This is a genomic window from Achromobacter sp. SD115 (assembly GCF_017355315.1).
Classification (GTDB): domain Bacteria; phylum Pseudomonadota; class Gammaproteobacteria; order Burkholderiales; family Burkholderiaceae_B; genus Achromobacter; species Achromobacter xylosoxidans_B.
Genome location: NZ_JADIJM010000035.1, coordinates 1 through 49,404, shown reverse-complemented (window position 1 = coordinate 49,404; position 49,404 = coordinate 1). Strand labels below are relative to the sequence as shown.

Annotated in this window: 46 protein-coding genes; 20 read left to right on the top strand and 26 right to left on the bottom strand. The window is 64.5% G+C overall.

All coding sequences use genetic code 11. The annotated features are described in order from the left end of the window. The 6 genes from IPU70_RS30940 to IPU70_RS30915 form a co-directional block, all read left to right on the top strand. A partial coding sequence (locus tag IPU70_RS30940) for an efflux transporter outer membrane subunit (RefSeq protein ID WP_207473232.1) occupies positions 1 to 1,404 on the top strand: 1,404 nt, incomplete at its 5' end. 131 nt (positions 1,405 to 1,535) lie between these two features. Next, positions 1,536 to 2,252, top strand: coding sequence for a DNA-binding response regulator (locus IPU70_RS30935; protein ID WP_207473230.1), 717 nt, complete (start codon positions 1,536 to 1,538; stop codon positions 2,250 to 2,252). A 116-nt stretch (positions 2,253 to 2,368) separates the two neighbouring features. Beyond that, positions 2,369 to 2,851 (top strand): YbaK/prolyl-tRNA synthetase associated domain-containing protein, encoded by a 483-nt coding sequence (locus IPU70_RS30930; RefSeq protein WP_013394131.1) that lies wholly within the window; start codon positions 2,369 to 2,371, stop codon positions 2,849 to 2,851. A gap of 26 nt (positions 2,852 to 2,877) precedes the next feature. Beyond that, the gene (locus tag IPU70_RS30925) at positions 2,878 to 4,857 is read left to right on the top strand and encodes an FUSC family protein (protein WP_207473228.1); all 1,980 of its coding nucleotides are present in this window, start codon (positions 2,878 to 2,880) and stop codon (positions 4,855 to 4,857) included. Between the two features lie 3 nt (positions 4,858 to 4,860). Beyond that, positions 4,861 to 5,649: an NRDE family protein gene (locus tag IPU70_RS30920; RefSeq protein WP_207473226.1), complete on the top strand. Its 789-nt coding sequence runs from the start codon at positions 4,861 to 4,863 to the stop codon at positions 5,647 to 5,649. A 120-nt stretch (positions 5,650 to 5,769) separates the two neighbouring features. Continuing rightward, complete coding sequence (locus IPU70_RS30915; RefSeq protein WP_207473224.1) at positions 5,770 to 6,204, top strand: carboxypeptidase-like regulatory domain-containing protein; 435 nt, start codon at positions 5,770 to 5,772, stop codon at positions 6,202 to 6,204. A gap of 6 nt (positions 6,205 to 6,210) precedes the next feature. On the opposite strand, the gene IPU70_RS30910 is transcribed toward IPU70_RS30915, so the two are convergent. Both IPU70_RS30910 and IPU70_RS30905 read right to left on the bottom strand, forming a co-directional pair. Beyond that, positions 6,211 to 7,188: a glycerophosphodiester phosphodiesterase family protein gene (locus tag IPU70_RS30910; RefSeq protein ID WP_207473222.1), complete on the bottom strand. Its 978-nt coding sequence runs from the start codon at positions 7,186 to 7,188 to the stop codon at positions 6,211 to 6,213. A gap of 12 nt (positions 7,189 to 7,200) precedes the next feature. Further along, a complete protein-coding gene (locus IPU70_RS30905) occupies positions 7,201 to 7,575 on the bottom strand; it encodes an MAPEG family protein (RefSeq protein WP_013394136.1) in 375 nt (124 codons plus the stop codon). Between the two features lie 141 nt (positions 7,576 to 7,716). Here IPU70_RS30905 and IPU70_RS30900 point away from each other — a divergent pair, with 141 nt between their 5' ends. Then, complete coding sequence (locus IPU70_RS30900) at positions 7,717 to 8,565, top strand: CPBP family intramembrane glutamic endopeptidase (protein ID WP_207473220.1); 849 nt, start codon at positions 7,717 to 7,719, stop codon at positions 8,563 to 8,565. A gap of 16 nt (positions 8,566 to 8,581) precedes the next feature. Here IPU70_RS30900 and IPU70_RS30895 read toward each other — a convergent pair whose 3' ends face one another. From IPU70_RS30895 to IPU70_RS30880, 4 genes are all read right to left on the bottom strand, one after another. Next, positions 8,582 to 9,634 (bottom strand): alkene reductase, encoded by a 1,053-nt coding sequence (locus IPU70_RS30895; protein ID WP_207473217.1) that lies wholly within the window; start codon positions 9,632 to 9,634, stop codon positions 8,582 to 8,584. Between the two features lie 48 nt (positions 9,635 to 9,682). Continuing rightward, a complete protein-coding gene (locus IPU70_RS30890; RefSeq protein WP_207473215.1) occupies positions 9,683 to 10,030 on the bottom strand; it encodes a helix-turn-helix transcriptional regulator in 348 nt (115 codons plus the stop codon). Between the two features lie 175 nt (positions 10,031 to 10,205). Beyond that, positions 10,206 to 11,615, bottom strand: a complete 1,410-nt coding sequence (locus IPU70_RS30885) for an amidase family protein (RefSeq protein ID WP_207473213.1) — start codon at positions 11,613 to 11,615, stop codon at positions 10,206 to 10,208. 27 nt (positions 11,616 to 11,642) lie between these two features. Then, positions 11,643 to 12,629, bottom strand: coding sequence for a tripartite tricarboxylate transporter substrate binding protein (locus IPU70_RS30880; RefSeq protein ID WP_207473211.1), 987 nt, complete (start codon positions 12,627 to 12,629; stop codon positions 11,643 to 11,645). 131 nt (positions 12,630 to 12,760) lie between these two features. Between IPU70_RS30880 and IPU70_RS30875 the strand changes: the two genes are divergently transcribed. Continuing rightward, entirely contained in the window at positions 12,761 to 13,702 is a 942-nt protein-coding gene (locus IPU70_RS30875; protein ID WP_207473209.1) for a LysR substrate-binding domain-containing protein, read from the top strand. Here the strand turns inward: IPU70_RS30875 and IPU70_RS30870 are convergent. Beyond that, positions 13,674 to 14,357 carry a DUF2238 domain-containing protein gene (locus IPU70_RS30870; protein ID WP_207473207.1) on the bottom strand — a complete coding sequence of 228 codons (684 nt, stop codon included), beginning with the start codon at positions 14,355 to 14,357 and terminating at the stop codon, positions 13,674 to 13,676. The two genes, IPU70_RS30875 and IPU70_RS30870, sit on opposite strands and share 29 nt — an antisense overlap. Positions 14,358 to 14,359: 2 nt before the next feature. Beyond that, positions 14,360 to 14,776: an alternative ribosome rescue aminoacyl-tRNA hydrolase ArfB gene (gene arfB / locus IPU70_RS30865; protein WP_013394144.1), complete on the bottom strand. Its 417-nt coding sequence runs from the start codon at positions 14,774 to 14,776 to the stop codon at positions 14,360 to 14,362. Between the two features lie 93 nt (positions 14,777 to 14,869). Here arfB and queE point away from each other — a divergent pair, with 93 nt between their 5' ends. From queE to IPU70_RS30835, 6 genes are all read left to right on the top strand, one after another. Continuing rightward, positions 14,870 to 15,502, top strand: a complete 633-nt coding sequence (gene queE, locus IPU70_RS30860; protein WP_207473205.1) for a 7-carboxy-7-deazaguanine synthase — start codon at positions 14,870 to 14,872, stop codon at positions 15,500 to 15,502. Between the two features lie 28 nt (positions 15,503 to 15,530). Continuing rightward, the gene (gene queD, locus IPU70_RS30855; protein WP_207473204.1) at positions 15,531 to 15,974 is read left to right on the top strand and encodes a 6-carboxytetrahydropterin synthase QueD; all 444 of its coding nucleotides are present in this window, start codon (positions 15,531 to 15,533) and stop codon (positions 15,972 to 15,974) included. Between the two features lie 174 nt (positions 15,975 to 16,148). Then, positions 16,149 to 16,625, top strand: a complete 477-nt coding sequence (locus IPU70_RS30850; RefSeq protein ID WP_013394147.1) for a MarR family winged helix-turn-helix transcriptional regulator — start codon at positions 16,149 to 16,151, stop codon at positions 16,623 to 16,625. Beyond that, entirely contained in the window at positions 16,622 to 18,727 is a 2,106-nt protein-coding gene (locus IPU70_RS30845) for an FUSC family protein (RefSeq protein ID WP_207473196.1), read from the top strand. The genes IPU70_RS30850 and IPU70_RS30845 overlap by 4 nt, the downstream gene beginning before the upstream one ends. A gap of 2 nt (positions 18,728 to 18,729) precedes the next feature. Further along, the gene (locus tag IPU70_RS30840) at positions 18,730 to 19,644 is read left to right on the top strand and encodes an HlyD family secretion protein (RefSeq protein WP_013394150.1); all 915 of its coding nucleotides are present in this window, start codon (positions 18,730 to 18,732) and stop codon (positions 19,642 to 19,644) included. 53 nt (positions 19,645 to 19,697) lie between these two features. Then, on the top strand, positions 19,698 to 21,119 hold the full coding sequence (locus IPU70_RS30835; RefSeq protein ID WP_207473194.1) for an efflux transporter outer membrane subunit: 1,422 nt from the start codon (positions 19,698 to 19,700) through the stop codon (positions 21,117 to 21,119). Here IPU70_RS30835 and ypfH read toward each other — a convergent pair whose 3' ends face one another. Continuing rightward, the gene (gene ypfH, locus IPU70_RS30830) at positions 21,120 to 21,824 is read right to left on the bottom strand and encodes an esterase (RefSeq protein ID WP_013394152.1); all 705 of its coding nucleotides are present in this window, start codon (positions 21,822 to 21,824) and stop codon (positions 21,120 to 21,122) included. 183 nt (positions 21,825 to 22,007) lie between these two features. Between ypfH and IPU70_RS30825 the strand changes: the two genes are divergently transcribed. The 4 genes from IPU70_RS30825 (at position 22,008) to IPU70_RS30810 (ending at position 29,095) form a co-directional block, all read left to right on the top strand. Continuing rightward, positions 22,008 to 23,543 (top strand): amino acid permease, encoded by a 1,536-nt coding sequence (locus IPU70_RS30825; protein WP_256439257.1) that lies wholly within the window; start codon positions 22,008 to 22,010, stop codon positions 23,541 to 23,543. Positions 23,544 to 23,760: 217 nt separating this feature from the next. Further along, positions 23,761 to 24,465, top strand: a complete 705-nt coding sequence (gene imuA, locus IPU70_RS30820) for a translesion DNA synthesis-associated protein ImuA (protein WP_207473193.1) — start codon at positions 23,761 to 23,763, stop codon at positions 24,463 to 24,465. After that, complete coding sequence (locus tag IPU70_RS30815; protein ID WP_207473185.1) at positions 24,395 to 25,864, top strand: DNA polymerase Y family protein; 1,470 nt, start codon at positions 24,395 to 24,397, stop codon at positions 25,862 to 25,864. The genes imuA and IPU70_RS30815 overlap by 71 nt, the downstream gene beginning before the upstream one ends. Positions 25,865 to 25,870: 6 nt before the next feature. Beyond that, on the top strand, positions 25,871 to 29,095 hold the full coding sequence (locus IPU70_RS30810; protein ID WP_207473184.1) for an error-prone DNA polymerase: 3,225 nt from the start codon (positions 25,871 to 25,873) through the stop codon (positions 29,093 to 29,095). A gap of 16 nt (positions 29,096 to 29,111) precedes the next feature. On the opposite strand, the gene IPU70_RS30805 is transcribed toward IPU70_RS30810, so the two are convergent. Then, the gene (locus IPU70_RS30805) at positions 29,112 to 30,395 is read right to left on the bottom strand and encodes an SGNH/GDSL hydrolase family protein (RefSeq protein WP_207473183.1); all 1,284 of its coding nucleotides are present in this window, start codon (positions 30,393 to 30,395) and stop codon (positions 29,112 to 29,114) included. 101 nt (positions 30,396 to 30,496) lie between these two features. Here IPU70_RS30805 and IPU70_RS30800 point away from each other — a divergent pair, with 101 nt between their 5' ends. Further along, positions 30,497 to 31,411 carry a LysR family transcriptional regulator gene (locus IPU70_RS30800; protein WP_207473182.1) on the top strand — a complete coding sequence of 305 codons (915 nt, stop codon included), beginning with the start codon at positions 30,497 to 30,499 and terminating at the stop codon, positions 31,409 to 31,411. Positions 31,412 to 31,473: 62 nt separating this feature from the next. Then, positions 31,474 to 31,896 carry an I78 family peptidase inhibitor gene (locus IPU70_RS30795; protein ID WP_207473181.1) on the top strand — a complete coding sequence of 141 codons (423 nt, stop codon included), beginning with the start codon at positions 31,474 to 31,476 and terminating at the stop codon, positions 31,894 to 31,896. A 22-nt stretch (positions 31,897 to 31,918) separates the two neighbouring features. On the opposite strand, the gene IPU70_RS30790 is transcribed toward IPU70_RS30795, so the two are convergent. From IPU70_RS30790 to IPU70_RS30715, 16 genes are all read right to left on the bottom strand, one after another. Next, on the bottom strand, positions 31,919 to 32,884 hold the full coding sequence (locus tag IPU70_RS30790) for a LysR family transcriptional regulator (RefSeq protein WP_242702773.1): 966 nt from the start codon (positions 32,882 to 32,884) through the stop codon (positions 31,919 to 31,921). A gap of 44 nt (positions 32,885 to 32,928) precedes the next feature. Continuing rightward, the gene (locus tag IPU70_RS30785) at positions 32,929 to 33,663 is read right to left on the bottom strand and encodes an amino acid ABC transporter ATP-binding protein (RefSeq protein WP_013394167.1); all 735 of its coding nucleotides are present in this window, start codon (positions 33,661 to 33,663) and stop codon (positions 32,929 to 32,931) included. 11 nt (positions 33,664 to 33,674) lie between these two features. Continuing rightward, positions 33,675 to 34,364 carry an amino acid ABC transporter permease gene (locus IPU70_RS30780; protein ID WP_013394168.1) on the bottom strand — a complete coding sequence of 230 codons (690 nt, stop codon included), beginning with the start codon at positions 34,362 to 34,364 and terminating at the stop codon, positions 33,675 to 33,677. Next, positions 34,357 to 35,046, bottom strand: coding sequence for an amino acid ABC transporter permease (locus IPU70_RS30775; RefSeq protein WP_013394169.1), 690 nt, complete (start codon positions 35,044 to 35,046; stop codon positions 34,357 to 34,359). The genes IPU70_RS30780 and IPU70_RS30775 overlap by 8 nt, the downstream gene beginning before the upstream one ends. 118 nt (positions 35,047 to 35,164) lie before the next feature. Next, on the bottom strand, positions 35,165 to 35,986 hold the full coding sequence (locus IPU70_RS30770; RefSeq protein WP_207473180.1) for an ABC transporter substrate-binding protein: 822 nt from the start codon (positions 35,984 to 35,986) through the stop codon (positions 35,165 to 35,167). 51 nt (positions 35,987 to 36,037) lie between these two features. After that, entirely contained in the window at positions 36,038 to 37,303 is a 1,266-nt protein-coding gene (locus IPU70_RS30765; RefSeq protein WP_242702772.1) for an aminotransferase class I/II-fold pyridoxal phosphate-dependent enzyme, read from the bottom strand. Then, positions 37,300 to 37,980 carry an RraA family protein gene (locus tag IPU70_RS30760; protein ID WP_207473178.1) on the bottom strand — a complete coding sequence of 227 codons (681 nt, stop codon included), beginning with the start codon at positions 37,978 to 37,980 and terminating at the stop codon, positions 37,300 to 37,302. Before IPU70_RS30760 ends, IPU70_RS30765 begins: the two co-directional genes overlap by 4 nt. Positions 37,981 to 38,318: 338 nt before the next feature. Beyond that, positions 38,319 to 38,651: a hypothetical protein gene (locus tag IPU70_RS30755; RefSeq protein ID WP_207473176.1), complete on the bottom strand. Its 333-nt coding sequence runs from the start codon at positions 38,649 to 38,651 to the stop codon at positions 38,319 to 38,321. A 285-nt stretch (positions 38,652 to 38,936) separates the two neighbouring features. Beyond that, positions 38,937 to 39,506: a GIY-YIG nuclease family protein gene (locus IPU70_RS30750; protein ID WP_207473174.1), complete on the bottom strand. Its 570-nt coding sequence runs from the start codon at positions 39,504 to 39,506 to the stop codon at positions 38,937 to 38,939. 74 nt (positions 39,507 to 39,580) lie between these two features. Then, complete coding sequence (locus tag IPU70_RS30745; protein WP_207473167.1) at positions 39,581 to 39,829, bottom strand: hypothetical protein; 249 nt, start codon at positions 39,827 to 39,829, stop codon at positions 39,581 to 39,583. 470 nt (positions 39,830 to 40,299) lie between these two features. Beyond that, on the bottom strand, positions 40,300 to 40,923 hold the full coding sequence (locus IPU70_RS30740) for a hypothetical protein (RefSeq protein WP_207473165.1): 624 nt from the start codon (positions 40,921 to 40,923) through the stop codon (positions 40,300 to 40,302). A gap of 1,192 nt (positions 40,924 to 42,115) precedes the next feature. Next, positions 42,116 to 44,197 carry a hypothetical protein gene (locus tag IPU70_RS30735; RefSeq protein WP_207473163.1) on the bottom strand — a complete coding sequence of 694 codons (2,082 nt, stop codon included), beginning with the start codon at positions 44,195 to 44,197 and terminating at the stop codon, positions 42,116 to 42,118. A 456-nt stretch (positions 44,198 to 44,653) separates the two neighbouring features. Further along, positions 44,654 to 45,118 carry a hypothetical protein gene (locus IPU70_RS30730; RefSeq protein ID WP_207473155.1) on the bottom strand — a complete coding sequence of 155 codons (465 nt, stop codon included), beginning with the start codon at positions 45,116 to 45,118 and terminating at the stop codon, positions 44,654 to 44,656. Between the two features lie 78 nt (positions 45,119 to 45,196). Continuing rightward, entirely contained in the window at positions 45,197 to 45,829 is a 633-nt protein-coding gene (locus IPU70_RS30725; protein ID WP_207473154.1) for a hypothetical protein, read from the bottom strand. Between the two features lie 269 nt (positions 45,830 to 46,098). Then, the gene (locus IPU70_RS30720) at positions 46,099 to 47,289 is read right to left on the bottom strand and encodes a TIR domain-containing protein (protein WP_207473152.1); all 1,191 of its coding nucleotides are present in this window, start codon (positions 47,287 to 47,289) and stop codon (positions 46,099 to 46,101) included. Between the two features lie 416 nt (positions 47,290 to 47,705). Beyond that, on the bottom strand, positions 47,706 to 48,278 hold the full coding sequence (locus IPU70_RS30715) for a hypothetical protein (protein WP_207473150.1): 573 nt from the start codon (positions 48,276 to 48,278) through the stop codon (positions 47,706 to 47,708). Between the last annotated feature and the right edge of the window lie 1,126 nt (positions 48,279 to 49,404).

Below are 49,404 nucleotides of genomic sequence, written 5' to 3'. Positions count from 1 at the left end.
GCGGGCTGCGCGGTCGGACCGGACTTCGAGCGGCCTGCGCCGCCGCAGGTCGACGCCTACGCCGCGCCACGCGCGGCCGCCCCGTCCTTGGACGCGCAGCGCCTGCAGGCCGGCGCCGACATCCCCGCGCAATGGTGGCGGCTGTTCCGTTCCGAGGCGCTGGACCAACTGGTGAGGCAGGCGCTGCAAGCCAGCCCTACGCTGGAGCAAGCGCGCGCACGCTTGCGTCAGGCGGGTGAGGACCTGAACGCGGAAACCGGCGGCCGCATGCTGCCCCAGGTCGACGGCAACCTGTCGGTGACGCGGCAAAAGGTGGATCCGTCGGCCTTCGGCGTGCCGGTGGCCGAGCAGCCCGCGCCTTTCACGCTCTACAACGCGTCCATCGACGTGTCCTACACGCTGGACGTGTTCGGCGGCAACCGCCGCGCGCTGGAAGGGCTGGGCGCGCAGGTCGACTACCAGGCGCATGAGCTGCAGGCCGCGCGCATGTCCCTGGCCGCCAATGTGGTCACCGCCGCCATCCGCCAGGCCGACCTGGACGAACGCCTGGCCGACACCCGCGAACTGCTGGCGGCCCAAGTGCGGCAGCAGGACATCATGCGCCAGCGCCAGCAGGCGGGCGGCGTTTCCGAGGCCGACCTCCGCAACCAGGAGCTGCTGGTCGCGCAGACGCGGGCGACGCTGCCGCCGCTGGAGTACCAACTGGCGCAGGCCACGCACCAGCTGGCGGCCTACCTGGGCCTGGCGCCGGCCGATCTGCGTTCCGCACCGCTGCGGCTCGCGGACCTGACGCTGCCCGCCGACGTGCCCACCGGCGTGCCCTCGGCCCTGACCCGCCAGCGCCCCGACATTCTCGCCGCCGAGGCACTGTGGCACCAGGCCTCGGCCAATGTAGGCGTGGCCGTCGCCAACCAGTATCCGCAGTTCACCCTGACCGCCAGCTTCGGTTCGCAACGCACCCGCGTGGGCGACCTGTCCAATGGCCTGAACGTCTGGAGCCTGGGCCTGGGACTGGTCCAGCCGCTGTTCCACGGCGGCGAACTGCGCGCGCGCACACGCTCGGCGCAGGCCGCCTACGATGCGGCTGCCGCCGGATACCAGCAAACAGTGTTGGAGGGCTTTCGCCAAGTGGCCGACGCCTTGCGCGCGGTACAGACGGACGGCGATGCCTACCAGGCCAGCGACGAGGCGTGGCGCCGCGCCGACCAGGCCGAGCGCATCGCGCAAGGCCGCTACCAGGCCGGCGGCATCAGCCACCTGAGCCTGCTGGACAGCCAACGCCAGCTGTTGCAGACACGCATCGCGCGCACCGCCGCGGACGCGGCGCGCCATGCCGACACCGCCGCCCTGTTGCAGGCGCTGGGCGGCGGCTGGTGGAACGAAGCGCCCGGCGACGCACCATAACGGTGCCGTCCATGCGCAATGCGTAACCATGTCCGAGAATTCGGGTAAGAAACTGGCGTTGTGCGAGGTTTAGGAAATCGCTGTATCCGATGCATCATGCATGCGCTCATGCTGCACAGACACAACGATTCATGAATGACCTACTAGACCTGATCGTCTTCTCTCCCGCCCCCGGAGTACGCGCGCAGCGCAGCGCGGCGCTGGCGGAAATGGGCTTCTCGCCCCGGCCGTGCGAAGACTCCAACAGCCTGTTCCGGCTGTTCCAGGCCCACCGCACTCCACTGCTGGTGATGGAAGCCGGACTTTCCGAGCTCTGCATGGCCGTGGCCGGCCTGCGCGCCATGGACACCACCGCCGGCATTGTCGCCGTGTCCACCTTCGATTCCCCTGAAAACCGCATCCTCGGCCTGCATTGCGGCGCCGACGTCTGCCTGCCGCCCGATGTGTGCGCCGCGGAAATCGCAGCCGCGCTGCAAGCGCTGGTACGCCGGATTCCCGCCGCCAGGCGCGCCGCGGACGCCGAGCCGCGCCCGGCGCAAGCCGCGCCAAGCGAAGCCGCCGGCAAATGGCAGTTCCATGACGCGGCCTGGACCCTGGTCAGTCCGCAAGGCACGCGGCTGGCATTGACGCTGGCCGAGCGGGAATTCCTCCTCAAGCTGACGACTTCCGCCGATAAGCGCCTGCCGCGCGCCGACGCCGCCAGCACCGACACGCACGGCGGCCACGAATCAATGCGCCGCACCGACGTGCTGGTCAGCCGCCTGCGGCGCAAGGCGCAAGACCTGGACCTGGAACTGCCGATCCGCACGGTCTGGGGCTGGGGCTACGCCTTCACCGGAGAAATCTGAGGTCGCCGGCCGGGCCTCGCGGGCGCACCCGCCGCCGCGGCCCGCGGCGGGCGTATCATGCGGCGTACGAGGCCGATTCCCGGCCTGCGCCCGCCACGCTCCCTCCCTCGCCCGACATGGAAGTCTTCGAACGCCTGCAAGCCCTGCTTGCCCTGAACCAGGCCCGCTACCGCCTGATTGAACACCCCGCGGCCGGCCGCTCCGTCGAGGTCGCGGCGATCCGCGGCACCGAGGTCAGCCAGGGCGCCAAGGCGCTGGTGTGCCGCGTGAAGATATCCTCCAATCAGCGCAAGAACGTGTTGGCGGTGTTCCCTGCCGACAAGCAGGCCGACCTGGATGCCATTGCCCGCGCGGCGGGCGGCAAGAAAGCGTCATTGGCGTCGCAGGACCTGGCGCGCGAGCTCACCGGCTGCGAAATCGGCGCCATCCCGCCTTTCAGCTTCAACCCCGAACTGCACCTGCTGGTGGATCCCAGCCTGCGCCTGCGCCATGGTGAAATCGTGTTCAATGCGGGGCGTCTGGACGCCTCCATCCTCCTGAACACGGAAGACTATTTCCGGCTGGCCGCGCCCGCAGAGGCGCCGCTGATCAAGGCCTGATCCCCAGGCCGCGCCACGAGGCCGCCATGTTCCGCTCCTCGCTGAAACATGCCGCGCGCGGCTCCAACATGCGTTGGCTGATGAGCCTGGCGCACATGGAGCCTTCGCCCGTCAGCCGCTGGGTGGCGCTGCGCGCCGCCCTGGCCATCGGCCTGCCGTCGGCCGTCGGGCTGGCGCTGGACCAGAGCGCGGCCGCGGCGCTGGTTGCGCTGGGCGCGCTGCCCGCCATCACCGGCGACAACGGCGGCCCCTACCGCAACCGCGCGCTATCCATCGGTTCCACCGTGTTCGGCGGCGCGCTGGGGTATTTCCTGGGCACGATGATTGCCGGACATGGCCTGTGGACCTCCGCCGCCATGACCTTGCTGGTGCTGGCGGCCAGCCTGGTCGGCACTTTCAACAACATCGCCGCCGTCGCCACGCTGCAATTCGCCGTCTACGTCATCGTCGGCGCCAGCCTGACTTCCACCCTGCCGCCCTGGCTGCCTTCGATCCTGGTGGGCGCCGGCGGCCTGTTCGGCCTGGCGCTGACCCTCACGGGCTGGGTGGTCAACCCGATAGCGCCCGAGCGCGCCGCGGTCGCCATGGCCTACCGCAAGCTGGCGGCCATGTTCGCCGCCATCGGCACCTCGCGCACCATGAGCGCGCGGCGCGACATGGAAGCGGCCATGACCACCGCCTACGACACCGTGCTGGCCGCCCGCCGCGGCGCGGCCGGCCCCTCGCCCCGGCTGGCGCGGCTGGCCGCGCAGTTGCAGGCCTGCACGCCGCTGACCAACGCCGCGCTAGCGCTGGCCCGCGCCGGACGGGTATTGCCGCACGATTGCGCCCGTGTCATGAACCGGCTGGCCGACCGCGTGGAAAACGACGCGACGCCGGATCCGCGTCAGGACATCGCTACCTTGCGCCAGGCGGGCATGGATCCATTGGCCGACGCGCTGGCCCAGGTGCAGCCCCTGCTGGACGGCGGCGCGCTGTCGGAAGCGGATGCCTTCGCCGGCCTGCCGCCGGCGCGGCCACGCACGCCCTGGCGCGTGCTGGCGCGCACCTACCGGCCGGGGCCCACCACGCTGCGTTATCTGGTTCGGCTGGGCCTGTGCCTGATCGCCGCCGAAGCGGTGGCGATGGCGGCCTCGCTGCCGCGCTCCTACTGGGTGCCGCTGATCGTGGTGGTGGTGTTCAAGCCCAACTTCGGCTCGGTGTTCGCGCGGGCGCTGCAAAGCTGCGCCGGCAGCGTGGTCGGCGTGGCGATCAGCGCGACCGTGCTGGCGCTGGACCGCAACGGCATCGTCAGCCTGCTCACGGTGGCGGCGCTGGCGTCCCTGCTGCCCTGGTCTGTGCGGCGCAACTACGGCTTGTTCTCGGCCATCATGCTGCCGATCCTGATGCTGCTGATCGGCGCCCTGCAACCCGGCAGCTGGCCCATCGCGCTGGCGCGCCTGATCGACGTGGCAGTGGCCGCGGGCATCGTGCTGCTGGTGGGCTACCTGCCCTGGATACGCATCGAACGCGGCAACCTGGACAACGCGGTCGCCGCCGCCATGGACACGCTGGCCGCCTATCTGAACACCGTGTTCCAAGCCGACCCCACGGGCCGCCACGACCTGCGCGCCAGCGCCTATGCGCGGCTCTCCGACCTGCGCATTGCCTTGCAGCGCGGGCTGTCCGAGCCCCGCCTGGTCAGCCGCCGCGCGCTGGCGTGGTGGCCAGTGGAGGTGGCGCTCGAACGGGTCGCCAACGCCATTTCCGACACGGCCTGGTCGCTGCCCGCCGATCAGGCCGCGCCCAGCGCCGCCGAACTGGCGCAGTTGGCCGCGAGCCTGCATCAGATGAGCGCCGCGGTCGCCCAGGGCGTAGCCATGCCGTCCGCCGCCATCGCCTCGCCCGCGCCCGCGCTGCGCGACGTGGCGGCCCAGATCGAAGCCTTGCGCGCCGCCCTGGCCGGCCCGGATTTCGCGGCCGAGCCAGGCAAAGCCCTTCCCCACAAACCCGCCAACCAGGTCTGAACCATGTGTCTTGCCGTACTGGCCCTGCATGCCCTGCCGGGCATCCCCGTCCTGATCGCCGCCAACCGCGACGAGTTCCATCAACGCCCGACCTTGCCGGCCGCGCAATGGCCGGACGCGCCCGAGGTCTACGCGGGCCGCGACGGCCTGGCCGGCGGCAGCTGGATGGGAGTCACGAGCGGCGGCCGCCATGCCCTGGTGACCAACTTCCGCGAACCCGGCAAGCTCATCCAGAACGCACCTTCGCGCGGCGCGCTGGTGGAAGACTATCTGCGCGGCGCGGCGTCCCCGGCCGACTACCTGGCGCAGGTCCATGCCGCGGGCCAGGCCTACAACGGCTTCAACCTGATCGTGGGCGACGCGCATGAAGCCTGGTACCTCAGCAACCGCGACGGCGGCCCGCGCCGCCTGGCTCCCGGCGTCTATGCCTTGTCCAACCATTTGCTGGACACGCCCTGGCCCAAGCTGGCGCGCACCAAGGCCGCTTTCGAAGCCGTGCTGCGCAGCGGGCCGCAGCCAGACCTGCCTGCATTGATGGCCGCGCTGGCCGACCGCCTGCCCGCCGGGGACGCCGAGCTGCCTGCCACCGGCCTGCCGCTGGATCGGGAAAGGCTATTGAGCAGCCCCTTCATCGTCAGTCCGAACTATGGCACCCGCAGTTCCAGCGTACTGGCGCTGCGCGACGATGGCGCCGGACAGCTGGATGAAAGGCGCTTTGCCCCGGACGGCACCGTCAGCGGCGAAAGCAGGTTGACATTTTCCTGGCCCGCGACTAGCGGTACGCTCGCATAGGCTGCGGAAACAATCGGTTGATATCGGAGGCCCGCGGGAGCGAACTCCGCGCCGGCATGCGGGTCGAACTGTTCATGCGCGCCGGGCAGGCGCGCAGATCGTCCTATTCAGGAGAGTCTCATGAACAAGCGTATAGAACGCTGCACCATGGCCGCCGCGATGGCGCTGGGCAGCATGGCCTTTGCCGGCATCCTGTCCACCGCGCAGGCGGGCCTGCCGCCGGTGCAGCAGCAAGGCTCGGTGCAGTACGTCAGCGGCGGCATCGGGCTGGACGAATCCGAAGCCATGAAGGCCGCCGCCAAAGACTATCCGCTGGCGCTGACGTTCGCCGCGCAACGCGACGGCAAGGCCGACTATGTCGCCAACGTTGCCGTCACCATCAGCGACGCGCAGGGCAAGTCCGTCTTGCAAGTTACCGCCGAAGGTCCGTACATGCTGGTGAAGCTGCCTGCCGGCAACTACAAGGTCTCGGCCACCTACAACGGCCAGGCGCAGCAACGCGAAGTGTCCGTGCAGAATTCGGGTACCGCGCGCGCCGTGTTCGAATGGAAGTAGCGGGCGTCATGGCACGCGCTTGAACGCGCGCGCCACGACTTCGATTTCGTTGGTCCAGATTCCGCCCGCGTAACCCGCCGGCACGCGGCGGATGTCCTCGGGCGTATCGATGCCCGTGGAAAACCCCTCGCCGCCGTAAGGGCCGATCAGGAACGCGCTGCTGCCCGCGGCATCCATGCGTTCCAGGAAGCGACCGGGCCAACCCCACAGCCAGGGCGCGACGTTCACCGGCACCATCAACACCATGCCGCGGCAGACCTGCGGCACATGGCCGCTCCAGCCTGCGGCCACGTAGCGCAACAGGCAGGACTTCAAGTCCGAGCGCGTCAGCGTCCGCAGGTCCGGCGCCAACTGGCGCAGCCGGCCTACCGGCTCCTCGCCCCCGTACACCATGAAGTCGGCCCGCCTTGCGGATGGCATGCCATTGAGCACGGCCGCCAGCGCCGCGCCCTCGGCCGGGTCGCGGCTCTTGACGTTGATCAGGAAACGCTGGCGCGGAAAGGCCTCCAGCACTTCGGACAGCGTGGGCATCAGGCCCACGCCGCGCCCGCGGAACGGAAAGGTCTTGCCGCCGTCGGCGGTATAGCCGTAGCCGATGTCCAGCGCCTTGAGCTCGGCCATCGTGTGCGCGCGCGTCTCGCCGCGGCCCTCGGTGCGGCAGTCGACCGTCCAATCGTGGAACACGGCGAACTGTCCGTCGGTGGTGGGATGGACGTCGATCTCCACGATGTCCGCCCCGGCGTCGAAGCTGGCGCGCATGGACGCGATAGTGTTTTCCAGATAGCCGTGCGTGGGCGCGACGATGCGGGTGGCGGTGCAGGTGTCCTGCTCCATGCCCGCCGTGTCGTAGCGCTGCGCGATGCCGCGATGCGCCAGCAGCGTCGCCCGCGCGCCGGGATCGGGAACGGTCCAGTCAGCGTTGTTGACATAGACGAAGCCCAGCAACGCGATGGCCGCCAGCGCCGCAACGCGCCGCTTGCGCATGCCCGCTGCCCCTTAAACGCCGGAGAACAGGATCGCGATGATGAAGCCCACGCTGATCGTCCAGACCAGCGAACGCAGCGCGCCCCAGCCCGCCAGGTACATGGCCAGATAGCCCAGCCGCACGCCCAGCCAGCAGGCCATCAAGGTGGCGACATGCGCGGGCGGCGCCTGGGTATACAGCGCGAACAGCACGGCCGCATAGAAGAACGGCAGCGATTCGAAGGTATTGGTCTGCGCCGCGTTGGCGCGTGCCCGCCAGCCTTCCTGGCGCGCCAGCCAGGCACGCGGATCATTGTTGTCGAACTTCTGTCCGCCCGCCTTGGCGACTATCGCCGATACGAAAGGCAGCAGCGCCGCCGCCAACATCAACCACGCGATCATTTTCATAGTCTGGCTCCCAGGTATCCGGCAGGCGCCAGGATACCTTTGTTCGGGGCGCGGCGTCAGGGGATGAGGCGCAGGGTCGAGGCCGTGCGCCTCGCGCCAGGCCGCGTTTACACTCAGCGCTTTCGAGGTTCCTCCACACCCATGCCCCTGCTTAGTCCCTGGTCCGCCCTGTTTCTTGCTGCGGCCATGCTGTGGCCGCCCGCCACGCGGCGCTGGGCGCTGGCGCCGTTGGCCGCCGCCTACGCCTGGGCCTGGGCCAAGGGCACGATAGATCCCGTGGCGCTGGCCTGGCCTGCGCTGCTGATCCTGGCTGGGGTGCTGGTCCAATCGGCATCGAACGCAACGACGCGCGCCGCTGGCCACGCCCTCTTCATCGCGTTGGCGGCCTTGTTGTTCCTGCATCTGCTGCCGGGCTTTCACAACCCGCAGGTCATCGCGCCGGCGCCGCTGAGTCCGGACGCCGTGCCTTTCGGCATGTACCTGAACCTGGACAAGCCGCTGGTGGCGTTCTGGGTGGTGCTGGCCATGGCGCCGCCGATGGCGGGAGCGGATTTCCGCGCAACGCTGTCGTCGGCGTTCCTGGCCTGCGCGGCCGCGGTGGCCGTCTGCCTGGGCTGCGCCCTGGCGCTGGGCGTGGCGGGCTGGGCGCCCAAATGGCCGCCATCGGGCTGGATCTGGCTGATCAACAACGCCCTGCTGGTAACGCTGGCGGAAGAGGCGCTGTTCCGCGGCTACCTGCAGCAGCGGCTGACGGACTTGTGGAGCGGCCGCGCCTGGGGGCCTTGGGCGGCATTGATCATCGCGGCCGTGCTGTTCGGCCTGGCGCATTACGCGGGCGGTTGGCAATGGATGCTGCTGGCCAGCTTGGCGGGCGCGGCCTACGGCCTGGCCTACCGCTACGGCGGCCTGGCCGCGGGAGTGCTGGCGCACCTGGGCCTGAACGCGGCGCACTTCGGCTTGTTCACCTATCCGATGCGCGCCGCGCTCTGAAGGCTGGGCCTTTTACCTACGCCAGGGCCGGATAGTCGGTATAGCCCCCCGGGCCCGGCGCATAGAAGGTGGCCGGGTTGGGCCGGTTCAGCGCCGCCTTGAGTTCGAAGCGGCGCGCCAGGTCCGGATTGGCGATGTACTGCACGCCGAAGGCCACCGCATCGGCCCGGCCCGCGGCGATGGCAGCCTCGGCGGACTCGCGGCCGAATCCTTCGTTGGCGATGTAGGTGCCGCCGAATTCGGCCTTGAGCATCGGGCCCAGGCTGTCAGCGGCTTCGTACTCGCGCACGCACAGGAAGGCGATGCCGCGCTTGCCGAGTTCGCGCGCCACATAACCGAACGTGGCGGCCGGATTGGAATCGCCCATGGTGTGGATATCCCCGCGCGGCGACAGGTGCACGCCCACGCGGCCCGCGCCCCATACCGATATGCAGGCATCCACCGCTTCCAGCAGCAGCCGCGCGCGGTTTTCCAACGAGCCGCCATAGGCGTCAGTGCGGTGGTTGGTGCTGTCCTGCAGGAACTGGTCCAGCAGATAGCCGTTGGCGGCATGCACTTCCACGCCGTCGAAACCGGCCTCCATGGCCATCTTCGCGCCATGGCGGTAAGCCTCGGCCACACCCGGAATCTCGGCCGTTTCCAGCGCGCGCGGGGTGACATAGGCGCGCTGCGGGCGCACGTGGCTGACGTGGCCCTTGGCAGCGATGGCGCTGGGCGCCACGGGCAGTTCGCCGTCCAGGAACATGGGATCGGAAATGCGGCCCACGTGCCAGAGCTGCGCCACGATCAGGCCGCCGGCCTGGTGCACCGACGACGTGACCTTGCGCCAGCCCTGGACCTGCTCGGGGGTCCACAGGCCCGGCGTATCGGCATAGCCCACGCCTTGCGGCGTGACGGCCGTGGCTTCGGTCAGGATCAAGCCGGCGCCGGCGCGCTGGGTGTAGTACTCGACCATCAGCTCATTGGGCACGCGGCCCGGGCTGGAATGCATGCGCGTCATGGGCGCCATGACGATGCGGTTGCGCAGCGTCAGATCGCCTGCGCGCAGGGGTTCGAAAAGTTGGTTCATGCGTAAATCCTTGGCCCCGGACGAGGGGCCGCTGGCGGCGTAGCGGGGCTACATATCCTGGTTCAATCGCTGCAGGAACGCGGCGATGACGGCTTCGTTGCGACGGTAGAAGATCCACTGCCCCACCTTGGTGGCCGAAATCAGGCCCGCGCGCTGCAAAACGGCCAGGTGCGAGGACACGGTGGACTGGGACAGTCCGCAGCGTTCATCGATGTGACCCGCGCATACGCCATGCTCCAGCGTATGGCCCGGGCGCTCCTCGAAGTACGCATGCGGCGTCTTCAGCCACGTCAGGATGTCGCGCCGCACCGGATTGGCCAGCGCCTTGAGGATGGCGTCGGCGTCGACGGCAGGTAGCGCGGCGGCGGGATCTGGGCTGGAAGTGTGGGCAGTCATATTCAAATATCGCAATTTATCGAATCTTATATCGGAACTATTCGATATATAGTCATACCCCTGCGGTGGTCAGGGCTATCCGCCCGAGGCTGTCCGCCCGAGGCTATCCGCCCGAAACTATCCGCCAGAAGCTGTCCACCCCGGCGGCGCCCTTCCCCGTCACTCGCCGCGCCGCTCAGACCGGGCACCGGTCCAACACGGACCACCCCGCGCGCGCCTCGATCGCCTCGCCCGCGGCCAGGCACAGGTCCTCCCGGAAACGCCCCGCCACCAGCTGGACGCCCATCGGCACGCCGTCCGCCAGACCGACGGGGACCGACAGGCCCGGCAAGCCGAGTATTGCGGTCGAGACCAGCGGGCTCTGGGCGCGCAGGATGTCGCCCATGGCCGCGTCGCCTTGCTGGTCCTGGTCGATCGGGAACGGGCGTTCGAACGACACCGGCATGAGCAGAACCGGATAGCGGTCGAAGAACGCGCCCCACTCCCGCAGGAGCGTGGTGCGCATGGCCAGCGCCTGCACCAAGCCGTCCTTGTCCAGGGACGAGGTATGGGCCAGCATGCTGCGGTACGCGCGCTGGATCGCCGCGTCGCCGGCGCGCTCGATTTCGCGGCCCATGGAGCCGGACGCCTCGTTCATCAACACATTGCGCCAGAGCTCGGCGGCCTCCTCGAACCTGGGCGGCGCCGCCGTTTCCACGATGTAGCCTGCGTCTTCCAGGCTTTTGGCGGCACGCAGCAAGGCGTCCGCTACGGCGGGATCGGGCTGCAAGGCCGAGGTGCCGCAGAACAGCGCCACCCGCCGGCTATCGCCGGGCCGCCGCAGATCCAGCGGCGCGGGCACCCACCACGGATCGCGCGAATCGCCGGCAGACATGGCTTCCAGGCCCAGCCGCAGATCGGCGATGCTGCGGCCCAATGGCCCCTGGGTCGCGGCCAGTTGGGAGGCGACCGGGCGCTCCGACTTCTGGGTGGCGTTGTAGGCCGGCACCCGGCCTTGCGACGGCCGCAGCCCCGCCACGCCGCAGGCATAGGCCGGGTAACGGATCGATCCGCCCTGGTCGCTGCCATGCGCCAGCGGCCCCATGCCCAAGGCGGCGGCGACGGCCGCGCCGCCGCTCGATCCGCCCGGCGTGCGCGCGGCATCGAACGGGTTGACGGTGCGGCCATGCAGGTCGTTATCCGAGAACCAGCGCCAGGAGAATGCCGGGACGTTGCTGCGGCCGATCACGACCGCGCCCGCCTTGAGCCAGTTGTCGACCGCCGGATTGTTCTCGCTTGCGATGAGGTCGCGGTACGCGACGACGCCATTGGTCGTGGCCGATCCGGCCAGATCGGCATTGGCCTTGATCGTCACCGGCACGCCGTGCAGGATGCCTAGCGGCGCGCCCCCGCGCACCGCAGCGTCGGCGGCGTCGGCCACCTTCAGGGCCTGATCGGCGCAGATCCCCGTCAACGGGTTGAAGACCGGGTTGAGCTGTTCCGCTCGATGCAGGCAGCTCTGCACGGCTTCGCGGCTGGAAACGTCCCGGTTGCGGATGGCCTGGGCCAGGTCGACGGCGCTCCAGCGCCAGAGTTGGTTCGTCATGATGGCTCCGGATGGTTGTGAACGCGCTCAGTCGGCCGACGCGCCGGAGCGCTTCACCATTTCGCCCCAGCGAGGAATCTCGGTGGCGATGAGGCTGGCGAATTGCTCAGGCGTGGAAGGCGTCGCGTCGACGGACAGCGTTTCATTGAGCTTGAGGACCGCGGGATCCCGCAGCGCCTTGGCGATGGCGGCATTGAGCTTGTCGATGATGGGCTTGGGCGTGCCGGCGGGCGCGACGATGCCGCCCCAGGACACCACTTCGAATCCCTTCAAGCCGGATTCGTCGACGGTAGGCACGCCCGGCAGGACCGGCACGCGCGCAAGGCTGGTCGCGCCCAGCACCTTGACCTGGCCGGAGCGGATGAAGGGCAGCACGCCTGCAACGTTATCGATCATCACGTCGAGCTGGCCGCCCACGATGTCGCCCACCGCCTGCTGGCCGCTCTTGTAAGGGACGTGCAGCATGGTCGTGCCGGTTTCGCTCTTGAGCATTTCTCCCGCCAAGTGGGCGCTGGAACCCACGCCCAACGAACCGACGCTGACCTTGCCAGGATGCTGCCTGGCATAGCTGATCAGGTCCTGCACATTGCTTGCCGGGAAGTCGTTGCGGGCGATCAGCACCAGGGCATTGCTAATGGCAAGGCTGATGGGCGCAAGGCTGCGTTGCGGGTCATAAGGCAGCTTCGAATACATGCTCTTGTTGATTGCCAGCGTCACCAGATTGCCGAAGCCTATCGTGTAGCCGTCCGGCGCCGCTGCGGCCAGGGCCTGGGTGCCGACGATGCCGCCCGCCCCGCCGCGGTTGTCGACGATCACCGGCTGGCCCAGTTCGCGCCCCAGGGCATCGGCTATCGGCCGCAACACCACGTCGGGCCCGGATCCCGCCACATACGGCACGATCAGCTTGACCGGCCGCTCGGGCCAATCCGCCTGGGCCGTGCCGGCGCCGGCCGCTCCCAGCAAGGCAAAGCACAAAGAAATGGCTTGGCGGACACGACGGGGAAAGATCTGCATGGCTTGCTCCTGAACTGAAGTACGGGACTGCACCGAGTCTTATCGTCCTGAAGCTTAGAGACCGCTCGCGCTGCGCATAAGGCTATTTCTTTGTTAAGGTGACAACTACAAGTTGTCGCTATCGAGGACGCATGAAAGACCACCATCTCCGGGCTTGGCTGAAGGTCGCCGAACTGCGCAGCATCCGGGCCGCCGCCCGCAGCCTGCACCTGAGCCAGGCCGCGGTGACCAAGGCCATCAAGGAACTGGAAACGGAACTCGAAGCGCCGCTGCTCACGCGCAGCCCCCAGGGCATCGAGGTCACCGAATGCGGCGCGCACCTGACGGTGCGCGCGCAGCTTGCCCAGGCCCAGCTCACGCTGGCGCGCCAGGACATCCGCCAGTTGCTCAGCGGCGCCCAGGCGCGGGTGGCCGTGGGCGTGACGCCCATGGTGATGCTGAGCGTGCTGCCCGAGGTGCTGAGCGATTTCAGGCAAAGCATGCCCGCGGCCAAACTCAAGGTCTCGGAAGGCTTGCTGGCGGCGGTCCTGCCCGCGCTGCGCAACGGCACGCTGGATTTCGCGTTGGCGTCCAGCATGGCGGACAACCATGGTGGGCAGGAATTCGACTTCGAGGAACTGCGGCCGCTCGAATTCATGGTCGCCTGCCGCCGCGGGCATCCGCTGGCGGGCGCCACGCGATGGCACGACATCGCGGGCTGCGAATGGCTGCTCAACACCTCGGGCGGCAGCCACACCGACGCCTTTCTGCAAGGCTTGCGCGCAAACGGCCTGAAGCCACCCGAACGCGTCATCGACTGCGATACGTTCGGGGTGATGTGGAACCTGATGGTCCGCAGCGACGCGTTGATCGTCTGCCCGGCGGGCATGCTCGATATCCTGCCCTACGGCGCTGAAGCCAGCCAAATCCTGACGGAGGCGCCCATGCCGGTCGCCAGCATAGGCATCATGACGCTGCGGGGGACGCCACTGTCGCTGGCGGCGTCCACCATGGCGGACCTGTTCCGGCGCCGCATCCAGCGACTGACCCAGGCAGGTGCCGTAGCTAACCGCCAGGCTGGCGGCGCGGCTTGAGACTGTCGGCCCAATCGCGCGCCAGGTCGCGGCGGGCGCGCCGGTTGACCAAAGCGGTGATAGCCATGGCGATGACCGCGCCCCCGGCCGCCAGCGCCATGTCCTTCTGCGCGTCCCAGATATCGCCCTGGGTGCCCAGGTAGGCCGCGCCCAGTTCGCTGCCCACGGTGGCGGCGGCGCCCCACTCCAGCAATTCGTAGAGCGCCGAGGTCGACAGCGTGACGTCCATGGGCAGGAAGTACGCCCAGAAGCCGCGCACCTCGACCACGCGCAGGAAGATCTCGCGGATGGGATAAGCCAACAGCAGGCCGTAGGAAAAATGCACTACGCGATCGAAATTATTGCGTTCCCAGCCGACCATGCTGTTGAAGCCATGGCCCGTCAGCGCCCGCCACCAGTCGTCATAAGGCACCAGCGAATAGGTGTAATGCGCGCCGACCGCATGCAGGCACAGGTAAAGAAAGATCAGCGTGTACGAGGTTCGCGAAAACACGAACCAGCGGCGCGTGAAGAACAGCGCCGCGCCGAAAGCCAGCACCAGCGCGTTCTCCAGGGCCCAGTCCGCGCGATCGTGCGGCGCGATGGCCAATGCCGTCCAGATGAGCGCGAACAGCACGCCCAGCGTGTACAGGTAGCGCCGGCGCGGGTCGGCCACGGTCAGTCTCCCTGGACCCGGCCGCGCAGGCGCTTGACTTCGCCGTGCAGCACCTTGCGCTGCACGCGTCGGCGTTGCGAGGCGCGGGTGGGCTTGGTCGGGCGGCGCGGCTTGTCGGTGCGCGCCGCCGCGCGCACCATGGAGATAAGGCGTTCGATGGCTTCGGCGCGGTTCTTTTCCTGGCTGCGGAACGCCTGCGACTTGATGACGATGACCCCGTCCTTGGAGACGCGGTGATCGCTCAGCGCGCACAACGCTTCCTTGATTTCCTCGGGCAGGCTGGAGGCGCGCACGTCGAAACGCAGGTGCACGGCGCTGGACACCTTGTTGACGTTCTGGCCGCCCGCGCCCTGGGCGCGGATCATGGTGAACGCCAGGTCGCGTTCATCGAGGTAGATGGAATCTTGGACGTGAAACATAGGCCGCAAGTATAGATGCGCCGCGCAAAGTAAAATAATGCGCTTTTGCCTGATTTATCCGAGGTCCGGCCTTATCCGGCCGTCGGCACCACCATGACTTATTCCGCCAAAGAAATCTTCAAGACGCTGCAGGGCGAAGGCGCCCACGCCGGCCGCGCGGCGGTTTTCTGCCGCTTTGCCGGCTGTAACCTCTGGACCGGCCGCGAAAGCGACCGCGCCAGCGCCGCCTGCACCTTCTGCGACACCGACTTCATCGGCACCGACGGCGAAGGCGGCGGCAAGTTCGCCACGCCCGACCTGCTGGCCGACGCCATCGCCGCGGCCTGGGGCCCCGGCGCCACTGATCGCTACGTGGTCTTCACCGGTGGTGAACCGCTGCTGCAGCTGGACGCGCCCCTGCTCACGGCCGTGCACGCGCGCGGCTTCACCATTGCCATCGAAACCAATGGCACCATCAAGCCGCCCGCCGGCATCGACTGGATCTGCGTCAGCCCCAAGGGCACGGCGCCCGTGGTCCTGGAACGCGGCGACGAGCTCAAGCTGGTCTATCCGCAAGCCAACGCGCGCCCCGAAGCCTTTGCGCACCTGGACTTCGACCACTTCTTCCTGCAACCCATGGACGGCCCCGCGCGCGCGGCCAACACCGAGCAAGCCGTCCAGTACTGTATGCAGCACCCGCAATGGCGGCTCAGCCTGCAGACCCACAAATACATAGGCATTCCATGATTTACCCTTGCCCCCTGCGGAGCGCGCCATGATTTCCGTGACCCGCAGGCTGGAGTTCGACGCCGGCCACCGTATTCCCGACCACCGCAGCCAGTGCCGCAACCTGCACGGCCATCGCTATGTGCTGGAAATCACCCTGACCGGCGACGTGGTGCAGGCGCCCGGCGAATCCGACAACGGCATGCTGATGGATTTCTCCGAAATCAAGCACATCGCCAAGACCCACATCGTGGACGTCTGGGACCATGCCTTCCTGGTCTATGAGGGCGACACCGCGGTGCGCGGCTTCCTGGACAGCCTGCCCGGCCACAAGACCGTGGTGCTGGACCGCATCCCCACGGCCGAAAACCTGGCCGCCATCGTCTTCCAGACCCTGGCGCCGCACTATCACGGCCACTACGGCGCCGAACTGCGCCTGACCCGCGTGCGCCTGTACGAAACGCCCAACTGCTGGGCGGACTGCAACGGCTGAACCCCGGGGCGCGGCCGCCGCTGCCGCGCCTGTCTTTCCCTCGCCACCGGCCCCTGACCTTCGGTTTTCCATAGACGGGAAACCCGCCCCCTATTTTCCCGATTGAGAAAATCCATGGAGATAATCGCCATTTTCAATTATTAGTAAGCTAATAGATAGGATACAATCTATTCCATGAATACGCCCACCGACTCCCAGCTCATGGCCACCACCTCTGCCCTGATGGTGCTGTCGCGCGCCTACCGCGGCGCCGCCGACAAAGCCCTGGCCGACTACGGCCTGTCCCAGGCCACCGCCTGGCCCGTGATCCTGGCCGGCCGGCTGGGAGACGGCGTGCGCCAGGGCGCATTGGCCGAGGCGCTGGGCGTGGAAGGCCCCTCGCTGGTGCGGGTGCTGGACCAGTTGGTCGCCGCCGGCCTGATGGAACGCCGCGAAGACCCACACGACCGCCGCGCCAAGACCCTGCACCTGACCGACGCCGGCCAGGCGCTGCGCGCCACGGTCGAGGACGTGCTGGTCGATTTGCGCCGCCGCCTGTTCCGGGGCGTGAGCGAAGCGGATCTGGAAGCCTGCCTGCGGGTCTTCGACAGCTTGAAAGTCACCCTGGGCCGCGGCGGCGCGGGCACCCAGCCACAGGACGAACAAGCGTGAAACTCCCCAACGTCCGCGAAAGCATCTTCTCGCTCAAGAGCTACCTGAGCGCCATCATGGCGCTCTACCTGGCTTACAGCATGGGGTTGCCGCGTCCGTTCTGGGCCATGACCACGGCCTATGTCGTGGCCCAACCCTGGTCGGGCGCGGTGCGCTCCAAGGCGCTGTATCGCCTGGCCGGCACCTTCTTCGGCTCCGCCGCCACCGTCTATCTGGTGCCGCGGCTGTCGAATTCGCCGGTAGTGATGACCGCCGCCATGGTGCTGTGGGTGGGCGCCTGCCTGTACCTGTCAGTGCTGGACCGCACGCCGCGCTCGTACCTGTTCATGCTGGCGGGCTACACCGCCGCGATGATCGGCTTTCCCAGCGTGACGGCTCCTGCCCTGGTGTTCGACACCGCGCTCGCCCGCGTCGAGGAAATCAGCCTGGGCATCGTCTGCGCCACCCTGATCCACAGCATCGTGCTGCCGCGCGGCCTGGCCCCGGCCATGACGCTGATGCTGGACAAAGCCGTGCGCGACGCCCGCAACTGGATGCACGACACGCTCAGCGGCCAGGCCACCGAACAGAAGGACCGCGACCGCCGCGTGCTGGCCAACGACATCACCCAGTTGCGCCTGATGTCCACCCACGTGCCTTTCGACACCAGCAACCTGCGCTGGACCTCGGGCGCGGTACGGGCCATGCAGGACCAGATCGCGGCCCTGACGCCTACCGTGTCCGCCGTGGAAGACCGCATGCGCGCCCTGCAGGCCGGCGGCCAGCCGCTGCCGGAGCCGGTCACGGCCCTGCTGGCAGACATTTCCGAATGGATCAACGCCGGCGCCCAGGCCACGCACGAGACCGCGGTGCAGTTGCGCGCCGCCGCGACCCAGCTCACGCCCGCCATCGACAGCCGCTCCAGCTGGCGCGACGTGCTGCTGGCCAGCCTGATGACGCGGCTGCGCGAACTGGTCGACACCTATGACGAATGCCTGGCGCTGCGCCGCGAGATCCGCGCAGGCCTGGCCGGCGCGCCGCTGCGCGCGCCGCGCTCCAAACCCGCGCCCAACGCCGCGCTGCACCGCGACCGCGGCATGGCGCTGCTGTCGGCCCTGGCCGCCGGCGTGGCGATTTCGGTCTGCTGCGCGTTCTGGATCGGCACGGCCTGGAGCAACGGCGCCACCGCCGCATTGATGGCCGCGATCTTCAGCTGCTTCTTCGCGTCGCAGGACAACCCGGTCCCCGGCATCATGCAGTTCCTGACCTACACGGTGTATTCGATTCCGCTGTCGGCGCTATACCTGCTGGGCATCATGCCCGCCCTGCACTCGTTCGAGATGCTGGCCCTGGCCATGCTGCCCACGACCTTCGTGCTGGGCATCTTCATCGCCCGTCCGGCCACGGCCGGCAAGGCCATGGCGATGCTGTTCGGCTTCCTCGGCACCATGGCGCTGCAGGACACCAACACCGCCGACATCGTGTCCTTCATCGACACGCAGGTCGCGCAGTGCATGGGCGTGGCCACGGCGGCCATCATCGCCGCCATCTTCCGCACCGTCAGCGCCGACTGGAGCGCACGCCGCATCCAGGCCGCCAACTGGAAGGAACTGGAAACGCTGGCAAGCTCGCCGCGCGCGCCCTCGCGCCACACCTATGCCGCCCGCATGCTGGACCGCATCGGCCTGTTGCAGCCGCGTCTGGCGCTGGCCCAGCGTCCGGACGACCTCGTCGCCGCCGACGCGCTGAAGGACCTGCGCGTGGGCCGCGACATCACCGAACTGCAGCGCGCCCGGCGTCACCTGCCCATGGCGGAACCGGCCATCCAGCCGGTCTTGGACGGTCTGGCCCGATTCTTCCACGCCCGCTCGGCCTGGCAAGTCGGCGAGAAGACGCCCGAGTTCCTGGCGCAGATCGACCGCGCGCTGGCCAGCGTGGCCGCCACGCCCCCGGGCGCCGCCGCCCGCGACCGCGCCGTGGTCGCCCTGGTGGGCCTGCGCCGCGTACTGGCGCGCGCCGGGCTGTACCGCCTGGTGTGGCACCCCGCGCTGTTCGACCTGGCGCTGTTCGTGGTGCTGCTGTACGGCGTATCCCTCATTTCCCCCTATTTACTCCAGAGATAAGCATGAAACTCCCAAATGCCCTGCGCCCCGCAGCCATCGGCAAGTTCGCGGTGACCGCCGTCGTCGTCGCCGCGGCCGCCTACGCCGGCTGGCAGCTCTGGGTGCACTATGAAGTCGAACCCTGGACCCGCGACGGCCGCGTCAAGGCCTACGTGGTACAGGTCGCGCCCGATGTTTCCGGCCTGGTGACCAGCGTGCCGGTGCACGACAACCAGGACGTGAAAGCCGGCGACGTGCTGTTCGAAATCGACCGCGCGCGCTTCCAACTGGCCTTTGATCAGGCCCAGGCCTCGGTGCGGTCGGCGCAGGTGGCACGCGACCAGGCGGTGCGCGACGCCAAGCGCAACCGCTCGCTGGGGCAATTGGTCGCCGCCGAGGCGCTGGAACAAAGCCAGACCAAGCTGCAGCAGACCGAGGCCGCGCTGGCCCAGGCCGAAGTGCAGCTCAATACCGCGCGCCTGAACCTGGACCGCAGCCGGGTGCTGGCCGTCAACGACGGCCGTGTCACCAACCTGGACCTGCGCGCCGGCTCCTACGCCACCGCCGGCCGCGGCGTGATGGCCCTGGTGGATTCCGGTTCGTTCTATGTCGAAGGCTATTTCGAGGAAACCAAGCTGCCCGGCATCCACGAAGGCGATCCCGTCACCGTGACGCTGATGGGCGATTCGCACCATATCCGCGGCCATGTGGAAAGCATCGCCATGGGCATCGCCGACCGCGACCGCAGCACGGGCGCCAATCTGCTGCCCAACGTCAATCCCACGTTCAACTGGGTCCGCCTGGCGCAGCGCATCCCGGTGCGCGTGAAGATCGACGACGTGCCCGAAGGTGTGCGCCTGGTGGCCGGCCAGACCGCCACCGTGTCGGTGGATTCCGGCCCGGCCCATGCGCTGAACGAGGCTCACCAGCCGTCCTGATCGCCGTTTTTTTTCAACCTCTCACCTCTAATCGACGCACAGCCGTAATTACCATGAACACCAGACACCTCCTGCCGCTGCTGCTGGCCCTGACGCTGGCCGGATGCACCACCGTAGGCCCTGACTATCAGGTGCCCGCCGGATCGGTGGCCGAGCGGCAGAGCGCGCAAACGCCTTTCACGGAAGCGCGCAACGCGGCCTTCCGGCAGGATGCGGTGCCTGGCCATTGGTGGCGCCTGTACGACGACCCCGTGCTGGACGGATTGGTGGAAAAAGCCCTGGCGGCCAACACCGACTTGCGCGTCGCCAGCGCCAACCTGGAACGCGCCCAGGCCGCGGTGAAGGAAACCCAGGCGCAGCAACAGCCCACGATCGGCGTCAATGCCTCGCCCACTTTCGGCCACGTGTCCGGCTTGCAGGAGCTGCAACCCGGCATCGATCCGCCCAACCGCTGGTCCTATTCCATGGGCGCCAGCGTGTCGTATCAGCTGGACCTGTTCGGCCAGATCCGCCGCGCCGTGGAAGCGGCCAGCGGCGACGAGCAGGCCGCGCAGGCCGCCTACGACGCCACCCGCGTCACCGTGGCCGCCGAAACCGCCCGCGCCTACGCCAATATGTGCGCGGCCGGCATGCAGCTGGCTTCCGCCCAGCATTCGGTGCAGGTGCAGAAACAATCCCTGGACGCGGTGGATCGGTTGCAACGCGCCGGCCGCGGCACCACATTGGACGTGACTCGCGCCCGCAGCCAGCTACAACAATTGCAGGCCAACCTGCCGCCGTTCCAGGCCCAGCAGCGCACTGCGCTGTACCGACTGGCGGCGCTGACGAGCCAGACGCCAAGTGAAATCTCGCCCGCGCTGCTGCAATGCGCCCAGGCGCCGCGCCTGACCGAAACCATCCCCGTGGGCGATGGCGCCGAACTGCTGCGCCGCCGTCCGGACATCCGCCAGGCCGAGCGCACGCTGGCCGCGTCCACCGCCCGCATCGGCGTGGCCACGGCCGACCTGTATCCGAAGATCTCACTGGGCCTGTCGTCCGCCTCGGGCGGCCCGGCCAGCATGTTCGGCGACCGCGGCACCTTCAGCTGGAGCGTCGGCCCGCTGATCTCCTGGACCATCCCCAACACCGGCGCGGCCCAAGCCCGCATCGCCGAGGCGCAGGCCAGCACCAAGGCCGCGGCGGCGCGCTTCGACGCCACCGTGCTGAACGCCTTGCGGGAAACGGAAAGTGCCTTGGTGGTCTACGCGCGCCAGCTGGACCGCGACGCAGCCCTGCGCGCCGCGCGCGACCAGAGCGCCGAGGCGGCCGCGCAGGCCAGCCGCCTGTTCCAGTACGGCAAGACCGACTACCTGACGGTATTGGACGCCGAACGCACGCTGGCCACCAATGAAAGCGCGCTGGCCGCCTCGCAGGCCGACCTCAGCAACGACCAGATCGCGCTGTTCCTGGCGCTGGGCGGCGGCTGGGAAAAGTGATCAATGCACCGAGGCGCCGTCCGGCGGCGTCTGGTTCAGGCCCAGCGCGGCCTCCCAGCTGCGCAGCGGCACGCAGGTCTTCAGGCGCACGATGGCGCGCTCGATCAGGGCCGGATGCAGCGCGTGCCCCACATTGCTGGCGATATCGATGGTCGAATCCCCGTGCAGTTCGCTCAGGCGCGCCTGGGCGGCCTGGATGTGGTCCACGCTCATGATGGGATCGGCCTCGCCATGCAGCAGGTGCAGCGTGGTGTATTGCGGCGCGGACTTGGGCAGCTGCGCATAGCGGCCTGAAAACGCGATCACGCGGCCAGCCATGCCGTCGTGCGCCTGCACCAGTTCCAGCGCCATGATGGCGCCCTGCGAAAAACCCGCCAGCGCCGTGTCCGATTGCAGCAGGCCGAAGCGGGCCTGCGCCTCGCGCATATAGGCTTCCAGGGGCGGCAGCGCCCGCGCCACGCGCTCGGGGCGGTTTTCCTCGGTCACGCCGCGCACCGAGAACCATTGCCGGCCCTCGCCGCCACCGTCGAAAGGCTCGAAACCCTGGGGCACCAGCACCGCCGCGCTGGGGAACGCCGCGCGCACCGCCTGCGCCAGGGGCTGCATGTCAGCGGGGGTGCCGCCCACGCCGTGCAGCAGGATGAACAGCTGGCGCACGTCGACGCCGGCATCGGGAAGGAATTCGATAGAAGAGGAAGACGCCATGAAACCGCTCCGTGCTGGCTGGGGCCGCCGAACAACCCCGGAATAGCCGCATTGTAAAATGCGCGCCTTGAAGCAACCTTTGCCGCACCGCCACGGACCGGCTGGCTTGCGGCGTTGCCCGGCGGGCAGGCCCGCATGCCCGTGCCTGATGGGTCCGCCGCCCCGGCAACCACCTACCCAGCAATGCAAACTCCGACGACAGAATCCGGCGCCACGCCTGCCAGCCAGAACCAGCTGCATCGCGTGCTCAAGGCGCGCCACCTCACGATGATAGCGTTAGGTGGCGCCATCGGCACCGGCCTGTTCGTGGCCTCCGGCGCGGCCATCGCCCAGGCCGGCCCGGGCGGCGCACTGATGGTCTACCTGGCCATCGGCCTGATGGTCTACTTCATCATGACCAGCCTGGGCGAACTGGCCACCTTCATGCCGGTATCGGGCTCCTTCTGCACCTATGCCTCGCGCTATGTGGACGGCGGCTTCGGCTTCGCGCTGGGCTGGAACTTCTGGATCAGCTGGGCCACGGTGGTGGCCGTGGACGTGGTCGCCGCGCAACTGGTCATGGCGTACTGGTTCCCCGACACGCCCGGCTGGATCTGGAGCGTGGCCTTCCTGGCCCTGACCTTCGGCCTGAACGCCTTTTCCGCGCGCAGCTTCGGCGAGGCCGAATACTGGTTCGCCATCATCAAGGTCGTGGCCGTGCTGTGCTTCATCGGCGTCGGGCTGGCGATGCTGGTCGGCATCATCCACAGCGGCACGCCGGTGGGCCTGGCCAACTGGTCGGTCGGCGACGCGCCCTTCGTGGGCAACGCGGCCACTTGGGTGGGCGTGGCGATGGTGGTGGCCTATTCGTTCCAGGGCACCGAACTGGTGGCCGTGGCCGCCGGCGAATCCGAGAATCCCCGCCGCAACGTACCGCGCGCGATCAACCACGTGTTCTGGCGCATCCTGCTGTTCTACGTGCTGGCCATCCTGATCATCGGCCTGCTGCTGCCCTATACCGACCCGCAACTGCTGCGCAACGAAGTGGAAGACATCGCGGTCAGCCCCTTCACGCTGGTGTTCCAGCACGCAGGGCTGTTGTCGGCGGCCACCGTGATGAACGCGGTGATCCTGACCTCGGTGCTGTCGGCCGGCAATTCCGGCATGTACGCGGCGACGCGGATGCTGTTCAACATGGCGGTGGAAGGCCAGGCGCCCGCCCTGTTCCGGTGCGTCACCCGCAGCGGCGTGCCCCTGTACGCGCTGATGGCCACCGCGCTGCTGGCCTGCCTGTGCCTGTTCAGCCTGGTATACAGCCCCAAGGCCGTCTACATCTGGCTGCTGAACTTCGCCGGCATGACCGAATTCATCGTGTGGCTGAGCATCGCCGTCAGCCATTACCGCTTCCGCCAGGGCTATGTGAAGCACGGCTACGACACCGCCGACCTGCCCTACAAGGCCGGCCTGTTCCCCTTCGGCCCCCTGCTCGCCTTCGTCCTGTGCCTGCTGGTCACGCTGGGCCAGAATTACCAGGCCTTCCTGCAAGACCGCATCGACTGGATCGGCGTGATCTCCACCTACCTGGCGATTCCGCTGTTCCTGGCCTTGTGGATCGGCCACCGGCTGGTGCGCAAGTCGCACTGGATCCGGTACGAGGATATGCGGTTTTATGGGCTGGATCTGGATCGCGCGGCGGGGACGGAGACCTCGGTATCTACCGCGGAGAACGCCCGGGCTTGACCGTGGATCCGCGTGTCTGAAGCGACTAAAATCGCACTCAACACGGCCCACCCCTCTGCATCGAAAGGTGTACGGGTGGGTTTTCTTTTGGGCCACGGCGTTACCGGCGCAAAACTATTCGCGGCACGCTCCGCCCCTTTTAACTACTGTATATACATACAGCTATAATGACGCATCGGCCACTACCCCGGTTCCTGCCATCCAGGAACCGATTGCCATGCAGTCCCCAGAACGTATCCATCCCGCGTTGTGGCGCGCCACCCAGTTGGCCCAAAGCGCCGCCCGCACCCTGCCCACCGGGCATGCCGCGCTGTCCGCCGAGCTGCCGGACGGCGGCTGGCCGCTGGGTTCCCTGATCGAATTGATGGCCCCGCACCCGGGCATCGGAGAAATCCGCCTGCTGCGTCCGGCCTTGGCCCAACTGGAGACGCGCCGCGCCATCGCCCTGGTGCAGCCGCCGCACGCGCCCCACATCGCCAGCTGGATGAGCTGGCGGCTGGATCCGCGCCAATTGCTCTGGGTGGCGCCGGAAAAACCCGTGGACGCGCTCTGGGCCGCCGAACAGATCCTGAAGAACGGCAGCTGCGGCGCCCTGATCTGCTGGCTGCCCCACGTGCGCCCCGAATCCCTGCGCCGCCTGCACCTGGCCGCCCAGGCCAGCGACCTGCTGTTCATCGCCGTGCGCCCCAGCAGCGCGGCGCAGAACGCCACGCCCGCCCCCTTGCGGCTGGCGCTTGCGCCGGCCGCGGGCGGCCTGTCCGTACACATCCTGAAGCGCCGCGGGCCTGCCTGCGACACCCCCTTATACGTGGGCCTGGACTCCGGCGCCCCCACCCCTGTTTCTCCCCGCCATGCGCCTCTGGATCGCCGCCTTCCTGCGCTGCCTGCCGCTGGACGCACTGCGCCCGCACTGGCCGCTTGAGGGGCAGGCGTTCGCGGTCCTGGAACAGGAACGCGTCGCCGCCCTGACGCCCGCCGCCCGCCGGGCCGGCGTCAAGCCGGGCATGCGCCGCGCCGGCGCGGCCGCCATCGCCCCCGAGGTCGAGCTGCTGCCCCGCGATGTCCAGGCCGAGGCCGACGCCTTGCAGGGCGCGGCGCTGGCCCTGCTGCAATACACGCCCGAAGTCGCCCTGGCCGACGGCGACACCCTACTCCTGAACGTGGGCGCCAGCCTGATGTTCTTCCGCGGCCCGAAAGCGCTGCACCAGCGGGTGACGGCTACCTTGCGCGCCCTGGACCTGCGCGTCTCGCTAGGCATGGCGCCGACCGCCGCCGGCGCCTGGCTGCTGGCGCGCAGCCCCGGCCGGCGCGCGCCCCGGCGCACCCTGACCCTGCCCACGCTGACCCGGCGGCTGGACGCCCTGCCCCTGGCCTTGCTGCCGCAGGCGCAGGCCCGCCGCGACTGGCTCGACGACATCGGCTGCCATACCCTCGCTGACCTGCGCGCCCTGCCGCGCGCGGGCCTGCAACGGCGCAGCGCGCCCGAACTGCTGCAAGCGCTGGACACCGCCTACGGCCAGGCGCCCGAACTGTATCGCTGGATCGAACCGCCGCATCAGTTCTCGCGCCGCATCGAACTCACCGACTACGTCGAGCACACCGACGCGGTGCTGGCGGTGGCGCGCCGCCTGGCCGAGCAGCTGGGCGGCTGGCTCAGCGCCCGGCAACTGGCGGTGCGCCGCGTGGTGCTCAGCATGGAACACGAACGCGGCCGCCACGCCCGGCCGCCCACCGAACTGGAGCTGGCCCTGGCCCAGCCGGTGTGGCAGGCGCCGCAGATCCTCCACCTGCTGCGGGAAAAGCTGGCCCGCTTCACGCTGGAAGCGCCCGTGATCGCCGTGATGCTGCTGGCGCCCGACACGGTCGAGCAGCCCGCCGCCAGCACCACCCTGTTCCCCGAGCCCGGCGGCACGCCCGCCGACCATGCCCGGCTGCTGGACCTGCTGGTGGCGCGGCTGGGGCGCGACCAGGTGCGCCACGCCCATCCGGTTCCCGATCACCGCCCCGAGGCCGCCAACGCCTGGGGCGACGCGCTGTCGCCGCCCCAGCGGCCCGCCCCCCTGCCCGTCCTGCTGGACCGGCCCTTCTGGCTGCTGGACCCGCCGCTACCCTTGAAGCTGTCCGGCCATCGCCCGCAGTACGGCGGTCAGGCGCTGCGGCTGATGCGCGGCCCCGAACGCATCGAAAGCGGCTGGTGGGATCCGGCCCTGACCGTACGCGACTACTTCGTCGCCGAGGACGCCGCCGCCGCGCGTTACTGGATCTACCGCGAGCGCGACGACGAGCACGCCCGCTGGTTCCTGCACGGGCTCTACGCCTGAAGCGGCATGGGCATGGACGACGACGATACCCCCGGCATCCTGGCGCAGCTGCCCGGCTACGCCGAGCTGCAATGCCAGTCCAATTTTTCTTTCCTGCAGGGCGCTTCGCACCCGGAGGAACTGATCGACCGCGCCGCCGAGCTGGGTTACGCCGCGCTCGCCATCACCGACGAATGTTCGCTGGCGGGCGTGGTCCGCGCCCACGTGGAAGCCAAGACCCGCAAGCTGCCGCTCATCATCGGCGCCACCTTCCAGCTGCGCGCCGCGCCCGACGCCGCGCCGCTGGGCCTGACCCTGCTGGCGCAGACCCGCGAGGGCTACGGCAACCTGTCCGAATTGATCACCCTGGCCCGTACCCGCGCGCCCAAGGGCGAATACCGGCTGGCGCCCGAAGACCTCACCGATCCGCCCGCGGGCTACGCCCATCTGCGCCACCTGCCCGAATGCCTGGCCATCCTGAGCCCCGCCTACGGCACCGATGCCGACCGCATGGCCGAGCAGGCGCGCTGGCTGGCGCGCGTCTTCCCCCACCGCGCCTGGGTCGGGCTGACCCTGCTGCACCGCTCCCGCGACGACCTGCACCGCGCCGCGGTCGAACACGCCGCGCAGGCCGCGGAACTCTCCATCGTGGCGCTGGGCCAGGTACAGATGCACCTGCGTTCACGCAAGCCGTTGCACGACACGCTGACCGGCATCCGCACCCGCCAGCCGGTGTCGCAATGCGGCTACGAACTGTCCGGCAACGCCGAGCAGCACCTGCGCACGCGCATGCGCCTGGCCAACCTGTACCCGCCGCAAGCGATGGCCCAGACGCTGGCCGTGGCCCGCCGCTGCGCCTTCTCATTGGACGAACTGCGCTACGAGTACCCGGACGAGATCATTCCGCGCGGCCACACGCCGGCGACCTATCTGCGCCAGGAAACCCTGGCCGGAGCCGCCCGCCGCTTTCCTTTGGGCACGCCGGACAGCGTCACCACCCAGATCGAAAAAGAACTGGCCCTGATCACGGACCTGCACTACGAAGCCTATTTCCTGACGGTCTACGACATCGTCCAGTTCGCCCGCGGCCAGGGCATCCTGTGCCAGGGCCGAGGGTCGGCCGCCAACTCGGCCGTCTGCTATTGCCTGGGCATTACCGAAGTGGACCCGGTGCGCGGCAACAACCTCTTCGAACGCTTCATCAGCAAGGAACGCAACGAGCCGCCCGACATCGACGTGGACTTCGAGCACCAGCGCCGCGAAGAAGTGATCCAGTACATCTACGGCAAATATGGCCGCGAGCGCGCCGCGCTGACCGCCGTGGTCATCTCCTACCGCCCGCGCAGCGTATTGCGCGATACCGGCAGCGCGCTGGGCGTGGACCTCGGTGTCATCGACGCCGTCGCGCGCGCCCACCAATGGTGGGACGGCAAGAAGGAAATGCTGCGCACCCTGGGCGCTTGCGGCCTGGACCCGGAATCGCAGGTGGCGCGGCAGTGGGCATCGCTGGCGCAGACACTGATGGGCTTTCCGCGCCACCTGTCGCAGCACCCCGGCGGCTTCGTGATTTCACGCGGCAAGCTGTCGCGCCTGGTGCCCATCGAGAACGCCGCCATGGCAGACCGCAGCGTCGTGCAATGGGACAAGGACGACCTGGACGCACTCGGCCTGCTGAAGGTGGACGTGTTGGCGCTGGGCATGCTGTCGGCGCTGCGCCGCACGCTGGAGCTGGCCGGCCAGCGCCGCGGCCAGCCCTTGCGGCTGCAGGACATCCCGCCGGACGACACGCCCACCTACGACATGATCTGCGACGCCGACACCATAGGCGTGTTCCAGATCGAATCCCGCGCCCAGATGACCATGCTGCCGCGCCTGCGTCCGCGCCAATACTACGACCTGGTGGTGCAGGTGGCCATCGTGCGGCCCGGCCCGATCCAGGGCGGCATGGTCCATCCCTACCTGCGCCGCCGCCAGGGCAAGGAGCCCGAAACCTATCCCAGCGAAAAAGTGCGCGGTGTGCTCAGCCGCACCATGGGCGTGCCCATCTTCCAGGAACAGGTCATGCAGATCGCCGTCGTGGCCGCTGGCTTCACGCCCGGCGAGTCCGACCAATTGCGCCGCTCCATGGCGGCCTGGAAGCGCAAGGGCGGCGTGGACAAATACCGTACCAAGCTGGTCGGCGGCCTGCTGGCCCATGGCTACAAACTGGATTTCGCCGAAGCGCTGTTCCGGCAGATCGAAGGCTTCGGCGAATACGGCTTCCCCGAAAGCCACGCCGCCAGCTTCGCCCTGCTGGCCTATGCCAGCTCGTGGCTCAAGCGACACGAGCCCGAAGCCTTCCTGGCCGCCCTGCTCAATTCCCAGCCCATGGGCTTCTACGCCCCCGCGCAACTGGTGCAGGACGCCCGCCGCCACGGCGTCTGCGTACTGCCGCCGGACGTCATGATCAGCGGCTGGAACTCGGCGCTGGAAACCCTGCCCGAGGGCCATCCCGGCGCCCGCCGTACCACGCATCCGCACGCGCCCTCCACCGACGGCCCCCGCCCCGCCGTCAGGCTGGGACTGAGCCTGATCCAGGGCATGCGCGAAGACGCCGCCCGGCGCATCGAGGACGCGCGCGCCGCCGCCCCCTTTGCCGACACCGGCGACCTGGCCCGCCGCGCCGCCCTCACCCGCCACGACCTCAACGCGCTGGCCGCCGGCGACGCCCTGCGCACCTTGGCCGGCCACCGCCGCCAGGCCAGCTGGGAAGCCGCCGCCAGCGTGCAGAGCCGCGACCTGCTGCGCGACGCCGCCATCCAGGAAACCCAGGCGCCGCAACTGTCCGCCCCTACCGAGGGCCAGACCGTGGCGGCCGACTACCGCAGCGTGGGCCTGACCCTGCACAGCCACCCCGTGGCCCTGCTGCGCCCCCAACTGGCAGCGCGCAATTTCCAGCCCGCCTCGGTGTTGAACGGCTACCCCGACAAGCGCGTGGCGCGCGCCTGCGGCATCGTCACGGTGCGCCAGCGCCCGCAAACCGCCAAGGGGGTGATCTTCGTCACGCTGGAAGACGAGACCGGCCCCGTCAACGTGGTCGTGCGTACGGAACTCATAGAACGCCAGCGCCGGGAACTGCTGGGGGCCTCGCTGCTGGGCGTCTATGGGTCCTGGCAAAGCGTGGACGGCGTGCGCCATCTGATCGCGCAACGGCTGGTGGATTTGTCCGAACTGCTGGGCGACTTGAACACCCAGAGCCGCAATTTCCACTGACCGCTCCGGACGCATCTCAATCGCCGAACAGCGTGGCCAGATCCAAGGCCTGCGCCATGGCCTGGTAGCCGGCATCGTTGGGATGCAGGTGGTCGCCCGAGTCATACGCGGGCAGCAGCCGCGCCGGATGCGCCGGATCGCGCAGCACCGCGTCAAAATCCACCACCGCGTCGAACACGCCGCTTTCGCGGATCCAGCGGTTCACCTCCCGCCGCACCGCGTCCTTCGCCGGGTTGTAGTGGCCCGACAGCGGCGTGCCGTGCAGCGAGCCTTCATACGGCGCAATGGTGCCGCCCACGATGCGCACGCCGCGCAGGCGGGCCGCCTCCGCCAGTTGCCGGTAGCCCTCGGTCAACCTTGCCGCCGTCATGGGCGCGTCGTCCGGCGCGAAGCCGCTGTCCGGCCAGCCGATGTCATTGATGCCCATCATCATCACTACAGTGCGCACGCCGGGCTGCGACAGCACATCGGCGTCAAACCGCGCCATCGCGTTCACCCCCATCTTGTCGCCCCAGACCCTCGCGCCCGAAATGCCCGCGTTCGCCACGCCCATGCCCTGCGGCGCCAGGCGGCGGGCCAGGAAATCCGGCCAGCGGCGATTGGCGCCGGGCGTCGAGCCATTGCCATCGGTCAAGGAATCCCCAAACGCCACCACCACCGGCGCGCGCGACGGGCTCTCGACCCAGATCCCGGCCAGGAAGGCCCGGCCTTGCAGCGCCTGCGCATCAGGCAGCTCCGCCGCCGCCGTGGCATCGCCCCGCACCAGGGCCCCGGTCTGCTGCGCGCCCCAATGGAAAGTCGTCACCGGCGTCGCCTGGGGGAAGTAAAGGCTGACGGCCAGTTCGGCCAGCGCGGCTACCGGCAGGTCCACCGGATCGCTGACGACCTGCGCGCCCGGCGCCACCGTCACGCTTGGCCGACCGCCAAAGGCCAGTCCGCGGCTGGACGCCGGACTGATCTTTGAAGGGCCGGAGGCCAAGGCAACGCTGGCCGCCCCGATCTCCAGGGGCTGCGTGCCATAGCGGTTGGACAACACCACCCGCAGGCGCGGTCCGCCCACGCTGAGCATCAAGGTCTGCCGCAAGGTCTGACCGCGCAATTCGGCCGGCATTTCCGTGGGCAGCACGAAGGAATCCTCCCACAGCGGTTGCGGGCTGGCGAACCAGGAGCTGACCCAGCTGGAACGCGCGGCATCGGCCGGCGCAATAGGCTGCGCAGCAGCGGCGGACGGGGCCAGGACCGAAAGACCACCGGCCAACGCAACGGCCGAAACCAGGGAATGAAGATTGAAGCGATTCATGACGACTCCTGAAAAAGGGAAAGTGACGCCACGATAGGTTCTTCCCAATTCCACCGGTAGAACCCTAAACTGCATACCACTTCTTCCAAATAGGAATGACCATGGACACCCTGCGCGCCATGCGGGCCTTCGTCCGCGCCGTGGAGCTGGGCACCCTGTCGGCCGTTGCCCGCGAACAGGCCCTGAGCCAGCCAGCCCTGAGCAAGATCGTCGCCGCGCTGGAAAAGGACCTGAACGTGCGGCTGCTGGAACGCAGCACCACCCGCGTCGTACCCACCGAACAAGGCAAGCGCTTCTACGAACGCGCCACCCGCGTGCTGGAGGAATACTCAGAAGCCGTCGCCGACGCCCGCGGCCAGACCGAAAAGCCCACCGGTTTCCTGCGCATCAACGCGCCCGTGGCGCTGGGCCAGTTCCGCCTGAATGCGCTGGTCCGCGAGTTCCTGGACGAATACCCCGACATCCAGGTCGAACTGATCCTGAACGACCGGTTCGTGGACCTGGTGGAAGAAGGCGTGGATGTGGCGCTGCGCCTGGGCGGCAACCTGCCGCCCAACGCCATCGCGCGCAAGGCGGCCGAGTCGCCGCGTTACCTGGTCGCCGCCCCCTCCTACCTGGCGCAGCGCGGCAAGCCCCGCGCGCCCCGCGATCTGGCCGCCCACGAATACGTGCGCTTTGCCTGGCTGGCTGCCGGGGACACCCTGGAACTGCACCAGGGCGCCACCCTCGCCACCGTCCAGACCCAGGGGCGTTTCCGCGTCAACAACGCCCTGGCCATCCGCGAAAGCCTGACCATGGGCGCCGGCATCGGACTCTGTCCCGCCTGGCTGGTCCAGGACCTGGTCGCCAGTGGCGAATTGCTGCGCGTCCTGCCCAAATGGAGCGCCACGCCGCAAGAGGCCTTCCTCATCTACCCTTCGCGCCGCTACCAGTCGCTGCGGGCCCGCCTGCTGATCGGATTCCTGAACGACCGGCTGGGCCGGTTGCCCGGCATGCAGGCGCCTGTCAGTCCTTGATCACAGCGCGCCGCCGCTGGTCTATCATGGCTTTTTCGACGTGTTGTTGTAAGGAGCGTTACATGATCCGTAAGCTGATCCCTTTCCTGCTGGTCGCCAGCCTGACCGCATGCGCCAACACCGGCGCCCCGCGTTCATCCAGCGCGCCGGCAGCCTCCAGCTCCTCAGCCACATCGTCCTCCTCCGACGCCGGGACCAGCTCGTCTGGCGGGTCGTCCTCGTCTGGCGGCTCATCCTCGTTTGGCGGTTCGTCCTACGGTTCGTCTTCCATGGGCGGCGGCAAGACCTGCGACGCCTCGTCGCTGCAATCCCAGATCGGCCAGAAGGCCACCCCGTCCGTCATGGAAAGCCTGCGCACCCGCAGCGGCAGCACCACCGCCCGCATGCTGCGTCCAGGCCAGCTGGTCACCATGGAATACAACGCCACCCGCCTGAACCTGATCGTGGACGACAAGGACGTCATGACCGCGATCCGCTGCGGCTGAATCCGCGCACGGCCGCCCCGCGCTATTCCCCGGGCGGCCTGACCGCCGGCGGCACATGGGGCAGGAACGCCCCAGCCACCTCGAAAGCGCATTCCTCGCGCGCAATGTCGATCACCCGGGCCACCACCGGGTTGACGATGTTCTTCTTGTGCACCGCGTAGTAATTGATCGTGGGCAGGTCGGGTTGCACATTCAGGCGGCACAACGCGCCACGCTCCACCAGCGGCGCGAAATACGCGCCCGGCAGATAGCTGATGCCCAGGCCCAGCATTGTCAGCTGCGCCATCATCCCCAGACTGTTGCAGGTCAGCACGCGTTTGACCGGCAGGCCCTGTTCCGCGAACCAGGCATCGTACAGATGCGACAAGGCGGAATTGGTAGGCTGCGAGATCACCGGATAAGGCGCCAGGTCCTGCGGCGTCAGCTTCGCGGAAAAGTCGATATCCAGCGCCGGACTGGCCATCCAGACATTGGTGACCGCGCCCAGGTGCACGCAATCGTACTGATAGCCCCAGAACGGACCCGGCATGATGGCCAGGTCCAGCTCGTCCTGCTCCAGCCTTTCGTACAGCGTGATGCCGCCGTCGATCTCCGGCATCAATTGCACGCGCGGATAGCGCAGGCTGATCTGGCTGATCAGCCGCGCCAGCCAGGTCATACCCACCAGCTCGGTCACGCCCAGCCGCACCACGCCTTCGAAGCTGGCCGGGTCGGCCATGTTCTGCACGATGCGGCTGTTCAGGTCCAGCATTTCGCGCGCCAGCTCGTACAGCTTGCGGCCCTGCGGGGTCATGATCAGCTTCTTGGCGCGGCGCTCGAACAGCGGCGCGCCGGCGAAGGCTTCCAGTTCGCCCACCCGTTTGGCGACCGCCGACTGGGTGGTGTGCAATTTGCGGGAAGATGCGCTGAAGCTGCCCAGCTGGGAACTCCAGTAGAAAGCCTCTAACTGTTTGAGGGTGTACATCGCGGCGGTCGATGCGAAACGCATGGAAACCCTCACCTTACCATCATGGCAACGCCCGCCGTCCGGCCTCAGCCGCGCGGATGCAGGATGTCCGCCAGGAAGCGCTGCGCCCGCGGATGCGAGGGCGCGCTGAAGAAGCGCTCGGGCGTATCCATCTCCAGGATCTCGCCCGCGTCCATGAAAACCACCCGGTCGCACACGTCGCGCGCGAAGCCCATTTCGTGGGTCACGCACACCATGGTCATGCCGTCCTTGGCCAGGCCCTTCATCACCTGCAGCACCTCGCCCACCATCTCCGGATCGAGCGCGCTGGTGGGTTCGTCGAACAGCATCACAGGCGGCTGCAAGGCCAGCGCCCGGGCGATCGCCACGCGCTGCTGCTGGCCGCCGGACAGCGAACCCGGATAGGCGTCGATCTTGTGCTCCAGCCCCACCCGCTCCAGCAGCCCGCGCGCCAGTTCCACGGCTTGCTTGCGCGGCTGCTTGCGGATGCTGACCGGCGCGAAGATCACGTTTTCCAGCACGCTCATGTGCGGGAACAGATTGAACTGCTGGAACACGAAACCGATCTTCTGGCGCAGCGCGTTCAGGTCCGCCCCCTTGGCATAGATGTCCTTGCCGTCGATCAGGATGCGCCCCTTCTCGATCGGCTCCAGCCGGTTGATCGTGCGGATCATGGTGGACTTGCCCGAGCCCGACGGGCCGCACACCACCAACACCTCGCCGCGCGCCACCGAAAGATCCACGTCCTTCAGCACGTGATGCGCGCCGTACCACTTGTTCACTTTTTCTAGATTGATCATGTTTTGTTCCTTCAAGCCATGGCGCGCGAGCGGCGGATACGCAGGTCCAGCCAGCTCAGCCCGCGGCTCAGGCTGAAGCACACCAGGAAATAAATGATGGCCAGGATGCCGAAGACCTGCAGCGGCTTGGTCAGCACCAGGTTGTTGACCTGGTTGGCCGCGAAGGTCAGCTCATTGACGCTGATGACATAGCCCAGCGAGGTCTCCTTGATAGTGGAGACGAACTGGCTGGTCATGCTGGGTAGCACATTGAACAGCGCCTGCGGCAGCACTACCCGCCGCATCGTGGTCCAGTAGCCCACGCCCAGCGAACGCGACGCTTCGATCTGACCGCGCGGCACCGCCTCGATGCCCGAGCGGATCACTTCCGACAGATAGGCGCTTTCATAGACCACCAGCGCAAAGATCAGCGTCCAGAAGCCGCTGATCACCTGCCCGGTCAGCTTGGGCACCACGAAGTAGGCCCAGAAGATCAACATCAGCAGCGGCATGCCGCGCACCACGTTGACCAGCGCCTTGCTGGCCGTACGCAGCCAGCCATAGGGGCTGACCCGCGCCAGCGCGATCAAGAGCGCCAGCGGCAGCGACAAAGCCAGGCCGCAGGCGGCCAGGATCAGCGTCAGCGCCAGTCCGCCCAGCGGCCCGTTGGGGTATTGGCCAACCAGCAGCGTGGGCCAGTATTGAGACAGTAGATCAAGCACCGTGGCCTCCCCGGTTCAAGCGATAGCGGTCATAGATGCGCGATCCGATCAGCATGATGAGGAACGATCCCAGCAGGTACATGATCGTGGCGGCGCCAAACGTGGCGAAGGTGCGGTAGGTCTCGTTTTCGATCTCGCGCGCCTGGTAGGTCAGCTCCATCACGCCGATGGCCATGGCCACGCTGGTGTTCTTGAACAGCAGCAGCGCGCGCCCCACCAGCGGCGGAATCGAAATCCTCACCGCCTGCGGCACGATCACGAAACGCATGCATTGCAGATAACTCGCGCCCAGCGCCCGGGCGGCCTCGAACTGCGTAAAGGGAATGGCGCGCAAACCGCTGCGGATGTCCTCGGCGATATACGCCGCCGACCCCAGCGCCAGCGCGATCGCCGCCAGCGACATCTCGGCGTTGTGCTGGTACAGCCACATGCGGAAACCCTCGGGCAGCAGCTCGGGCATGCCGAAATACCAAAACAGCACCTGCACCAGCAGCGGCACATTGCGGTGGTATTCCACGTAGGCGTCGACCAACCAGCGGCATGGCGCCAGATTGGTCGCGCGCACCACCACCAGCGTCACCGCGATGGCAAAGGCCATGACCCAGGCAACCAGGAACAGCTGCACGGTCACGGCCATGCCGCTCAGCAGCAGCTGGTATTGGGAAGCGTCAAGTAGGCTCATAAAACAATCAATCTCCTGCTAGCGCGAGGCCCAGACCAAACGTCACGGGTCCCGGTCGCCCGCTGGATGCGGCGCCGGAACCCGTGACGAGGGACTCGCGATGGTGCTTAACCCGACCTCAGCCCGCAATCGGACCGATCTTGAAGCCGCGTTCCAGCTTGTACGGCGTCTCCGGACCAAACCACTTATCGAACAGCTTGGCGGCCACGCCCGAGGCTTCGGCCTCGTCCAGCGCCTGGTTCACCGTTTCCAGGAAACGCGGTTCGGACTTGCGCACACCCAGGCCCCAGGGCTCGTCGAACACCGACTTGGCGATCACGCTGACAGGCGCCGTGGGCGGGCTTTGCAGCACCAGGCGCACCAGCACCAGTTCGGAAGCGAACTGCGCGTCCACCTTCTTCTGCTGCAAGGCCAGGTAGGTGGCCGAGCTGTCGCCATAGCCAATCACCTGCGACTTATCCAGGATGCGCTTGATCTCGCGCTCCGAGCTGGAACCCTTGGTGGCACCGATGCGGCGGCCGTTCAGCGCTTCCACCGTCTCCAGGCCCGAATCCTTGCGCACCAGCAGCTTCTGCGGGCTGACGTAATAGGCATGGCTGAAGCCGATCTGCTGCGCCCGGTCCGGCGAATAACCCAGGTTGGCCGCCAGGATGTCGACCCGCCCTTCGTTCAGTTCCGGCACCCGCGCCGCCACCGACAGCAGCTTGTAGCTGATCTTCACGCCCAGCTTGTCCGCAACCAGCTTGCACACGTCCACGTCATAGCCCACCAGCTGGCGCGTCGCGCCGTCCTGGAAGCTGAACGGCTGCGACGTGCCCAGCGTGCCGCAGATCAACTCGCCGCGCGCCTTGATGTCATCCACCTGATCGGCCTGGGCGGCAGCGCCCAGGGCCAGCGTCGCCAGGCCCAGGCAGGCGGCGAAAAGAGTGTGACGTTTCATGCTTGATTCCCCTTGTATGGTTGTATGGTGAACTGACTGCTTAGCCCGGCCTCAGGCCAGCTTGGCGCAAGCTTCCCGGATGGCCGAGCAGCCCTGCTTGATATCGTCCATCGAAGCCGCGAACGACAACCTGAACGTGCCCGGCGCGCCATAGGCGTGGCCGTCGATGACCGCCACGCCCGCTTCGCGCAACAGATAGTGCGTCAGGTCGGTATCGGTCGCGATCACGTCGCCGGCCGGCGTCTTCTTGCCCAGCAGGCCCGAGCAATCCGGGAACACATAGAACGCGCCCTGCGGCACGACGATCTCCAGACCCGGCGTGCCCGACAATTCCGCAATCGCCAGATCCCGGCGCTGGCGGAACACCTGGGCAAACTCGGCCACGCAATCCTGCGGCCCCGACAAGGCCTCCAGCGCCGCCGCCTGGCTCACCGACGAAGCGCCCGACGTGCTCTGCGATTGCAGAATCGCCATCGCCTTGATCAGCTCGTCAGGACCCGCACCATAGCCGATGCGCCAGCCCGTCATGGCATAGGCCTTGGACACGCCATTGACCACTAGCGTGCGCGTAGCCAGTTCGGGCGCGACCTGCAGCGGATGCACCGTCGGCTCGCCCGTGAAATTCAGGCGAGCGTAGATATCGTCCGTCATCAGCCATACCTGCGGATGGCGCTTCAGCACCTCGGCCAGGCCGCGCAGCTCGTCCGCACTATAGACCGAGCCCGTAGGGTTGCTGGGTGCATTCATCATCAGCCACTTGGTGCGCGGCGTAATCGCGCGCTCCAGCGCTTCGGGCGTGACCTTGTAGCCGGTCGCCGGCGAGGTCTCCACCGCCACCGGCACACCGCCGTTGACCAGCACCATGTCCGGGTACGACACCCAGAACGGCGCGGGGATCAGCACCTCGTCGCCATCGTTCAGCGTGGCTGCCAAGCCATTGAAGATCACCTGCTTCGCGCCCGTGCTGACGATGATGCGCCCCACGGGATAGTCGACGCCGGTCGCTTCCAGCAAATGCTGGGCGGCGGCGCGGCGCAGCGCCACGGTGCCCTGGGCCGGCGGGTACTTGGTTTCGCCGCGGTTCATGGCCGCGGTGGCCGCCAGGCGGATGTGCTCTGGCGTCGAGAAATCCGGCTCGCCGATGGTCAGGTCGATGATGCGGCGGCCTTGCTCGCGCAGTTCGGCGATGATGGCGCGCGCGGCTACGCTGGGCGATAGTTTGATGCGCTTGATGCGGTCGGCGACGATGCTGGTGGTTTGCGGGGTTTGGGTTTGGCTCACGGGTTGGCTCGGCGTTTGGCCCAGGGTTTGGCTCATTTCGCGGCTCCCGTCTTCTCGGCTAGGGTCTTCTCCAGCCAGGGCTTGGTGTAGGTGCCGGCACGCAGCTTTTCCTTCGCCACGACCTCGTCGGCTTCCTTCTTCTGCGCCAGGGCCAGCACGGCTGCGGCATGCTCGGCGGGAATCACCACCACGCCATCCGCGTCGCCCACCACCACGTCGCCCGGATTGACCACCTGGCCACCCACCGACACCGGCACATTGATCTCGCCCGGGCCATCCTTGTACGGCCCCTTGTGCGACACGGCCCGCGCATAGCAACCAAACTCGCCCTGCGCAAACACATCCAGATCGCGCACCGCGCCGTCAATCACAAAACCTTCAATGCCGCGCGACTGCGCATCCATCATCATCAGCTCGCCCACCAGCGCATTGCTGGTATCGCCCGCGCCATCGACAACGATCACGTCGCCCGCGCCACCCAGCGAAATCGCCTTGTGGATCATCAGGTTGTCACCCGGCCGGGTCTTGACGGTCAGCGCCACACCCACCGTGCGCTGGTTGCAGGCATGCAGCGGACGCAGCCCGCCGACGCCGTACAGGCGGTTCATGCAATCGCTGATCTGGGCCGAGCCGATGGCTGCAAAACCGGCCAGCACGTCAGCAGCGACGGCCGGGCCGGTACGAGGAAGAATGCGGTATCCGATGGGATTCATAAGTCTGGGGTAAATGCGTGGACAGCGTTAAGCGAACACGCATTACAAGGCCCCAGGGGGGGTTCCTCAAAACGATATAAATTCCCGGTTATGTAGGAATTTTATTCGTGGATAGTGACGAATAGGGTTATCCCTTATTCGCGGTTGGGCTTTGGGGTCTAGGGTCCGGGCGTTAGACGTTGCCTTTGGCGCCGTGCGTCTCCATCAGCGCCACTGCCCCGGGGAAGAAGATGGTGCCCGTCTGCGCTTCGGCGCCGATTTCGACGTCGAGGCATGGGCGAACACCGTTCCCTTAGTACTGCCGGACCAACCGCCGGCGCGTCACGCTTTCATGGTCGCTACTGCATCAAGGCCAGCGCTTCGTGCATCGCGCCATCTGCATCCGCGCCGTCCTTTCCACGTAGCGCTTGTTCCAACATGGCGTCGGTCAAAGTAGCCACGTGTTCGCAAAGGCCCTCCACTCCTCCCATCAGTGCGGCGACCGACCAGGCATCCAACGGCGGCGAGCCGGTTGCGTCGGGTTCCGATGCGCTGTTGCCGACCATGCGGGCGATGGCCTGGATAGCGTAGCGGGCGCGGTCTATCTGGTGGAGGTGGGAAAGGGAGACTGGGCCGGATTCGAGATTGGTGTCGATGGACCAGGGGTTTTGAGTCAAGGGATGGTGCAGCATGGGGCTGCCTCCTATAGGGCGTGAGTCAGGCCGCGAGCGTTGCGGCTATCCGCCTATAGCTTTCCGGCTTCCAAACCGGACTACCGGTCGGGTAGCGGGGAAAAGTCTACCGCATGGACAGCGGCTGAGCGCCGCAAGAGTGGCAGTTCCGCTGCGGTACGGGAGGTGCTGAGCTTCAAACTGAGAGACCGATTTCGACCCATTGCCGTCATTGGCGGCTTGACAGGAGATTTCGTTCAACACCCGTCTTCAGTCGAGCTGTCAGCTTGAATGAATTATTAGCCGTCACTTAGTTGTCGCCTTGTGTCGTCTAGGCTCAACGCGAACCATCTTCCCCTCTCGCATGAGCACGCCAAGTACGCTCCAGCTTAAGTAATCCTTAGAGCCACCCAGGTAGTCGCTTTGAAGCCCAAGTGCTTTTGCAGCGTCCGAGTTCAGGATACCTTCCGGATTGGCACGGGCTAATTCAAGAATCGATGACTTGATAAGCTCTAGACCAATCTGAGCCTTTTCTACCGATCCGGAAGGAATCACTAAGCCCTTTCTGATCTTCTTGATTGGCCCGCCTGGAATGACCGAATTGGTCAAAGTCCCACCGGTAGATTCTGTACCGAAAGCAGAAATTAGCTCCGCTTCAAGTTTTAGGGCTTGGTGTTCCGTCAAGTCATCCGCAAGAACGGTGGTGACAACACCAACTCCAGCAGCATTGATCTCTGCAATTCTTTTACCCTTACGGGTATTGTCCACCTTAAGCGTGTGCTCCCACGCCCGAACTCCTGTCCCCTTTCCAACGTAGAACGGCACAGCAGGTGTTGTGCGCGGATCTTTCAGTGCATAGATGTAATAAGGATTCATGATTGATGGCTAACGTAACCGGCCGCCGGATCAGCGAAGCTGCAAAGGTGCAAAGGTGCAAAGGAGCTCAACAGCTAAATCACGGGGAAATCTTCTCGGTCTCGATGCTTGTCGGCGGTTGCATCAATCTTGTGCGAAGGATCGATCGTGAGGAACTTCATCTCGACGATGACTTCCCTGTTCCCAAGCAGGAAATCCGCTTTCCTCGTGTTGGACGGGTCCTTTGGAAGTTCAAGGCGATCAATGTTCTTTGCGTTCGGCAAGCTTTCTATGAAGCGCGCAAATCGATCTTCGAGGGTCGGCTTCTTGAGAGAGTGATTCATTCTTCGTTTCCCGTTGGGCTGAAGTCCTAGGCTCGGCGTCCCTGCGTAGGCTGTAGTGGCCAAGTTGTTGTGGGCACTAAGGTCGGTTGTTCTGGCAACCCACCGGCAATCTAGAAGGTGGGAGCCAGATATCCCAGCGTTGTGCGCAGCCGCCGGGTGGTATGGGAGTTCTCGATATAGTCCTGAGTATTACGCTACGCCTCGGCACGCGCGGCGTAGCGGGTCTTCCATAGGCGTTTGACCTTCAGACTCAGGAAGACGCGTTCCATGGCCCGTCACAAGTGCGCGATTTCGCAGGAGCCCATGGCGATTTTTACCAAGACCGATGGGGTTGACAAAAAAATTTCGGACTACGATTTCGCTGCCTAGATGCTGAGAAATTGTGGTCTGACTACCTTTTTCATGAAAGATAGGTGCCAGACTACAATTTCGCAGCATCTGGATAGCGGAGTTGTAATCTAATACCCATTTTAGGCGAAATATTTCGCCAAGAATGGAAACTCTGGCATGCATGCTGCTTTAATGCTAGACGCGATAATCTCATCCCTGGCTGTATGTGACCAGATACCCAAGTAATAATTTTCCGAGTTTTCTTTGGCGAACACGATCCACTCGCCCGTGAATTTTCCCTTGCCACCTCGTTCGTTCATTGATTCAAACACAATTCGGTTAGATAGCTCCTCAATCATCTGCCGAGTTACTACCGGACTTTTCGTAGGATCGAGTACCTCTTCGACAATCTTTCTTGTCCCGTTCTTTCCAAGATGATTCGTAATGTTATGTGCCATCACACTTGGCAGAGCAGGCATGAAGTGCTTGTGCCACAAACCCTTCAAATGTTCACCTTTGAACTGAGACGCCGGTTTGGTTTGGAGGGACGAACGCTGGCCCTCCAGGAACTTCAATTCTTCAATGACATGAAACGGGTCAATTCCGTTGATCTGCTCCAGCAACATCAGATTCAATATAAACAGGGAGCTATAGCGTCCAGCAACTGCTGTTTCCAGGCCGTACATGAGGGCGTAGTCCTGAAGCTCTTTCGGAGTTACCTGCCGCGTTTGATTGCCTCCATGGACATTGAATTTCAGCTCCATGCCTTGTCTCCCAACTTAATGTAAAGAAAAAGTTTAAGCCTAGCTCAGGCACATTTTTTTTGGAAGAATTTCACAAGGCCATTTTTGATGCAAGCATCGATCAGCGTGACGATTTGCGCAATCGGCATAGCATGCCAACGCCGCACATATGGCCCCCAACTCCGCAGCCCTTCCATCACCTGAAGGCGATAGCCTATGGCAAAGAATGGGCCGGAAGTGGACGCTCACGTGAGTCCGCTACCAGCCAGAAGCGGAAGTTCGCTTATTGACGTCGATGTCCGGTGAAGGCTGAGAGGTGCCGGTCGCACACCCGAAAATAGGTGTCAGACTACAATTTCGCTACTTAAGAGCTGAGAAATTGTAGTCTGACACCTATTTCGCACACGCTGCTTGGGAGTAACGGATCCGACAATCTCCGCTAACAGCGACCCTGCGAACGGCACCATACCAAGAGCCGCTTTAACCCCAGCTGCCACATAATCAATCGCGTTGCCGCGTATCTCAGCTGGAAGATTTTTATCGTCTGTCATGTAAAGAGGTCTAACGCCAGAGTTAAGCCGGGCCACGTAAAAAAGGCATCACACCGCATTTTCGTTGCCAAAGAACCAATTTTACTGAGTGTGGTAAAAAATAAGAAAGGTGTCAGACTACAATTTCGCTACCTAAGAGCTGAGAAATTGTAGTCTGACACCTTTTTTCTTCAAGCGCACCCCCGTCTAGGCCCGCCCATAGGGACGTGCAAAGACGTCGGACATGAAAATGCCGCCTGAGCGGCGGCTGTCCGCCTATAGCTTACCCGGCTTCCACTCCGAGACTACCGTTGGTGCGGTAGTGGGGGGAGTATACGGTAGAGAATAATGGGTGGTGGATCTAGGAGGGGCAATTTGGCTACGGTATAGCATGCGCAGGGCATCATATTGGATGGCTCCTCTCGGCCAAGAGCGGCCGTTGCCCTCGTAGCGGTCAGTGCTGCTTCGAGACTAAAAGAAGTCACTTAACGACATCACCTTGTTGTGCCAGGTGAGCAAAACCTGTGCGGCACCTGGAATAGCACTATGAAAGAAGGGAAACGCCGTCAACCGACCGCGCTGCCCTCAGCGCCGCTATGGCGGACGGAATCTCAAGGCAACAAACGAGCGATCGATCACTCCGAGCCATCGGAAGATGGTGCTCAAATGCTATCCAACCAACACTAATTGCTAGCGTGGATGGCTTTCGATCCAGGCTTCGCCTTCATTTTTTCACTCGCTTTGGCTAAAATCCTCGCTACTTCATCGTCCTTGAGATGCTTGCGATGCCAGTCTGCGCACGCTACAGCAACATCATCGGACAAGCTAATGAAATCCGCCTCCGGCTTGTACCTCGCCTTCGCAAGTTGTAACTGCGGCGGATTCTCCAGATATCGAATGAAATCCTCGGGAGTGGGGGCATCGCTCTCCCAGAGCCTTGCGAACTCGACTCGGCAGCGCTGTTCACCGACTCCCGCTCTTCCAAGCTCAAATCCGAACGATCCGCCCGGCTTGAAGAATCGACTCAGCAACGACTCATCAATGTAGTACACGTCGTCGTGATAACCCATCGCAAACGGAAGCGAGAATACTACACAAAACACTGGCTTCTTATCAATTGCCTCAGGATAGTCAGCCGATATTATGTCGGGGTAGTCAAGCAAGCCTTGACGAAGCCGCTTTACTTGATCCGTGTGATCACGTACCTCATTGGCGAAATTAGCTACGGCAACTGGGTTTCCAAATGGGATGCCGCGGTTTTTGCATTCAATGAAGAAGACATAATCGCCCCACACGAAGGTCACGTCATAGTCGTACTCCGCTTTAGGGTTGCCCCGTTTGACTTTCAGCGTTTTCGCATCGAAGCTCTGTTCGCGCAGAAGATCGAGAATGTGCTGCTCAAAAGCGGGACCTCTACCCGGAAAGCTGTGCTTTGCATTCTCCAAGCTTGAAAGCATCAGCTTAACAAGATTCGAACTAACTATAGAAAACCCAAAGAGGAGGTACGAACCGCTCGCGAGGCGGATCATCGGCTGATCATACAAGTCACGGCTTGATCGATTGAATGTCGCCGTTTTTATGAAAATGTCAGCTGAAGCCTCTGATAAACCGAATCGAATTAGTTCAGCATGAATCTTGCCTCGAGTGAAGACAGGAAAATACGTGCCATCGGCGCCTACGGCGGATGTCAAGATCAACTTTAATACCGCGTAACCGCGAAGACGCTCCGAGAGGAGCAAGCTACCCGCTTTGGTCTTGTCGAGCGGTAAGCAAAGATACTGCGACAACATAGTGCCAGCGTGGACTTCTTCAACAGACACAACTCCGTGGGGAGGAAGTTTCACCTCGGGAGCGGAGCGTGAAGCAATCACCTTGGGCACATCGGTGTTGAATAGAATTTCCTGGAAAGTCTGGACCATACGCACATCGAACCTTTCGGTAGCGATCACGTCCATTAATACGATTTCACTATGAGGCCTAAATTCGAACGCGGTGACGATTTTCGCGCCTTCGGATAATCCCTTCACCCATTCAGGGAGCTGCGGCGTCTCCCATTCTTTAAGACTAGCTTGGGACAGTCGAACGCGCTCATCGACCGTTTTCCAGCGCCTCCAAAGAATCGCATTGAACAGCTTCAACTCAGCAGCAGCTTTGTCTGCGTTGCTTACTGGCATGGGTACAGGGAGCACTAGCTCTCCCGTTGCGTCAAAATAGGAATGCCGGTATCCCTCCAACTGCAAGGCGTCAGTTGCCGCAAGCGTCAAACCGTGATAAGCCGCGTCCGGGTTGTATGAAGTTCCGTTGACGTCCTCGACCGTAATATTTGAGCTAAGGACTTTTGCCCCTTTAACTGCGCGATCTTGGTCTAACTTTAATTGCTTGCCAACACTCGACAGAAACGAGAGAATCGAACTTACTCTTTTCTCAGGTGACAAATTTGAGAACTGCAAGTTTTCCTCTTGGGAGAGAATCGCGATATAGCCTTTGTCGATACTCCGAAAGGTCTTGTGCATAAAGGCCACCATGCCCGCAGCTTCCGCTACGCATCTTTCCTGCAAATACCTCTCGAACTCAGCGAGCAGGCAGTCGCGTTTCACCCCATCATCGCCCGGGCGACGACGAATCATACTGTCACATCGCAGAACCAAATTTAGCACTACTTCAAGATTATCCTCAGTGAGATCTATGCTCTCCAACTGTTCCCGCAACGCAGGCCAATTGAGGCTCTTTAGCGCTTTCTTCGTCTTTTCTTGATTTAGGGTCATAGATCGCCTTTGCTTTGCTGCACACAATTTTAACTGATGTAGACAGAACGCCGAATTATTTCGTAGCACTGAGCCAAGGCAAAGTAATCTGCACAGGAATAATTATCTGCTATCTACCTGCGGTGCAGGATACGGGGGAAAGGAGAGATTGCGCAATAAAGGTCAGACTACAATTCCGCAGCATCTAGGCAACGATACTGTAGTCTGACACCTATTTTCGTCGGTGCTGATGAAAGATTTTTTCTATCATGCGGTTTTCAGGATCCTGATGCCGCTCCGCGGGATACGGTCGACCAAGGGTGCTAAACAGGCATTGTGAACGGAGGGGCTGCGATCACTACCGACCCGGAGCGACCTCTCGGCAAAGTGGAAAGCGGACGTTCAGGTCGAATTAACCTAAAGGTGATCGGCATGTTAGGGCGCACGATGCACTCCGCTGGAACCAGCGCGCTCACCTCAGTTCCCTTGTGGCTTCAGAGGAATCTTGTCACTCTCATCCACCTTACTCTGTAGCTTTGCCAGGGTACTGATCGGAACTGAGTGCAAGTTTGTCTTCGGTTTCGCTCGAGTCTTGACTGCTTCCCAAGCGATCGCGCCCGGGCCGTTGAACACCTCTGTGAAACTACCGTCTGCATGGACCTGGACCCCAAGATAGTAGTTCGGGACGTGGTCCGCGGGGAACGTAAGGCTCTTCTTCATCGTCGCCTTAATCTGAACCAAACGACCGTCCGAAGTCTCCGCGTCATGGTGCTTCTTTATGTCTGCAAACAACTCCAAGTCGTACGCGTCCTCCACAAGAACCTCACCGATATCGCCGACAAGGCGGCCATCCAGGGTGAACTTCTTCTTCGGATACGCGACGCACAGCTTCGCGACGATGGCGAGCATCTGTTTGACGGCCTCTGGAATCGTAATTGCCATATCAGTGCGCTCTAACGTTGAAATTGACCGACGCAATGCCGCTGTACGTCCGAGCCGAACAACCTGTTGGAGCGCACGCTAGTACAGAAGAGTTTCCATGACGACAACACCGCGCACTTCCTCCAAGTAGGACTTATCCTTCTTCTTGCATAAGCTTTGAAACGCCTTGTAGCTCCCGGCATTTACAAAAAGCAGCGTCACTTCGCTTCGGTCGAACGTGAAGTCACCCGGTACTCGCCATTCTCTCTCGTGCGTCCAGTCGATTATGTTGTTCTCGTCACTCAGATCGAAATTGACTATGCGCCACCACTGATCGGAGGACAAGTACTCTTTCGCTACCCGAGTCTGGTCGTACACCACGGGGCGCGCGCCCTTCCCATAGGCATAATCCTTCGCGAAGGCAATTCCCATGGCGCGATAGCGTACTTTGGCCTTCTCGTTCTGTTCCTTGTACTTCTGTTCGTAGAAAACGTTCTGGCAAATGGCACCAAGGGGAGCATCTTGGAAACACACAGCAGAGATGTTGCCAACAATAAATGCCTGATGCACAGGGCTGGCGACGATGCGCTGCTGGTCCACGATGTCGAAGAGGACTTCAGCCGTTCCCTTCGTTGCTCCGGCCGTCTGCTCTCGCGTCAGGTGAACGACTTGCGTCGATAGGTCTGTTCGCTCTGCGATGCGACGCTTCCAGGTCTTCTTGTCGTAGCCCACAATGCGTTCTAACCTCAATTATGGTTAAAAAATTTCTGCCTAACCTCGGAGGCCGGTAGTCTAACCCAGATGCGTAAATCGCTAGAAACCTGCGCCTGTGCTGCATTCCATCGCAACCAGCCTGATTAAGCAGCAGATAAGAACCCCGAATTAAAAGGGTGACAGACTACAATTTAACAAATGAGATTCGTAGTCTGACACCTTAATTTCCAAAGCTCCTCAAATACTAGCGACCCAAGGACCGTACGATCATCCGAACGCGGCCCTAACTACTCCGCCATAGGCATCGGCGTGTTTTTCATTTCGTTGATCGCCTTCATGAGTTTGATGGTTGTCCCACCATCGAGTGCATCGCCTTGGTAGCGCACTTCATACAGGCCCTGAAGGTTGCTCGGCAGTTTGACGCCTTCCTTAACCAGCAAGATAAAGCGACGGCCATACAGCGCCATCGCAGCGCCAATCTCGATCAGCACATTTGAGTTGACAGTCGTGACTTCATCACCGGCTGGGTCCATGAGCTTCTGTTCACCGTCCACATGAATGATTGCCGCAGCACAGCCGCGCATGTCGTTCATTACCTTATCTGGAACCGGTTGAGCAACTGATTGCTTCTCTACGGACACAACAGGAATCAGCTCGCCAAACGCAAGAAGCTCTTTAATCGGGTCAATGAAGGTGGTGTTCTTACCGTGCGTGATGAACACCTTACGCATCCGACCGTCTGTTGCGGCCGAAGCTGCCTGCGGGGCGGTAGTAGCGATGACGGCTTCACCAGGAATTGGTTCTACGATAGTTGCGGCGCGAGCGGCGAGCGTGACAGCAGGATTTTCTTCATCTGCTCCAGGTACTTCGTCTAAGCCAGGAGGACGAGTGCCCACGAGGTCAGCGTACTTCTTATCCCTGATCGTGCGAATGAAACCTACGCTGTCAGCTGTCGTCATAATCATGTCGAAGACTTGCTTGGTGCGGTCTTCAGGCACTTTCATCTGTTCAAGAACATGCTCGGCGATCTTTTCCCGCGGCAACTGTGAGCCGGAATACTTCGACAGAAACTCGCGAATGATTCGTGGCTTCAAAACAGCTTCGCGCTTGGCAACAAGGTCATCACCCTCTTCCGTGGGTTTGCAGATGCGGCGTGCAAGGTCTGTGACAGACACGGAAGCGGCGTTATAGCCACCTATTGTTAGGCCATACGCGATTGAGGCGCCGCAAAGCATACGGAACTTGGTGTTCGTGGTCTGCATTTCCAGACCAGCAGCCACGTCGAGAGGAGTAGAAGGGCCACCGCCGTATTCGGAGAAGATGACCTCGGCAACGACAAGCGCTTCATCAATGCTGAACGTGGGAATGTCTTCCTGCGACATGTATGAACGGGTTTTTTCAGGAGCCTTCGCCGCTTTAGGGGCCAATTTCTTCGCCGCTGCCTTCTTTGCAGGCACCTTCTTGGTCACTGTCGCCATGATCTCACTCCTTATTTTATGATGGGCTACTATAACAATAAGGGCCCTGCCCAGGTCGAGGCCTCCGTGCCTTAACCAAACCATCCGAGAAATCCGGGCCGGCGCAACCAAAATTAAACCACCACAGTGCTTTTGGGGACAGTTACCACGGCTGGTCGAAGCAACAGCGCCGTCTAATTTTCAGGAGTTTGCCTGCTCCGAATCTAGCTGCGCATCATCTCCTTGCGCCGCTGATTCAACCCAAACGTGCGCGCCCGCCGTCCCAAGGTCGACCGGAGGAAAAGGTGTCAGACTACAATTTCGCAGCATCGAGCTAGCGAATTTGTAGTCTGAAACCTTTTCCATTGGCCTGGCAGCTGCACTTCGTCTTGTGAATGGCATCGACTTCATTCTGAGGGTGGCGCAAGATAGACCTATCAGGCCCACCACGCTTCCATCGCGGTCCGCGCTTTAGCACACATAGCCAAGGCGCTCTGAATGTGCAAAGCGGCTGCGCTCAGATGTTGGACCGCATCCAAATTCAGCTCTGGGTCAAAGCCAAGAGGGTCACAAGCAAGCGAGATGCTCGCCCGGGCATCGAGCAGATGACGCACAAAGGCACGGTCAAAATCGGCGAACCGAGACTGGAGCATTGAATCAAGCGTAGCCTCATGCTTCATCAAACTTGAGTCAATCTCGCTGTACTCCTCGCGCATCAGTTTCGCTTCTACCACGTCCCGCCCGATCCCCACTAGATCTAGACGGATACGGACCAAGGCATCTCGCTGCCCATAAACCGCGAGAGCTCCTAACACAGTACGATCCCGACGCTCTTTGTGTGCAGGCCACCAAGCCAGAAACACTGCCGCGAGGGCCGAACCAATCGTGCCAAAGGCCGTCATCAAGTCCCACCATTTGGCGTCGGCCAAGACATCTACTTTCGTGGCAACAACAAAACCAATAAGCACTCCGCTAAGCGTCAATGCTGCGCCGAGAAGCATTCCCTTCATGTCCGTCGCTCCCTAATACTGGGAACGCATCGTATCCTACCCCTCCCATTGCGTCAGCAAACAATGCCAGGTTAGACGTGTTGTCCTGTCAGGCATTGCTCCAGCAGCGCAATCCGACCTTTCACTGAAGCCCATTCCTCACGAACACCAGTAATGTTCTTGCCCACGTGGACCAGCTCAAGCTTGGAAACCTCAGTGTCAGACTACAATTTCTGAGCCATAGGGAGCGAAATCGTAGTCTGACACCTACTTTCTGGGCAGAGTATCGCTCCCTGTTCTGCGCGCAACCAAGAGCCTGCACATACGCGCAGCAGGGAAAGATAGTTACTTCTTGCAGAGATAGTTGAACAAGTCACTCTTGCTAGATCCGGGGACAAGATCGAACCATCTTGTTGGATTCGTTTTGATAGCACGCACAGAAGTCTCGCTATCACCTAATGTCCGCATTTTTCCCGCCTTGCAGTCCGTCTCAGTGCGGGTATAAACCACGCTATCCACTCCGTCCCGCCTAGTCACCGCTGTGATTACGCCAGCCTTGGTGGAGCTTTCCAACAGGTAGTACTTTCCCTTATCACCCTGAACACTGCGCGGAATTCGCACCTCGGCGGCAAAGGACGCGTGTGCGATCATCATCGGGCCAACTATTGCCAACACGTATCGCGAATTCATTTTTTATTCCTTAGGCTAGTCAACGAAACCCTCGCCACCTTCTTCTAGGAGGATTCCTTATATACGAAAGAAAGTGGCAAATTATCATTTGTCGATTTTCATTATATGCTGACTACCATAATCCAATGGCGATAACCTCCAAAGATTCTTATTGTAGGAAGGTGCGTCGGGAGTGAAATCAGGCCGGGGCTTGACCGTGGTGCTGCACACCGCGATCCTGAAAATGCGGGCACGGACTAGAATGCCGTCGTTGAGAGAGTCGATTCCAAAGTCCCCGTGCGTGGTCTGGCCCGCGCTGTAGGCAGGAAACTCTGACCATCCCACTTCGCGGTCCGGGCACATCTATCCGAAGCGTCTTGGGTGCAGCGCACTTCAATAGGAGGGACCGATTTAGCGATGGCTGGCGCGGAACACGCAGCGAGGGCCAGTGCGATCACTGCTTTTTCATCTAGTTATC

Bases quoted from the DNA above. Each gene is read 5' to 3' on its own strand.
- IPU70_RS30800 (WP_207473182.1), top strand. From the start codon at position 30,497: ATGGACACCCTGCGCGCCATGCGGGCCTTCGTCCGCGCCGTGGAGCTG.
- IPU70_RS30785 (WP_013394167.1), bottom strand. From the start codon at position 33,663: ATGATCAATCTAGAAAAAGTGAACAAGTGGTACGGCGCGCATCACGTG.
- IPU70_RS30890 (WP_207473215.1), bottom strand. From the start codon at position 10,030: ATGACTGCCCACACTTCCAGCCCAGATCCCGCCGCCGCGCTACCTGCC.
- IPU70_RS30810 (WP_207473184.1), top strand. From the start codon at position 25,871: ATGGGCATGGACGACGACGATACCCCCGGCATCCTGGCGCAGCTGCCC.
- IPU70_RS30925 (WP_207473228.1), top strand. From the start codon at position 2,878: ATGTTCCGCTCCTCGCTGAAACATGCCGCGCGCGGCTCCAACATGCGT.
- IPU70_RS30850 (WP_013394147.1), top strand. From the start codon at position 16,149: ATGAATACGCCCACCGACTCCCAGCTCATGGCCACCACCTCTGCCCTG.
- IPU70_RS30740 (WP_207473165.1), bottom strand. From the start codon at position 40,923: ATGGAGCTGAAATTCAATGTCCATGGAGGCAATCAAACGCGGCAGGTA.
- IPU70_RS30825 (WP_256439257.1), top strand. From the start codon at position 22,008: ATGCAAACTCCGACGACAGAATCCGGCGCCACGCCTGCCAGCCAGAAC.
- IPU70_RS30745 (WP_207473167.1), bottom strand. From the start codon at position 39,829: ATGAATCACTCTCTCAAGAAGCCGACCCTCGAAGATCGATTTGCGCGC.
- IPU70_RS30930 (WP_013394131.1), top strand. From the start codon at position 2,369: ATGGAAGTCTTCGAACGCCTGCAAGCCCTGCTTGCCCTGAACCAGGCC.
- IPU70_RS30885 (WP_207473213.1), bottom strand. From the start codon at position 11,615: ATGACGAACCAACTCTGGCGCTGGAGCGCCGTCGACCTGGCCCAGGCC.
- IPU70_RS30900 (WP_207473220.1), top strand. From the start codon at position 7,717: ATGCCCCTGCTTAGTCCCTGGTCCGCCCTGTTTCTTGCTGCGGCCATG.
- IPU70_RS30775 (WP_013394169.1), bottom strand. From the start codon at position 35,046: ATGAGCCTACTTGACGCTTCCCAATACCAGCTGCTGCTGAGCGGCATG.
- IPU70_RS30770 (WP_207473180.1), bottom strand. From the start codon at position 35,986: ATGAAACGTCACACTCTTTTCGCCGCCTGCCTGGGCCTGGCGACGCTG.
- IPU70_RS30935 (WP_207473230.1), top strand. From the start codon at position 1,536: ATGAATGACCTACTAGACCTGATCGTCTTCTCTCCCGCCCCCGGAGTA.
- IPU70_RS30920 (WP_207473226.1), top strand. From the start codon at position 4,861: ATGTGTCTTGCCGTACTGGCCCTGCATGCCCTGCCGGGCATCCCCGTC.
- ypfH (WP_013394152.1), bottom strand. From the start codon at position 21,824: ATGGCGTCTTCCTCTTCTATCGAATTCCTTCCCGATGCCGGCGTCGAC.
- IPU70_RS30880 (WP_207473211.1), bottom strand. From the start codon at position 12,629: ATGCAGATCTTTCCCCGTCGTGTCCGCCAAGCCATTTCTTTGTGCTTT.
- IPU70_RS30765 (WP_242702772.1), bottom strand. From the start codon at position 37,303: ATGAGCCAAACCCTGGGCCAAACGCCGAGCCAACCCGTGAGCCAAACC.
- IPU70_RS30795 (WP_207473181.1), top strand. From the start codon at position 31,474: ATGATCCGTAAGCTGATCCCTTTCCTGCTGGTCGCCAGCCTGACCGCA.
- IPU70_RS30735 (WP_207473163.1), bottom strand. From the start codon at position 44,197: ATGACCCTAAATCAAGAAAAGACGAAGAAAGCGCTAAAGAGCCTCAAT.
- IPU70_RS30750 (WP_207473174.1), bottom strand. From the start codon at position 39,506: ATGAATCCTTATTACATCTATGCACTGAAAGATCCGCGCACAACACCT.
- IPU70_RS30835 (WP_207473194.1), top strand. From the start codon at position 19,698: ATGAACACCAGACACCTCCTGCCGCTGCTGCTGGCCCTGACGCTGGCC.
- IPU70_RS30755 (WP_207473176.1), bottom strand. From the start codon at position 38,651: ATGCTGCACCATCCCTTGACTCAAAACCCCTGGTCCATCGACACCAAT.
- IPU70_RS30805 (WP_207473183.1), bottom strand. From the start codon at position 30,395: ATGAATCGCTTCAATCTTCATTCCCTGGTTTCGGCCGTTGCGTTGGCC.
- arfB (WP_013394144.1), bottom strand. From the start codon at position 14,776: ATGTTTCACGTCCAAGATTCCATCTACCTCGATGAACGCGACCTGGCG.
- IPU70_RS30895 (WP_207473217.1), bottom strand. From the start codon at position 9,634: ATGAACCAACTTTTCGAACCCCTGCGCGCAGGCGATCTGACGCTGCGC.
- IPU70_RS30905 (WP_013394136.1), bottom strand. From the start codon at position 7,575: ATGAAAATGATCGCGTGGTTGATGTTGGCGGCGGCGCTGCTGCCTTTC.
- IPU70_RS30730 (WP_207473155.1), bottom strand. From the start codon at position 45,118: ATGGCAATTACGATTCCAGAGGCCGTCAAACAGATGCTCGCCATCGTC.
- IPU70_RS30715 (WP_207473150.1), bottom strand. From the start codon at position 48,278: ATGAAGGGAATGCTTCTCGGCGCAGCATTGACGCTTAGCGGAGTGCTT.
- imuA (WP_207473193.1), top strand. From the start codon at position 23,761: ATGCAGTCCCCAGAACGTATCCATCCCGCGTTGTGGCGCGCCACCCAG.
- queE (WP_207473205.1), top strand. From the start codon at position 14,870: ATGACTTATTCCGCCAAAGAAATCTTCAAGACGCTGCAGGGCGAAGGC.
- IPU70_RS30720 (WP_207473152.1), bottom strand. From the start codon at position 47,289: ATGGCGACAGTGACCAAGAAGGTGCCTGCAAAGAAGGCAGCGGCGAAG.
- IPU70_RS30760 (WP_207473178.1), bottom strand. From the start codon at position 37,980: ATGAATCCCATCGGATACCGCATTCTTCCTCGTACCGGCCCGGCCGTC.
- IPU70_RS30815 (WP_207473185.1), top strand. From the start codon at position 24,395: ATGCGCCTCTGGATCGCCGCCTTCCTGCGCTGCCTGCCGCTGGACGCA.
- IPU70_RS30840 (WP_013394150.1), top strand. From the start codon at position 18,730: ATGAAACTCCCAAATGCCCTGCGCCCCGCAGCCATCGGCAAGTTCGCG.
- IPU70_RS30875 (WP_207473209.1), top strand. From the start codon at position 12,761: ATGAAAGACCACCATCTCCGGGCTTGGCTGAAGGTCGCCGAACTGCGC.
- IPU70_RS30915 (WP_207473224.1), top strand. From the start codon at position 5,770: ATGAACAAGCGTATAGAACGCTGCACCATGGCCGCCGCGATGGCGCTG.
- IPU70_RS30910 (WP_207473222.1), bottom strand. From the start codon at position 7,188: ATGCGCAAGCGGCGCGTTGCGGCGCTGGCGGCCATCGCGTTGCTGGGC.
- queD (WP_207473204.1), top strand. From the start codon at position 15,531: ATGATTTCCGTGACCCGCAGGCTGGAGTTCGACGCCGGCCACCGTATT.
- IPU70_RS30790 (WP_242702773.1), bottom strand. From the start codon at position 32,884: ATGCGTTTCGCATCGACCGCCGCGATGTACACCCTCAAACAGTTAGAG.